General features: G+C 62.3%; 48 protein-coding genes and 1 pseudogene. 30 read left to right on the forward strand and 19 right to left on the reverse strand.

Annotation, left to right across the window (positions count from 1 at the left end; translation table 11 throughout):
* The coding region (locus tag ACFO3E_RS14260) for a TonB-dependent receptor domain-containing protein (protein ID WP_380805474.1) at window positions 1–2,105 on the forward strand (2,105 nt) is incomplete at its 5' end.
* Here the strand turns inward: ACFO3E_RS14260 and ACFO3E_RS14265 are convergent.
* Window positions 2,083–2,817 carry a YggS family pyridoxal phosphate-dependent enzyme gene (locus tag ACFO3E_RS14265; RefSeq protein WP_380805476.1) on the reverse strand — a complete coding sequence of 245 codons (735 nt, stop codon included), beginning with the start codon at window positions 2,815–2,817 and terminating at the stop codon, window positions 2,083–2,085. The two genes, ACFO3E_RS14260 and ACFO3E_RS14265, sit on opposite strands and share 23 nt — an antisense overlap.
* A 23-nt stretch (window positions 2,818–2,840) precedes the next feature.
* Between ACFO3E_RS14265 and ACFO3E_RS14270 the strand changes: the two genes are divergently transcribed.
* Together ACFO3E_RS14270 and ACFO3E_RS14275 are read left to right on the forward strand one after the other, a co-directional pair.
* Window positions 2,841–3,395: a thiamine phosphate synthase gene (locus tag ACFO3E_RS14270; protein ID WP_066525885.1), complete on the forward strand. Its 555-nt coding sequence runs from the start codon at window positions 2,841–2,843 to the stop codon at window positions 3,393–3,395.
* Window positions 3,396–3,574: 179 nt separating this feature from the next.
* Window positions 3,575–4,387, forward strand: coding sequence for an SDR family oxidoreductase (locus ACFO3E_RS14275; RefSeq protein ID WP_066525883.1), 813 nt, complete (start codon window positions 3,575–3,577; stop codon window positions 4,385–4,387).
* A 186-nt stretch (window positions 4,388–4,573) separates the two neighbouring features.
* Here the strand turns inward: ACFO3E_RS14275 and ACFO3E_RS14280 are convergent, their stop codons facing one another.
* Window positions 4,574–5,305, reverse strand: coding sequence for a hypothetical protein (locus ACFO3E_RS14280; RefSeq protein ID WP_380805479.1), 732 nt, complete (start codon window positions 5,303–5,305; stop codon window positions 4,574–4,576).
* A 224-nt stretch (window positions 5,306–5,529) separates the two neighbouring features.
* On the opposite strand from ACFO3E_RS14280, the gene ACFO3E_RS14285 reads away from it, so the two are divergent.
* From ACFO3E_RS14285 to ACFO3E_RS14310, 6 genes are all read left to right on the forward strand, one after another.
* On the forward strand, window positions 5,530–5,979 hold the full coding sequence (locus ACFO3E_RS14285) for a DUF3576 domain-containing protein (protein ID WP_380805482.1): 450 nt from the start codon (window positions 5,530–5,532) through the stop codon (window positions 5,977–5,979).
* Between the two features lie 83 nt (window positions 5,980–6,062).
* Window positions 6,063–8,579 (forward strand): leucine--tRNA ligase, encoded by a 2,517-nt coding sequence (gene leuS / locus ACFO3E_RS14290; RefSeq protein WP_380805483.1) that lies wholly within the window; start codon window positions 6,063–6,065, stop codon window positions 8,577–8,579.
* A gap of 77 nt (window positions 8,580–8,656) precedes the next feature.
* Window positions 8,657–9,151: an LPS assembly lipoprotein LptE gene (gene lptE / locus ACFO3E_RS14295; RefSeq protein WP_066525876.1), complete on the forward strand. Its 495-nt coding sequence runs from the start codon at window positions 8,657–8,659 to the stop codon at window positions 9,149–9,151.
* On the forward strand, window positions 9,148–10,173 hold the full coding sequence (gene holA / locus ACFO3E_RS14300; protein WP_066525873.1) for a DNA polymerase III subunit delta: 1,026 nt from the start codon (window positions 9,148–9,150) through the stop codon (window positions 10,171–10,173). The genes lptE and holA overlap by 4 nt, the downstream gene beginning before the upstream one ends.
* 144 nt (window positions 10,174–10,317) lie before the next feature.
* Window positions 10,318–10,722, forward strand: a complete 405-nt coding sequence (msrB, locus tag ACFO3E_RS14305) for a peptide-methionine (R)-S-oxide reductase MsrB (protein ID WP_066525868.1) — start codon at window positions 10,318–10,320, stop codon at window positions 10,720–10,722.
* 111 nt (window positions 10,723–10,833) lie between these two features.
* Window positions 10,834–12,906 (forward strand): transglycosylase domain-containing protein, encoded by a 2,073-nt coding sequence (locus tag ACFO3E_RS14310; RefSeq protein ID WP_066525864.1) that lies wholly within the window; start codon window positions 10,834–10,836, stop codon window positions 12,904–12,906.
* A 4-nt stretch (window positions 12,907–12,910) separates the two neighbouring features.
* Here the strand turns inward: ACFO3E_RS14310 and ACFO3E_RS14315 are convergent, their stop codons facing one another.
* A complete protein-coding gene (locus ACFO3E_RS14315; protein ID WP_066525860.1) occupies window positions 12,911–13,858 on the reverse strand; it encodes a retroviral-like aspartic protease family protein in 948 nt (315 codons plus the stop codon).
* 280 nt (window positions 13,859–14,138) lie between these two features.
* Between ACFO3E_RS14315 and rho the strand changes: the two genes are divergently transcribed.
* On the forward strand, window positions 14,139–15,395 hold the full coding sequence (rho, locus tag ACFO3E_RS14320; protein WP_066525858.1) for a transcription termination factor Rho: 1,257 nt from the start codon (window positions 14,139–14,141) through the stop codon (window positions 15,393–15,395).
* A 22-nt stretch (window positions 15,396–15,417) separates the two neighbouring features.
* Complete coding sequence (locus ACFO3E_RS14325; protein WP_066525855.1) at window positions 15,418–16,140, forward strand: YjbE family putative metal transport protein; 723 nt, start codon at window positions 15,418–15,420, stop codon at window positions 16,138–16,140.
* Window positions 16,141–16,161: 21 nt separating this feature from the next.
* Here ACFO3E_RS14325 and ACFO3E_RS14330 read toward each other — a convergent pair.
* From ACFO3E_RS14330 to ACFO3E_RS14340, 3 genes and pseudogenes are all read right to left on the reverse strand, one after another.
* Window positions 16,162–17,181: pseudogene (locus ACFO3E_RS14330) on the reverse strand (phytanoyl-CoA dioxygenase family protein).
* Window positions 17,182–17,211: 30 nt separating this feature from the next.
* On the reverse strand, window positions 17,212–18,180 hold the full coding sequence (locus tag ACFO3E_RS14335) for a quinone oxidoreductase family protein (RefSeq protein WP_225870511.1): 969 nt from the start codon (window positions 18,178–18,180) through the stop codon (window positions 17,212–17,214).
* A gap of 15 nt (window positions 18,181–18,195) precedes the next feature.
* Window positions 18,196–18,894: a dienelactone hydrolase family protein gene (locus ACFO3E_RS14340; RefSeq protein WP_380805488.1), complete on the reverse strand. Its 699-nt coding sequence runs from the start codon at window positions 18,892–18,894 to the stop codon at window positions 18,196–18,198.
* A gap of 147 nt (window positions 18,895–19,041) precedes the next feature.
* Between ACFO3E_RS14340 and ACFO3E_RS14345 the strand changes: the two genes are divergently transcribed.
* The 7 genes from ACFO3E_RS14345 to pepN all read left to right on the forward strand — a co-directional run bounded on the left by ACFO3E_RS14345 (window position 19,042) and on the right by pepN (window position 27,506).
* Window positions 19,042–19,296 carry a DUF6489 family protein gene (locus tag ACFO3E_RS14345; protein ID WP_066528915.1) on the forward strand — a complete coding sequence of 85 codons (255 nt, stop codon included), beginning with the start codon at window positions 19,042–19,044 and terminating at the stop codon, window positions 19,294–19,296.
* A gap of 7 nt (window positions 19,297–19,303) precedes the next feature.
* The gene (gene mnmE, locus ACFO3E_RS14350) at window positions 19,304–20,581 is read left to right on the forward strand and encodes a tRNA uridine-5-carboxymethylaminomethyl(34) synthesis GTPase MnmE (protein WP_066528912.1); all 1,278 of its coding nucleotides are present in this window, start codon (window positions 19,304–19,306) and stop codon (window positions 20,579–20,581) included.
* 58 nt (window positions 20,582–20,639) lie between these two features.
* Window positions 20,640–22,490 carry a tRNA uridine-5-carboxymethylaminomethyl(34) synthesis enzyme MnmG gene (mnmG, locus tag ACFO3E_RS14355; RefSeq protein ID WP_380805491.1) on the forward strand — a complete coding sequence of 617 codons (1,851 nt, stop codon included), beginning with the start codon at window positions 20,640–20,642 and terminating at the stop codon, window positions 22,488–22,490.
* On the forward strand, window positions 22,487–23,128 hold the full coding sequence (gene rsmG, locus ACFO3E_RS14360; protein WP_380805493.1) for a 16S rRNA (guanine(527)-N(7))-methyltransferase RsmG: 642 nt from the start codon (window positions 22,487–22,489) through the stop codon (window positions 23,126–23,128). Before mnmG ends, rsmG begins: the two co-directional genes overlap by 4 nt.
* On the forward strand, window positions 23,125–23,907 hold the full coding sequence (locus tag ACFO3E_RS14365) for a ParA family protein (protein WP_380805495.1): 783 nt from the start codon (window positions 23,125–23,127) through the stop codon (window positions 23,905–23,907). Before rsmG ends, ACFO3E_RS14365 begins: the two co-directional genes overlap by 4 nt.
* On the forward strand, window positions 23,904–24,830 hold the full coding sequence (locus ACFO3E_RS14370; RefSeq protein ID WP_066525845.1) for a ParB/RepB/Spo0J family partition protein: 927 nt from the start codon (window positions 23,904–23,906) through the stop codon (window positions 24,828–24,830). The genes ACFO3E_RS14365 and ACFO3E_RS14370 overlap by 4 nt, the downstream gene beginning before the upstream one ends.
* 75 nt (window positions 24,831–24,905) lie before the next feature.
* On the forward strand, window positions 24,906–27,506 hold the full coding sequence (gene pepN / locus ACFO3E_RS14375) for an aminopeptidase N (protein WP_380805497.1): 2,601 nt from the start codon (window positions 24,906–24,908) through the stop codon (window positions 27,504–27,506).
* 37 nt (window positions 27,507–27,543) lie between these two features.
* On the opposite strand, the gene ACFO3E_RS14380 is transcribed toward pepN, so the two are convergent.
* From ACFO3E_RS14380 to ACFO3E_RS14395, 4 genes are read right to left on the reverse strand one after another with little or no spacing between them, the layout of a single operon-like run.
* Window positions 27,544–28,152 carry an ABC-type transport auxiliary lipoprotein family protein gene (locus tag ACFO3E_RS14380; RefSeq protein ID WP_380805500.1) on the reverse strand — a complete coding sequence of 203 codons (609 nt, stop codon included), beginning with the start codon at window positions 28,150–28,152 and terminating at the stop codon, window positions 27,544–27,546.
* An 11-nt stretch (window positions 28,153–28,163) separates the two neighbouring features.
* Complete coding sequence (locus ACFO3E_RS14385; RefSeq protein ID WP_066525838.1) at window positions 28,164–29,126, reverse strand: MlaD family protein; 963 nt, start codon at window positions 29,124–29,126, stop codon at window positions 28,164–28,166.
* A gap of 3 nt (window positions 29,127–29,129) precedes the next feature.
* Window positions 29,130–30,002 (reverse strand): ABC transporter ATP-binding protein, encoded by an 873-nt coding sequence (locus ACFO3E_RS14390; protein ID WP_066528902.1) that lies wholly within the window; start codon window positions 30,000–30,002, stop codon window positions 29,130–29,132.
* Window positions 30,002–31,111, reverse strand: coding sequence for an ABC transporter permease (locus ACFO3E_RS14395; protein WP_066525834.1), 1,110 nt, complete (start codon window positions 31,109–31,111; stop codon window positions 30,002–30,004). The genes ACFO3E_RS14390 and ACFO3E_RS14395 overlap by 1 nt, the downstream gene beginning before the upstream one ends.
* Before the next feature lie 98 nt (window positions 31,112–31,209).
* On the opposite strand from ACFO3E_RS14395, the gene ACFO3E_RS14400 reads away from it, so the two are divergent.
* Window positions 31,210–31,884 carry an HAD family hydrolase gene (locus ACFO3E_RS14400; protein ID WP_066525832.1) on the forward strand — a complete coding sequence of 225 codons (675 nt, stop codon included), beginning with the start codon at window positions 31,210–31,212 and terminating at the stop codon, window positions 31,882–31,884.
* Window positions 31,885–31,886: 2 nt separating this feature from the next.
* Here the strand turns inward: ACFO3E_RS14400 and ACFO3E_RS14405 are convergent, their stop codons facing one another.
* Window positions 31,887–32,831, reverse strand: a complete 945-nt coding sequence (locus tag ACFO3E_RS14405; protein ID WP_380805504.1) for a 2-hydroxyacid dehydrogenase — start codon at window positions 32,829–32,831, stop codon at window positions 31,887–31,889.
* The gene (locus tag ACFO3E_RS14410) at window positions 32,828–34,153 is read right to left on the reverse strand and encodes a cystathionine gamma-synthase family protein (RefSeq protein WP_066525828.1); all 1,326 of its coding nucleotides are present in this window, start codon (window positions 34,151–34,153) and stop codon (window positions 32,828–32,830) included. Before ACFO3E_RS14410 ends, ACFO3E_RS14405 begins: the two co-directional genes overlap by 4 nt.
* A gap of 157 nt (window positions 34,154–34,310) precedes the next feature.
* Between ACFO3E_RS14410 and ACFO3E_RS14415 the strand changes: the two genes are divergently transcribed.
* Window positions 34,311–36,722, forward strand: a complete 2,412-nt coding sequence (locus tag ACFO3E_RS14415) for a ligase-associated DNA damage response DEXH box helicase (protein WP_380805506.1) — start codon at window positions 34,311–34,313, stop codon at window positions 36,720–36,722.
* Here ACFO3E_RS14415 and ACFO3E_RS14420 read toward each other — a convergent pair.
* Window positions 36,719–37,147: a membrane-like protein gene (locus ACFO3E_RS14420; protein ID WP_380805509.1), complete on the reverse strand. Its 429-nt coding sequence runs from the start codon at window positions 37,145–37,147 to the stop codon at window positions 36,719–36,721. The two genes, ACFO3E_RS14415 and ACFO3E_RS14420, sit on opposite strands and share 4 nt — an antisense overlap.
* A 210-nt stretch (window positions 37,148–37,357) precedes the next feature.
* Here ACFO3E_RS14420 and ACFO3E_RS14425 point away from each other — a divergent pair, with 210 nt between their 5' ends.
* From ACFO3E_RS14425 to ACFO3E_RS14435, 3 genes are read left to right on the forward strand one after another with little or no spacing between them, the layout of a single operon-like run.
* Window positions 37,358–37,903: a TadE/TadG family type IV pilus assembly protein gene (locus ACFO3E_RS14425; RefSeq protein ID WP_066525820.1), complete on the forward strand. Its 546-nt coding sequence runs from the start codon at window positions 37,358–37,360 to the stop codon at window positions 37,901–37,903.
* Window positions 37,900–38,301: a TadE/TadG family type IV pilus assembly protein gene (locus ACFO3E_RS14430; RefSeq protein WP_066525816.1), complete on the forward strand. Its 402-nt coding sequence runs from the start codon at window positions 37,900–37,902 to the stop codon at window positions 38,299–38,301. The genes ACFO3E_RS14425 and ACFO3E_RS14430 overlap by 4 nt, the downstream gene beginning before the upstream one ends.
* Before the next feature lie 15 nt (window positions 38,302–38,316).
* On the forward strand, window positions 38,317–39,636 hold the full coding sequence (locus ACFO3E_RS14435; protein WP_066525814.1) for a TadE/TadG family type IV pilus assembly protein: 1,320 nt from the start codon (window positions 38,317–38,319) through the stop codon (window positions 39,634–39,636).
* A 34-nt stretch (window positions 39,637–39,670) separates the two neighbouring features.
* Here ACFO3E_RS14435 and gyrB read toward each other — a convergent pair whose 3' ends face one another.
* Entirely contained in the window at window positions 39,671–42,178 is a 2,508-nt protein-coding gene (gyrB, locus tag ACFO3E_RS14440; protein WP_066528899.1) for a DNA topoisomerase (ATP-hydrolyzing) subunit B, read from the reverse strand.
* Between the two features lie 85 nt (window positions 42,179–42,263).
* On the opposite strand from gyrB, the gene ACFO3E_RS14445 reads away from it, so the two are divergent.
* Both ACFO3E_RS14445 and yczR read left to right on the forward strand, forming a co-directional pair.
* Window positions 42,264–42,722, forward strand: a complete 459-nt coding sequence (locus ACFO3E_RS14445; RefSeq protein ID WP_066525812.1) for a hypothetical protein — start codon at window positions 42,264–42,266, stop codon at window positions 42,720–42,722.
* A gap of 143 nt (window positions 42,723–42,865) precedes the next feature.
* Window positions 42,866–44,329: a MocR-like transcription factor YczR gene (gene yczR / locus ACFO3E_RS14450; RefSeq protein WP_380805513.1), complete on the forward strand. Its 1,464-nt coding sequence runs from the start codon at window positions 42,866–42,868 to the stop codon at window positions 44,327–44,329.
* Window positions 44,330–44,541: 212 nt separating this feature from the next.
* Here the strand turns inward: yczR and ppa are convergent, their stop codons facing one another.
* Together ppa and ACFO3E_RS14460 are read right to left on the reverse strand one after the other, a co-directional pair.
* Window positions 44,542–45,084, reverse strand: coding sequence for an inorganic diphosphatase (gene ppa, locus ACFO3E_RS14455; RefSeq protein ID WP_066525809.1), 543 nt, complete (start codon window positions 45,082–45,084; stop codon window positions 44,542–44,544).
* Between the two features lie 41 nt (window positions 45,085–45,125).
* Window positions 45,126–47,039: a M61 family metallopeptidase gene (locus tag ACFO3E_RS14460; RefSeq protein ID WP_380805516.1), complete on the reverse strand. Its 1,914-nt coding sequence runs from the start codon at window positions 47,037–47,039 to the stop codon at window positions 45,126–45,128.
* 154 nt (window positions 47,040–47,193) lie between these two features.
* Between ACFO3E_RS14460 and hisS the strand changes: the two genes are divergently transcribed.
* The 4 genes from hisS (at window position 47,194) to ACFO3E_RS14480 (ending at window position 51,462) form a co-directional block, all read left to right on the forward strand.
* Window positions 47,194–48,456 (forward strand): histidine--tRNA ligase, encoded by a 1,263-nt coding sequence (hisS, locus tag ACFO3E_RS14465; RefSeq protein WP_380805519.1) that lies wholly within the window; start codon window positions 47,194–47,196, stop codon window positions 48,454–48,456.
* Entirely contained in the window at window positions 48,456–49,547 is a 1,092-nt protein-coding gene (gene prfA / locus ACFO3E_RS14470; protein WP_066525804.1) for a peptide chain release factor 1, read from the forward strand. Before hisS ends, prfA begins: the two co-directional genes overlap by 1 nt.
* Window positions 49,544–50,371 (forward strand): peptide chain release factor N(5)-glutamine methyltransferase, encoded by an 828-nt coding sequence (gene prmC / locus ACFO3E_RS14475; RefSeq protein WP_066525801.1) that lies wholly within the window; start codon window positions 49,544–49,546, stop codon window positions 50,369–50,371. The genes prfA and prmC overlap by 4 nt, the downstream gene beginning before the upstream one ends.
* Window positions 50,372–50,685: 314 nt before the next feature.
* The gene (locus ACFO3E_RS14480) at window positions 50,686–51,462 is read left to right on the forward strand and encodes a DUF4167 domain-containing protein (protein ID WP_066525798.1); all 777 of its coding nucleotides are present in this window, start codon (window positions 50,686–50,688) and stop codon (window positions 51,460–51,462) included.
* 83 nt (window positions 51,463–51,545) lie between these two features.
* Here ACFO3E_RS14480 and ACFO3E_RS14485 read toward each other — a convergent pair whose 3' ends face one another.
* Window positions 51,546–51,926, reverse strand: coding sequence for an acyl-CoA thioesterase (locus ACFO3E_RS14485; protein ID WP_066525796.1), 381 nt, complete (start codon window positions 51,924–51,926; stop codon window positions 51,546–51,548).
* Window positions 51,916–52,215 (reverse strand): hypothetical protein, encoded by a 300-nt coding sequence (locus tag ACFO3E_RS14490; RefSeq protein ID WP_066525794.1) that lies wholly within the window; start codon window positions 52,213–52,215, stop codon window positions 51,916–51,918. The genes ACFO3E_RS14485 and ACFO3E_RS14490 overlap by 11 nt, the downstream gene beginning before the upstream one ends.
* Before the next feature lie 75 nt (window positions 52,216–52,290).
* On the opposite strand from ACFO3E_RS14490, the gene ACFO3E_RS14495 reads away from it, so the two are divergent.
* Window positions 52,291–52,719, forward strand: a complete 429-nt coding sequence (locus ACFO3E_RS14495; RefSeq protein WP_066525790.1) for a CBS domain-containing protein — start codon at window positions 52,291–52,293, stop codon at window positions 52,717–52,719.
* Between the two features lie 4 nt (window positions 52,720–52,723).
* Here the strand turns inward: ACFO3E_RS14495 and ACFO3E_RS14500 are convergent, their stop codons facing one another.
* Window positions 52,724–54,211 (reverse strand): lipopolysaccharide biosynthesis protein, encoded by a 1,488-nt coding sequence (locus ACFO3E_RS14500; RefSeq protein ID WP_066525789.1) that lies wholly within the window; start codon window positions 54,209–54,211, stop codon window positions 52,724–52,726.
* Window positions 54,212–54,474: the final 263 nt, after the last annotated feature.

The raw sequence follows: 54,474 nt of genomic DNA on the forward strand, positions 1-54,474 counted from the left end.
ACGATCGCGATCGCTATTTCGTGCGCGGGCAGGCGCTGTTCGAACCGAACGACTCGCTGTCGATCCGGTTGATCGGCGATTATACCCATCGCGACGAAAGCTGCTGCGGCGCGGCCTATATCGAAACACGCGAGCGGCGGCCGGTCGCGGGTGGGGGTTATTCGACTGCGCCCTTCAACCGCATAGCGGCGATCCTGTCCGGGCAGGGCAGCGTGTTCCCGACGGATCCCTATGACAGAGACCTGACCATCACGGCGGGCCGCAATTATGGCAGCAAGGTCAAGGATTGGGGCGTGTCGGGCGAGGTCAATTACGACCTGGGCGACGCGAAACTGACGAGCATCACCGCCTACCGCGATTATAAGAGCCAGGATTATGGCGATTATGACTATAGCGGCGCGGATCTGCTCTATCGCGACCCCAACACCTATCGCCAGTTCCGCACCTTCACGCAGGAGCTGAGGGCGCAGGGTTCGGCCTTTGGCGAGGTGCTGGACTGGCTGGTCGGCGGCTACTACGCGCATGAGAAGCTGACGCTGGAGGACAATATCCGCTTCGGCGCGGATTATGGCCGGTTTACAGCCTGCCGTTTGATGGCGGGTGCGGGCGTCAACAGCAACCTGACGGCGCAGCAGCTGGCGGCGTGCGGCAGCGGATTGGCGACACAAGCGCTGATCACCGGCACGCAGGCGCAGCTCAACGCCGCCTTGACTCCTGCCCTGGGAGCCGGTGCGGCTGGTGCGCTGTCAACGGGTCTGGGCAATGGGCTGCGTGCGTTGGCGGCGATCCCCAGCGGTACGGGCGATCTCGCTTCCGTATATCGTCAGAAGAGCGAGAATTGGGCGCTCTTCACGCACAATATCATCCACATCACCAAGCAGCTCGATCTGACGCTGGGGCTGCGCTACACCCATGAGAGCAAGCGTTTCTCGGCAGATTTCAACAATAATAATGCGACCTGCGCGGCGTTGCAGACCCGCAATCCGGGAGCGCTCAACGACTTGTTCGAGATCGCAACCACCCCGGCGCTCGGTAGCGCGGCGGCGCTGGCGCAGGGCATCCTGACGCTGGGCTGTTTGGGCAATAGCTCGACCGGGCTCAACGCGCTGAACCTTAATGACAGGATCAGCGATGGCCAGTTTTCCGGAACGGCCGTGCTGTCGTGGAAGCCGGTGGATGAACTGCTGGTCTATGGCAGCTATTCGAAGGGCTATAAGGCGGGCGGTTTTAATCTTGATCGTTTCCAGCTGGGATCGACAGGGCTAAACCCTGTTCCGGCCGTTTTTTCGCCCCGGAGCAACGCCGATGTTACCAGCCTGCGCTTTGCAGCGGAGAAGGTCGATGCGTTCGAAGTGGGGCTGAAATACACCCAGCCCAAATGGAGCGCGAACATTGCGGCATTCCGGCAGGAGTTCAAGAATTTCCAGTTGAACACCTTCAACGGCACCAGCTTCGTCGTCCAGAATATCAATGGCTGTGACGGGGCGCTTTCGGCGAGCCGTACCTGTGACAGCGATGATGTCGGGCCTGGCCTGATCAGTCAGGGCGTGGAGCTGGAGCTGGCGGCGACGCCCGTGCGTAATGTGCGATTCGCTGGCGGGTTGACCTATGTTCAGGCCAAGTTCGCCAACCGGCTGGTCGGCAGCGGCAATGGCTCTGTGCCGCTAGACCAGGCGCTGTTCCTGCTGCCCGGATCGATTAACTCGCAGGCGCCGGAGGTGGTGACCACGGTCAGCGCGTCTTGGACACCCGAGCTGGGTTCCAGCGGGCTGTCAGCGCTCTTCTATGTCGATGGGCGCATGACGAGCGACTTTAACACAGGGTCCGATCTGTTCCCCGAAAAGCGGCAGGACGGCTATGCGGTGTTCAACGCGCGTGTTGGTCTTCGCGGACCGGAACAGCGCTGGGCAGTGGAATTCTGGGGCCAGAATATCTTCAACCAGGATTATACGCAGGTCGCCTTCAGCGCCCCGCTGCAGTCCAGCAGCCCAAGCACATCGACGACCGGTCAGTTCGCGCGGGGCGCGCCGATGGCGAACCAGCTGATTTCGGCCTATCTGGCCGAACCCCGCACTTACGGCATCACGTTGCGCGGGAGTTTCTGATCATGCCCCGCCCGCTTCCCGGAAGGGAGCGGGCGGGCGCAGGGCGTTCTCCAAAAAGGGCGGTGCCGACGCGGATATCGGTCGCGCCGAGCATGATCGCCGTTTCGAAATCGCCTGACATGCCCATGGAGAGGCGATCGACGCCTTCTTCCCGCGCCATCTTCGCCAGCAGGGCGAAATAGGGCGCGGGCTCCACATCGGCGGGGGGCACGCACATGAGGCCCGCCACGGGAAGATCGGCGTCGCGCGCAGCGCGCAGCAGGGCAGGGGTGTCGGCAATGGCGCAGCCGCCCTTTTGCTCTTCCGCACCGATATTGACCTGAATGAAGCAAGGAATGCGCTTGCCCGCCGCATCCATTGCCTTGGCGAGGGCTGTGAGCAGCGAAGGGCGGTCGAGCGAATGGATGACGTCGAACAGCGCGACGGCGTCTGCGGCTTTGTTGGATTGAAGCTGGCCGACGAGATGCAGTGCGATGTCCGGGGTTTCGGCGCGCAGTTCTGGCCATTTGCCCTGCGCTTCCTGAACGCGGTTTTCGCCGAAGCTTCGCTGGCCTGCGGCGATCAGGGGACGAATGGCGGCAGCCTCCTGCGTTTTCGAGACGGCGATCAGGGTGATGTCTGCGGCGGTGCGGCCGGTGAGGCGCGCGGCGCGGCCCATGGTTTCGCGCACGGCGTTCAACCGTTCTGTGGCTTCGATGCTGTCGGTCGTCATGGTGGCTGCTATAGGCGAGGGCAATGAGAGCCCGCTACGCAAAAAATGTGCCTTCGACCTGGCTGGTGACCGACGAACGGGTTTCGACGGCGGCACTGCTGAAGGGCGCGGCGCGCTTGCCGCAGGGGAGGGGTGGCATCCTCTTTCGCCATCATGCGAGCGGCGGTCGGGAGCGGCGGCGGCTGTTTGACCAATTGGCGACGATCGCGCGCCGCAGGCGACTGGTGCTGCTGCTTGCGGGATCCGCGCGGCAGGCGGCGGCCTGGGGCGCGGACGGATGGCACGGGCGCAGCGTCAGCGGCACGGTGCGGCCTTTGTGGCACAGCATGGCGGCGCATAATGCGCGCGAATTGCAGGCGGCCGAGCGTGCGGGGGCTGATCTCATCTTTCTGTCGCCTTTGTTCCCGACACGGTCGCATCCAGGGGGTAGGGCACTCGGCCGGAGGCGCTTTGCCGCCCTGGCGCACCGGGCAAGCATGCCGGTGATGGCGCTGGGGGGCGTGAGTGCAAAGCATCGGGGTTTGCTGCGCGGGATTGGCGCGGCAGGCTGGGCGGCGATCGATGGGCTGACGGAATAGGATGAGGGAGGAAAATGCGGGCAGCATTGAGGGGGAGCCGTGATTTTCACTGAAGTTTGCTTGTCTGGAGGCGATGTAGTCCGGAAGGTTGGTCGGAAGAGTGGAAAGCCGATATAGGGGAGAGCCACTGGAACTCGGCAGCACCGGCAGACTTCTGTCCGCAAACGAAAGGAGCTTTCGTGACGGACGTCGTCGTTCTCGTTGGAGCAGGGTCGATTGGTCAAGCAATCGCGCGTCGGGTTAGCTCCGGCAGGGCGCTCTTGCTTGCCGACCTCCGACAGGACAATGCCGACGCCGCGGCCAAGACGCTGAGCGATGCGGGTTTCGAAGTCACCACCGCCACGGTCGATGTATCGTCGCGCCAATCCGTTGAGGCGCTGGTGCGGCAGGCGACGGGCATGGGCGATATAACTGGCCTCATACAGGCGGCTGGCGTGTCGCCGTCGCAAGCACCGGTCGAGACCATATTGAAGGTCGATCTTTACGGCACTGCGCTTTTGCTTGAGCTATTTGGCAATGTCATGGCGCCCAGCGGCTCGGGCGTCGTTATTTCTTCTCAATCGGGGCACAGGCTTGGCCCGCTTCCGGTGGAGCAGAGCAAGGCGTTGGCGATGACCCCTGTCGAAGACCTCCTCAATTTGCCGTTTCTGCAAACTGGCGAGGTGAAGGACACATTGCACGCCTACCAACTTTCGAAGCGCGGCAATGTGCTGCGGGTCATGGCCGAGGCGGTGCGCTGGGGTCGGCGCGGAGCGCGGATCAACAGCATAAGTCCAGGCATCATCATCACGCCCCTTGCGAATGACGAACTCACGGGGCCGCGCGGCGAAGGTTATCGCAAGATGATCGAAAGCTCTGTGGCGAAGCGCGCCGGGACGCCGGACGAGATAGAAACCGCCGCTGCACTGCTCATGGGACAGGACGGGGCGTTTATTACCGGCAGCGATTTGTTGATGGATGGCGGCGTTACCGCAACTTACTGGTTCGGCTGACATCTTGATAGCAAATGTTCGGTAATGGTCGTGAGCAGACTCACCCGCCGTCCGCATGGGGCTTGTCGAGAGTCCTCGTCCAACTTGGGTTCGCAGAGGAACGCTAGGGAATGATCAGGTGAAGCTGGGGCTATGCGATAGCATTGGCTGGTACGACCGAAGGAGGGTTCAAGACCCTCCGTCCGATCAGAATTTGAATACCGTGCCCAAATAGACGGCCTGATTATCCTGCCGCTCGTCGGTCATCGGGGTCAGGCGGCCGATGACGCTGTTGTTGTAGCGCAGCCCGGCCGTGACGTTGAGATTGCGCGTTAGCGAGTAGGAGCTGGCCAGATCCAGCGAATAATCCTTGTCCGCATTGGGCGCGCGAACGGCAGCGCCAGGATCGCGGCGGCTTTCGATCATCACCTTGGTGCTGAACCGATTCTTGGTGCCCTGATCCAGCGAGAAATTCTTTGCGCCCGCGATCTGATCGATCGAAACCGGGTCGAGTTCCTTGCGGCCGACCGCTTCAGGCAGGGCGAACTTGCGCCAGTTATGCGCATTGTTCAGGCTGAAGGCGACGGGAGCGATGCTGACGGGATCGAGCGTACGGCTGACGGTCATGCGATCATTGAGATCGGTCGCGCGCACCATCACGGTGACCGAACGCTGCCCGCTGAGCGAGCCGCTGGTTGGCGTGAAGCGGAAATTCTGACGACCGGCCGAGGCGGCGATGCGCGCGTAAGCGGCGGCAAGGCGCGGGTCTTTGGTCGTTGGGGTGAAGGAAGAAATGCTGCCGAGCGCGCCGAGCGAAACGGGCACGTCAGCCCGCATGCGGACAAGATCGGTTGCGGCGCCAAGAGCGGGAGACAGCATGAAGCCGGCCACGGCGATAGCCGAGCCTGCCAATGCTAACTGTCCCCTCTTCATACGCATGACGCGAATCTCTTCCCCACCGACTAATTTTCTAAACCTGTACACCTGAGAGCCTGCAATGGGTAGTACGTCATGACCTTTTTGTCCGCGCTGTTGCACGGAACACACAGAGTCCAAACGCACGGGTCGGCGAAGCGTTTCTTACGCGTCCGCGGTCCCCCTTGCCCATTGCCACGGCTTCTCTATAGAAGCGGGGCGTTTTTCCTCAATATGGGACATGCCTGATGGTCCGCCGCCTACCCGCTTCTGTTTCCGCCGGTCTGCTGCTGGCCGCGCTTCTGCCGCTCGCTGCTTGTGGCGGCGGGTCCAAGGAGCGTCCGAAGGCCGATCTGGCCGCGTCCAAAGTGACGACCATCGGCGTCAACAGCTATTTGTGGCGCGCGACGCTGGACACGCTGTCCTTCATGCCGATGGTGCAGACGGATTCGAACGGCGGCGTGATCGTCACGGACTGGTACGCCAATCCCAACAGCCCAAACGAGCGGATGAAGCTGACCGTGTCGATCCTGGACCAGGATCTGCGCGCTGATGCGCTGCGCGTGGCTGCCAGCCGACAGGTCAACCAGGGCGGTCAGTGGATCGATGCGCCGGTCCAGGCCGCGACCGTGCAGAAGCTGGAAGAGATCATCCTGACCAAGGCGCGCGACCTGCGCCGGATGGCGATTGCCGGATAAGATTTCGTTTAACGGATTTTCCTGAATAACTGGGGCTGGGCTTGGAAAAGCTCAGCCCGCCTGCATTTTGAGGACTGGAATAGATGCAAAGGCGCTTCAACCCGCTGGAGGCCGACGCCCGATGGCAGGCCGTCTGGGACGAGAAGCAGACGTTCAAGGCGTCCGACAGCAGCGACAAGCCGCGTTCCTATGTGCTGGAGATGTTCCCCTATCCCTCCGGGCGGATCCATATCGGCCATGTGCGCAACTATTCGATGGGTGACGTGCTGGCGCGCTTCCGCCGGATGACGGGACATGAGGTACTGCATCCGATGGGCTGGGACGCCTTTGGCATGCCGGCCGAAAATGCCGCGATGGAAAAGAAGGTGCATCCGGGCAGCTGGACGCGCGAGAATATCGCGACGATGCGGACACAGCTCAAGAAGCTGGGCTTTGCGCTCGATTGGAGCCGGGAGCTGGCGACCTGCGAGCCGGATTATTATGGGCAGGAACAGGCGCTGTTCCTCGACATGATGGAAGCGGGCCTCGTCTATCGCAAGGAATCAGCGGTCAATTGGGACCCGGTCGATATGACCGTGCTAGCGAACGAGCAGGTGATCGATGGCAAGGGCTGGCGCTCCGGCGCGCCGGTCGAGAAGCGCAAGCTTAGCCAATGGTTCCTCAAGATCACTCAATTTGCCGATGACCTGTTGGCGGGTTTGAAGACGCTCGACCAGTGGCCCGAAAAGGTGCGGTTGATGCAGGAAAATTGGATCGGCAAGTCGGTCGGTCTGCAATTCCGCTTCAAGCTGGATGAGGTCGTTGACGGCATCAGCGAACTGGAGGTTTTCTCCACCCGTCCCGACACGATCTTCGGGGCGAGCTTCGCGGCGATTGCGGCGGATCATCCGCTGGCGCTGGCACTGGAAGCCAAGGACTCGGCGCTCGCCGCCTTTGCCGAGGAATGCCGTCATACGGGCACCGCCGCTGCCGAGGTCGAGACGCAGGAGAAGAAGGGCTATGACACCGGCCTGTCGGTGATCCATCCCTTTACCGGGCGCAAGTTGCCGCTGTTCGTCGCGAATTTCGTGTTGATGGATTATGGCACGGGCGCGGTCATGGCGGTGCCGGGGCATGACCAGCGCGACCTCGACTTTGCGCGCAAATATATGCTGCCGGTCGAGCGCGTGGTCGCTGCGGAGGGCGATGAGGACAAGGGCATTGGCGACGAAGCCTATGCCGGGCCGGGCCGCCTTGTGAACTCCGATTTCCTCAACGGTATGAGCGTCGAGGATGCGAAGGCCGAGGTTATCCGCCGCGCCGAAAGCGAGGGCTGGGGCACTGGCACCACCGTATTCCGCCTGCGCGACTGGGGCGTGTCGCGCCAGCGCTATTGGGGCACGCCGATCCCGGTGATCCATTGCGAGGATTGCGGGGCCGTGGGCGTGCCCAAGGATCAGCTGCCCGTAGTGTTGCCCGAGGATGTCAGCTTCGACATTCCCGGTAATCCGCTGGATCGCCACCCGACCTGGAAGCATGTCGATTGCCCGAAATGCGGCAAGGCGGCGCGGCGGGAGACCGACACGCTGGACACTTTCGCCGACTCCAGCTGGTATTTCATCCGTTTTGCCAGCCAGCCCAAGGACAAGCCGTTCGACCGCGAGACGGTCGAAAAATGGCTGCCGGTCGGTCAGTATATCGGTGGCGTGGAACATGCGATCCTGCATCTGCTCTACGCCCGTTTCTGGACCCGCGCGCTGCAGCATATGGGGCAAATCGGCTTTGCGGAGCCGTTCACCGGGCTTTTCACCCAGGGGATGGTGACGCACGAGACCTACAAGTCGCCCGAAGGCACCTGGCTGGCCCCGCAGGATGTGGAGCGGCAGGGCGACAAGGTCGTGATGCTGGACAGTGGCGCGCTGGTTACGGTCGGTCGTGTCGAGAAAATGTCCAAGTCCAAGAAGAATGTCGTCGATCCCGATGACATCATCGCCCAATATGGCGCGGACGCGGTGCGCTGGTTCATGCTGTCCGACAGCCCGCCGGAGCGCGACCTGCCCTGGACCGAGGCCGGCATCGAAGGGTCCTGGCGCTTCGTAAACCGTCTTTGGAGGCTGTTTGGCGAGGCTGATAAGGGGGCGGAAGGGCAGGACAAGGCGCTCGACCGCAAGCTGCACCAGACCATCGACGGCGTTGCCAAGGATATCGAGGCGCTGTCCTTCAACAAGGCTGTGGCGAAGATCTACGAACTCACCAACGCGGTCGAAAAGGCCAAGCCCTCGGCCAGCCGCAGCGCGGCGATCCGGGCGCTGGCGCTGCTGGTCGCGCCGATGACCCCGCATCTGGCCGAAGAAGCGTGGGCGGACATGGGCGAGGAAGGTCTGATCGCCGAGGCGGCGTGGCCTGACGTCGATCCGGCGCTGCTGGTCGAGGATGAAGTCACCATCGCTTGCCAGGTGATGGGCAAGCTGCGCGACACGATCACCGTGCCCAAGGGTACGCCCAAGGAGGAATTGGAAAAGCTGGCTCTGGCGGCGCCCAATGTGGTGCGGACGCTGGATGGGGCGAGCCCCAAGAAGGTGATCGTGGTGCCTGATCGTCTGGTGAACCTGGTTATCTAGCAAGCTCCGACCGCCCTGTTCGAACGAGCCACCCGTCTCGTTCGACAGACTCAGCCCGAACGGATAGAGATTGGTCTATGAAACGCACCGTCCCCCTTCTCCTGCTCGCTTCGCTCTCTGCCTGCGGGCTGCATCCCGTCTATAGCGGGGGCAGCCATGGGGCAGTGGCGCAGCGGCTGGGTAATGTCGAGGTCGCGGCGATCGAGGGCAAGGGCGGCTGGCTGGTGCGCAATGCGCTTAATGACCGGCTGGCGGCGATGAGCGGCAATGGCCCCACCTACAAGCTGGTGGTGAAGCTGGACGACCAGATCAGCGGCTTTGGTCTTCGGGCGGACGCCGCGGTCACGCGCGAGCGGCGGACGCTGCGGGCCCGTTATCAACTGATCGATACGGCGACGGGAACCCAGGTCATCGATGACACCGCCGGTTCGGATGCGGGCATCGATGTCACGTCGAGCGAATATGCAACCATCGCGGCGGAAGATACGGCGCTGGAGCGACTGTCGCAAACCATCGCCGACCAGATCGTGACCCGGCTCGCGCTGTACGCCGCGCGGGAACAGCAGCGTTGAAGGCCAATCGGGGCCAGATAGAAAAGGCGCTCGACGCACCGTCGGCCGACATACGTTTTTTCCTGCTGTACGGACCGGATGAAGCCGGGAGCGCGGCGCTGGCCAAGCGGCTGGAGCGCGCCATGGGCCCGGAGGCGGAGCGCGTGGATTTGGACCCGCGGACATTGCGCGACGACCCGGCGCGGCTCGCGGACGAGGCGGCGTCCTTCTCCATGTTCGGTGACAAGCGGTGGGTGCGCATCAACGGCATGGGAGAAGAATCGCTGCCTGCGCTGTCTGCGCTGCTGGAAGCGGAGGCGGCGGGTAACCCGGTCATCGCTACCGCGGGCGCGCTGAAGGGTACGTCCAAGCTGCTCAAGCTCGTCCTCGACAGCCCGGCGGCGATGGCCTTTGCGTCCTACCAGCCCGACGCGCGGGAGGCGGAGCAGATCGCCGTAGCCATCGCGCGGGAAGGGGGGCTGCGCCTTGCGCCGGAGCTGGCCAAGCGCATCGTCGATCTGGCCAATGGCGACCGTGCGTTGATGGCGGGCGAAATCGAGAAGCTGACGCTCTATCTTGACGCGGCGCCGGACCGGCCGGGCGATGCGACAAGCGAGGCGCTGGACGCCCTGTCGGCGGACAACCCCGACGCCGACTCCGCGCCGCTGGTCAACGCGGTGCTTGGCGGTGATCTTCGCGCGATGCACCGAGAGCTGGGGCGGCTGGCGGAGGCTGGAACGGCAATGGCCGCGGTGTTGCGGCCGCTGCTAACCCGCGCGATGCTGCTGGCGAATATCCGGACGTCCTTTGACGATAGCGGGCGTCTGGATGCGGCGGTCGAGGCGGCAGGCAAGCAGGTGTTCTGGAAGGAAAAGGGTGTGGTGACGCGGCAGGTGCGGCTGTGGGATGCGCATGGAATTGCGCGCGTCATCCAGCGGCTGGCGCAAGCCGAGCGGGCGAGCCGGTCGGGCAGGGGACTGGGCGACCTGATGGTGCGGCACGAATTGCTGGCGATCGCGCGGCAGGCGGCGCGCGAGCGGTAGAGAAAATGTGCATCTCCTTTCGCGGGAATAGGGAGAGATTGCGCGCGACGTCTCGACTTCGCCCCAGCGAACGGATGGGAGGTAGGCATATGGGTGGCCTGCTAAGCGCTTGATCGCTGGGGACGGGCTCGCCATATTGCGCCCATGGACAAGCTCAACCTGACCGACGTTGAATGGCGTGAGCGCCTTTCCCCCGAACAATATCATGTCCTGCGCGAAGCGGGGACCGAGCGGGCTTTCACCGGCCGATATAACAGTAACAAGGCCGACGGCGTATATTATTGCGCCGGATGTGGCGCGGAGCTGTTCGACGCGGAAGAGAAATATGACAGCGGATCGGGCTGGCCGAGCTTCACGGCGCCCGTCGATATCGATGCGGTCGAAGAAATTCGCGACAGCAGCCATGGCATGATCCGCACTGAAGTACGCTGCGCGAAGTGCGAGGGCCATCTCGGGCATGTCTTCCCTGACGGTCCTGGCGTCAACGGTCTGCGCTATTGCATGAACAGCGCGTCGCTGGATTTCAAAGCGCGGGACGAGGTTGAATAATTATTCATCGCCGGTAAAGCCTCGCTTCTCTTGAGAACCGAGTTTCAAGGGTTGCTTGCGCCTGATTTCCGCTGGCCGCCCGTTCACTTAGCGCGTATGCGAGCGGCATAGATGGCACGATCAGGCAAGAGCAAGGGGACGCCGGGCAGGGCGAGGCTGTGGCTGGTGCGCGCCGTGAAGTTCGGACTGGTCGCCACGCTGGGTGGACTGTTCGCCATAGTGGTCGCGGTGGTCATCGCCTACCAGTCGCTGCCCAGTTATGAATCGCTGAAATCCTCGCCCAACGGCCAGATGATCCGCGTGCATGCCGCCGATGGGAGCGTGATCGTTTCGTTGGGGCCGAGTTTTGGCCGCTGGCTTGCCTATGATCAGATCCCGAACGTCATGGTGGATGCCATGATCTCGACCGAGGACAAGCGTTTCTACCTGCATCCTGGCGTCGATCCGATCGGCATGGCGCGGGCCACGTGGGTGGCGCTGGAGAACCGGGGCAAGGGCCGCCGCTGGCAGGGCGCATCGACCATCACGCAGCAGGTGACGCGGAACATCTTCCTCAACAACAGCTATAGTTGGGGCCGCAAGGTGCGGGAGATGATCCTGGCGTTGGCGCTGGAGCGGAAATTCTCCAAGCGGCAGATTCTGGAGCTGTATCTCAACAAGGTTTATTTCGGCGGGGGGGCCTATGGCATCGACGCCGCAAGCCGGAAGTTTTTCGGTCATTCGGCAACCACGCTCCGCCTGCCTGAAGCAGCGATCATCGCGGGTCTGGTCAAGGCCCCGTCCAGCTATTCGCCCACAGCCGACGCCGAGGCCGCCATTGGCCGCGCGGGCGTGGTGCTGCAGCTGATGCAGGAAAATGGCGCGATCAGCGCGGCGGAGCGGGCCAGCATCGATCTCAATGATGTGAAGATGGCTCCGGAGCCGCCGCAGAACAGCGTGCGTTACTTCACCGACTGGGCGCTGCCGCAACTGGACGTGCTGGTCGATGAGCCTAACGAGCCGCTGGAGGTCTATACGACCATTGACCTCGGGATGCAGAAGGCGGCGACGGCGGCGATCCAGGCCAATGTGCCTGCGGGCGCGCAGGGAGCGCTCGTGTCCGTGGATCGGGACGGGGCTGTGCGCGCCATGGTGGGTGGGTTGGACTATGTGACGTCCAACTATAATCGCGCGACCACCGCCACCCGCCAGCCGGGTTCGGCGTGGAAGATCTTCGTCTATATGGCGGCGCTGGAGGCGGGATATACGCCCGATACGCGCGTCACGGACAAGCCGGTGACGATCAACGGCTGGAGCCCGCGCAATAGTTCCGGGCGCTATTCAGGCGACATCGATATCCGCACCGCCTTTGCCTATTCGATCAACACCGTCGCGGCGCAGCTGGGTGTTGAAGTGGGCTTCCCGACCGTTGCAGATATGGCGCGCCGCTTCGGCATCACGACGCCGATCAACACGCATCCTTCGATGGTGTTGGGGACGTCGGACGTACGGCTGATCGACATGACCCGGGCCTTCGCCTCGATCGCGCGCAAGGGAGTGGCGGTTACGCCCTATGGCATCACCAAGGTGACGACCGCTGACGGCCGGCTGCTCTATCAGCATCAGGACGATACCAGCCGCGTGCTAGTCGCGCCTTGGGTTGCGGCCGGGATGACCGACCTCATGCAGACGGCGGTCAGTACCGGCACCGGCAAGGCGGCGCAGATCGGGCGGCCGGTTGCGGGCAAGACCGGCACCACCAGCAGCAACAAGGATGGCTGGTTTCTGGGCTTTTCCAGCGGCATCACCACCGGCGTGTGGATGGGCCGCGATGACGCGCGCGCTGTCGGCGTGCTGCAGGGTGGACGCGCTCCGGCTCATGCCTTTGCCGACTATATGAAAGTCGCGGTGTCTCGCCGCCCGGTCGAGCAGTTCGAGACCCAGGTGACGCTGCCCGAATGGCAGTTGGAGCCGGACGAGGAAGCGTATTATGGCCAGCCCGACAATAGGACCGGTGGCGGCATGATGGTCGATGAGAACGGCCTGCCAATCAGCCAAGACCAGCAGCAGGATCAGGAAGATCCGGAGCAGGATGAGCAACCGATCGAGCAGGCTCCGGCAGCGCGCACGATGCCGCCGCGTCTGGACCAGCAATGGATCGACCAGGTGCTGGGCCGCGACCGGCAGCGGTCCGCGCCCCACTAATCCCCTAACCGGCTTTGCGCGGGGTTGCGGCGAAGCGCTGCCGATCGAGCGAACCAGCGTCGGGCATCAGGAAATCGACCTTTCCGCGGCCGAAATCGATGGCGACGCGGTCGAACATCTTGAGCGCCTGGATGCCGAGCAGCAGGGTCGGCTTGTCTTGCAGGCCGAGTTCTCGGAAAGGCTGGGCATCGGCGAACATGACCGGCAGATCGGTCAAGGCGATGGGACCCATGCGGATGCGGCCGATGCGACCCAGTTGCCCGGTCAACGTCTCGCCGGTGACGCTGAGCAGGCTGACGGTGCTCATCAGCGGTGCGCGCTTTTTCCGGATGAGCTTGTCTCGCAGCGCCAGATTGCCGACGCTGAGATGCGTGCCGGTGTCGAGGATGATGTTGACCTTAAGCCCGTTCGCGTCGGAATGGAGCAGGATCAACTGTCCTTTGCGGCGGCGCGCCTCGACGATGATTGCGTTGGGATCGCGCCACTTCGGGCGGCTCGAGCCGATCTCCATGCGCCCGGTGCGGAAATTCAGCAACAGGCGCTTGGCATGCAGGCTGTCGAGGCCAAGCAGCCCCGCTGCGCCCAGATGGTTCGCTTCCAGCACTGGGGCCTCGATGTCGTTGATCGTCGCATCCCCATAGCCAAGTTGCGGGACAGCAACGGTGCGCGTTTCGCTGCGACCCGCCATGCTGACGATCGTCACCGAGCGGCGCGTGGGAAGGGCGAGCCGTTCGGCAAGGTCGCGGGAGATGACGGTGCGCTGCGACCCGGTATCCACGATGAAGTTCCACGGTCCCTTGCCGCTGATATGGATCGGGATGGAGACACGATCGTCGTCGGTGGACAGCGTCCGCACGACCGCAGGGGGATCGGTTGCAGGGGGCATCTGCGCCGCCGCAGGGAGGCTGAATATGAGGACAGCAATTGCGGGGACGAGAGGAAAATGTCTCATGCCCTCACCTCTCCGGCTGTTATGGCCCTTCATAGCATGAAGGCGTCGCCATGGTCTATCGCCGCAACTGCTGCACCTTCTGCCGACGAAGGTCATCAACCACGCATTTTCCCTGCGTGCGGGGCGTTGCTGCGCCTTGACTTGGGGGCAGGCTGGTCGCTAAACGCGAACAATCTCTTCCGGCCGTCCAGCGCCGGAGTCTCCCGTGTTCTTCATACCGGGCAGCTCTCCCCGATTTTCGAATTTCCTTCCTCATCTCTCTCCATCGGACTTTAGTCGAATGCACCTTAAGGACCTCAAGAAGAAATCACCCGCCGACCTTGTCACCATGGCGGAGGAGCTGGGCGTCGAAGGCGCATCGACCTTGCGTAAGCAGGACCTGCTGTTCGCGATCCTCAAGGCCGAAGCGGAAAATGGCGAGCAGATCATGGGCGAGGGCACGATCGAGGTGTTGCCCGACGGCTTCGGCTTCCTGCGCAGCCCGGAAGCGAATTTCCTGGCCGGTCCTGACGATATTTATGTTTCGCCTAATCAGGTCCGCAAATTCGGCCTGCGAACCGGCGATACGGTGGAAGGCGAAATTCGCGCGCCCAAGGATGGCGAGCGCTATTTCGCGCTGACCAAGCTGATGTCGGTCAATTTCGACGATCCTGAAGTCGTCCGCCATCGCGTCAATTTCGACAATCTGACGCCGCTTTATCCGACCCAGAAGCTGGTGCTCGATACGCTGGACCCGACGGTCAAGGACAAGTCGGCGCGCGTCATCGATATCGTCTCGCCGCAGGGCAAGGGGCAGCGCGCATTGATCGTCGCGCCGCCGCGCACGGGTAAGACGGTCCTGCTCCAGAACATCGCCAAGGCGATCACCGACAATCACCCTGAAGTTTTCCTGATCGTCCTGCTGATCGACGAGCGTCCGGAAGAAGTCACCGACATGCAGCGCAGCGTGAAGGGCGAGGTCGTCTCCTCGACCTTCGACGAGCCCGCGTCGCGCCACGTCCAGGTCGCCGAAATGGTGATCGAGAAGGCCAAGCGCCTCGTGGAACATAAGAAGGATGTGGTGATCCTGCTCGACTCGATCACGCGCCTTGGCCGCGCCTACAACACGGTGGTGCCGTCGTCGGGCAAGGTGCTGACCGGCGGTGTGGACGCCAACGCGCTGCAGCGGCCCAAGCGCTTTTTCGGCGCTGCGCGCAACATCGAGGAGGGGGGCTCGCTCTCCATCATCGCGACGGCGTTGATCGACACCGGCAGCCGCATGGACGAAGTCATCTTCGAAGAGTTCAAGGGCACCGGCAACTCGGAAATCGTGCTGGACCGCAAGGTCGCCGACAAGCGCATTTTCCCGGCGCTGGACGTCGGCAAGTCGGGCACCCGCAAGGAAGAGCTGCTGGTCGACAAGGCCAAGCTGTCCAAAATGTGGGTGCTGCGCCGTATCCTGATGCAGATGGGCACGATCGATGCGATGGAATTCCTCCTCGACAAGATGAAGGATTCCAAGACCAACGAAGACTTCTTCGATTCGATGAACCAGTAAGCGGGAGCTTCGTTAGGCCGCCATGCTCGACCTCATCACGACTGCCGCTGCCGCCGCGCAGGGGCTGGGCTCGCCCGCCGACATCTGGGGGCACATCGTCAACGATTTCAGCAATATCGGCTCTCCCGCCGCGCTGGCCGCCTTTGGCCAGGTGCTGATGATCGACGTCCTGCTGGCTGGCGACAATGCGATCGTCGTTGGCGCGCTCGCCGCGGGCCTGCCGGCGCAGCAGCGCCAACGCGTCATCCTGATCGGCATCATCGCCGCGCTGGTTCTGCGGATCGGCTTTGCGCTGGTCGTGACGCAGCTGATGCAGATTGTCGGCCTGATTCTGGCGGGCGGCCTGCTGCTGCTGTGGGTCGCTTTCAAAATGTGGCGGGAGCTGCATCCCAAGCGGGGTGGTGACACGCCCGGCGACACCAGCGACGACGATATTTCCGGTCTGCGCCCCGCCAAGAGCTTCGCCGCGGCGGCTTGGGCCGTGGCCGTTGCCGACGTTTCGATGAGCCTTGACAACGTCCTGGCGGTCGCGGGCGCGGCGCGCGATCATCCGGGCATCCTGATCATCGGCCTGATCCTGTCGGTCGCCCTGATGGGCGTGGCGGCAAATATCATCGCCAAATATATCGAGCGGTTCCGTTGGATCGCCTATGTCGGCCTTGCCGTCATCATCTATGTCGCCGTGAAGATGATCTATGAGGGCGTCGTCGATCATAATGTCGGCATATTGACGCTGTTTGGCTGAAGCTATGCGGCGAGCGACGGGTTAGTCGTCCGTCGCTCGCTTTAAGGCCACGGCGCGCCAGGGCTGATTGATCAATCCGCTCGCCATGTCCGCCAATCTTCAGCGCCAGCCAATCCGCCTTTCGGCAATGCCCGGTACCCTGCCGATATCCCAGCCGCGGAACGGCCGGAAGGGATTGTGGCGGCTGTAAGCCCAAATTTCCACGCGCGGCTCTGACGTGCTGGCGGGTGAGCGGGCATGGAAGCCGAAGGTGTCGGCGACGATCAGCGTATTCGCAGGCACCGCGAAGATCGTGGGCTGAGGCAGGCTTAGCCCCGCCAGTTCCTCCTCCCTGATGCGAAGCGAACCCCGGCCGGAAAGGCGGCAGACGCCGCCCCCGCCGCAAGGCTGCGGCTTTTTTCCCATGCCAGCCTTTCCGGCGTTAGCCTGTGCGAGCCCCTGACATAGGCGAAGGGACCCTGTTCGGCTCCAACGTCATTCAGGAAATACCACGCTTTCATAGCCGGGTGGAATGTGTCGGTATGGATCTGCAACTGCGGGTCGGGCGGCGCATCATGGCGATTTGGCAGGATCGACTGGAGGTAGAGTAGGGGCTCCATGTCAAAGCTCGCGATGTAGCGGGCAAGCGCGCCAGCGTGGATGCCGGGCGAAATGGCGAATAGTAGGGGCGCTATTCCGAAGCTCGACATCGATCGCTATACGGCGGGTGATCGTGTCGCCTTGCACCGTTTCCCGAGCCGCCCCGCGGAAGCCGAGTAGTTCCTGTCTGAGTTGCTGAAACAGCGCGGGAGGAAGGAAGTCACGGATCTCAACCACACCATCCCGCTGAAAGCTGTCGCGTTCATCCGGATGTACATGCGCCGCGAGGCCAGCACGCCGCCAGCGGGCCATTGCGTGGGCCGCACGCACTCGAGCGGCATGTAAGCCCAAGGCGTTTAGCCGGGCCGATCCGATGAGCGGGTTATCAATAAAGGATTTTGCGCCGGTGAAGAGTTGCGCCGCCCAAAATGGCGCGAGCAGTGCTTTGATCGGTAGATGCATATTCAGACGCCAAGGGAGCGTACAGACCGGTCATGGCACCAGCACAGTGCTGCCCACGGTCTGCCTTGCCTCCAACTGGCGATGCGCTTCGGCAACGTCCGAGAGGGCGAAGCGCTGGCCGATGAGCGGGCGGACCACGCCTCGTTGCATGCGCTCAAATAGGCGGGCGGTCACATGATCCAATTCTTCGCGCGTGGCGACATAATCGAACACGGTCGGGCGAGTGACGTAGAGCGAACCGGCGCGGCTTAATTCCAGCAGCGTGACCGGAGGCACCGGCCCTGAGGCATTTCCGTAGCTCACCATCATGCCGCGACGCTTCAGTGAGGCAAGCGACGTGCTCCAGCTGTCCTTGCCTACCCCATCATAGACGACGTCAGCGCCCCTGCCGCCCGTCAACGCTCGCACCTGATCGGCCAGTTCGGAGAAGGGGCCACAGAGACTGTGGTCGGCCGTCACCGTCGCGGCCTTTTTCGCTGAGCCGCTATGGGCGATGACGATGACGCCTTTGTCGCGCAGCCAGGGAACCAGCACGGATCCGACGCCGCCTGCCGCAGCGTGGACAAGCGCGACCTGGCCAGATTCCAGCGGCAGCACATCTTCGGCAAGCGCGCAGGCCGTCATGCCTTTCAGCATCATCGCGGCCGCTGCGTCCGTGCCGATCGCGTCAGGAATTTTGATGACGCGATCGGCTGCGACGATACGATGCGTGGAGTATGCACCCAATCCACCGGCAGCGCCGACCTTGTCCCCGACCTGGAGGCCCCCGACGCCCGCGCCCAGGGCCGCGACATAGCCCGCCCCTTCGACCCCCAGCGTCAGAGGCAGGGGTGCTGCGTAAAGGCCCGATCGGTAATAGGTGTCGATGAAGTTCAGGCCAATGGCGTCCTGCGCGATCAGCACCTCTCCAGCTGCAGGGCTGGGTGGGTCGAAGGCTTCCCGCTTAATTACTTCAGGGCCGCCCGTCGAGCGGGCTATCATGCGCCAGGCCTGTGTCATCGATGAACCTTCCAATCAGAGATGGGCGGCAAAGAAGTCCGCGGTACGCTTGTCCGCAAGCTGCGCCGCTTGCTCGTCCCGGCGGACCCCCATCTCCGCAGCGAAGCCATGATCGAGGCCTTCATAGTCATGAAGCGTGACGTGGCGATTATCCTGCAATCCATCATGCATCTTCTTTTGAGCCTCTGGCGGGACGAAGCCATCGGCGGTCGGGATGTGCAGCAGGACCGGCTTGCCGATAGCATGCTGTTCGCCGAGCAGATTGTCGATACCGACGCCATAATAGCCGACAAAGGCATCCCCGTCGGTACGACAGGCCGCCATGAAAGTGAGGCGGCCGCCGAGGCAGTAGCCCACCACGCCGACTTTACCGCCGCTGCCCAATTCCGCGCGAGCCGCCTTGATGGTCGCTTCGATGTCGTAGATTGCGCTGTCCTGATCGAGCTTCTGCATGTGGCCGATAGCGGTCTGGAACTGTTCAGGGATATCCGCGTCCAATTCGACATGGGGCTCATCCCGCCAGAACAGATCAGGAGCAAGGGCGAGATAGCCCTGCTGCGCCCAGTTATCGCATTTCCGCCGGATGCCTTCATTCACGCCGAAGATTTCCTGAATGACGATAATCGCCGCCCGGGGCTTCGCCGATGGGCGAGCCACATACACGTCAAACTGGCCGTCGCCTTCCAAAGCGGAGACCGAGCTATATTCTCCCATGGCGGAAATCCTTTCCCTTATGTGTGCTTATGCAGGCATAATCGCCTTTTCCGAGGTGGCCAACAGCCCAAAAAGCCAAATTATTTGCCTTTACGACCCATGTTGCGGCATGACGCTTGTCTGGCCGCAGCAAAAGGGTTGCCGACGATGAAAGTGACCGTGGACGTAGATTGCACCCCTGCCGAGGCCCGGACCTTCCTGGGCCTGCCGGACGTCACGCCAATTCACGATAAATATGTGAAGACGGTATTGGACAGTTTCGACGGCATCGCCAATGTCGAGCAGATGGAAACGATGTTCAAAAGCTTCTCCCCTTTGGGAGACGCAGGAATGCGGCTGTTCCGGCAGATGATGGATATTGGCATGGCGAGTGTTGCCGGGAAGAATGGCGACAAATCCTAAGCTGCATGTGACCGATACGATCTTCGCACTGTCGAGCGGCGCGCCGCCCGCCGGCATCGGCGTCTTAAGGGTCAGCGGCCCTTCGGCGTGTGAGGCGCTGGAAGCCTTGACGGGATCTGTGCCGCCGCCGCGCCGGGCGCGCTTGATGCTGCTCACAGACTTCCGCGACAGTGCTCCACTAGACCGGGCGCTGACATTATGGTTGCCTGGGCCGGGGACGGCAACCGGCGAAGATCTGGTCGAACTTCACTGTCATGGGGGACGGGCCGTCATCGCGGCGGTTGAGGATGCGCTCAGCGCACTGCCTGGGCTGCGCCCGGCCCAACCAGGGGAATTCACACGCCGCGCATTCGAAAATGGGCGGATGGACTTGAATGAGGTCGAGGGTCTTTCCGACCTGCTGGCGGCAGAAACACAGCAGCAGCGCCGCGCCGCGCTGCTCATGAGTGAAGGCCATTTTTCGCGCAGGATCGAAGGGTGGCAGGCGGCGCTATTGAACTTGTCTGCCATGGCGGAAGCGGCTCTCGATTTTTCTGACGAAGATGATGTGCCGGACGACGCGACCGAAAGGCGTATCACATCGAGCTTGGCCGACCTGGCGGATGAGCTTGGCGATTCGCTTAGCGCTCCCTCGGCGGAGCGGCTGCGGGACGGTATAAGGGTGGTGCTGGCGGGGCCGCCGAATGCGGGCAAATCAACTTTGCTGAACGCGCTCGTCGGACGGGAAGCGGCTATCGTGTCGGACATCGCGGGAACAACGCGTGACCGTATTGAAGTGCCGGCGGCTTTGGGCGGCACCGCCTTTTTATTCACCGACACGGCGGGTCTTCGGGAAAGCACCAGCGACGTAATCGAATCCATCGGGATGGACCGCGCGCGGGCTGCGGTTGAAGCCGCTGATATCATTCTGTGGCTCGGAGAAGCTGCTCAACTTCCACGCGCCGATGCGATCCAGCTTGCTGCTCAATGCGATCGCCAGGTGGCAGGGGAGGGGTTACCCATCTCAGCTCTGACAGGGGAGGGGATGGAACAGCTAATCGCGCTGCTACTGGACCGTGCGTCCAAATTGCTCCCATCGACCGGCGACTATGCGTTGCATGAGCGTCAACGGAAAGGCGTACGCCTCCTACGTGATCATGTTCAAGCAGCGGCAGGCAGCGCAGATCTTCTCATTATCGCCGAAGAATTGCGCCAAGCGCGCGAGGCTGTCGACCGGTTGACCGGGCGGGCAAGCACAGAGGATATGCTGGACCGGCTCTTTGCAGGATTTTGCATCGGCAAATAGCTTGTTCCACGTGGAACAGTTTTGACCATGGTGCCCTAACTCTGATATGGGCCGCGCCATGCGGACAGCGTTTGATGTGATTGTGGTAGGCGGTGGCCATGCCGGCTGTGAGGCTGCTGCTGCAGCGGCGCGCAAAGGCGCGCGTGTCGCATTGCTAACCTTTGAACGAGCCACCGTCGGGGCCATGTCCTGTAACCCTGCCATAGGCGGGCTCGGCAAAGGGCATCTTGTGCGCGAGGTGGATGCCTTCGACGGACTTATCGGGCGGGCGGCGGACGCGGCGGCGATCCACTACCGGATGCTCAACAGCAGCAAGGGCGCAGCAGTTCAAGGCCCGCGTATTCAAGCTGATCGCGCGCATTATCGCGCCGCCATCCATCGGATGATCGCTGCGCAGCTGGGGCTGGAGATGATTGAAGGCGAGGCGTCGGCGCTGCTGCTGACTAATGGCGAAGTTGGCGGATTGGAGTTGGCTGACGGGAGCCGCCTTGAGACGCGAGCCATAGTGCTTGCAACCGGCACATTCCTGGGCGGAAAACTGTTTCGCGGCGAGGATACCAGCGCAGGCGGCAGGACGGGTGAACGCGCGGCGGCGGCTTTGGGTGTTCAATTGCGCGGGCTGGGACTGCCGATGGGCCGGTTAAAGACCGGGACGCCGCCGAGGCTCGATGGCCGGACGATCGACTGGGCGATGTTGGATGAGCAGCCGTCGGACAGCGGCGCGTGGACGATGTCGGCATTATCCGCTCGGCGGTACTTGCCGCAATTAAGCTGCGCGATAACCCGCACCAACAATAACACGCACGACATTATCCGGGCTGGCTTGGGGCGGTCGCCTTTGTTCAGCGGCGCGATCGAGGGGAGCGGGCCGCGCTACTGTCCCTCCATTGAGGACAAGGTGATGCGGTTTGGCGACCGTGATGGTCATCAAATCTTCCTTGAGCCGGAGGGGCTCGCGGATCATCTCGTTTATCCCAACGGCATCAGCACATCTTTGCCCGCCGATGTTCAACTGGCGATGGTGCGCTCCATGGTCGGTCTGGAGAGCGCGCAAATTGTCGTCCCGGGTTATGCGGTTGAATATGACCATATTGATCCAAGGGCCTTGGACGCCAGCTTGGAAATGCGTGAGGTGCCAGGGCTGTTTTGCGCCGGGCAGATCAATGGCACGACAGGCTATGAAGAGGCCGCGGCACAGGGGCTGGTTGCCGGGGTCAATGCTGCGGCGCGTGCGCGTGGCGAAGAGCCGCTCATTCTCGATCGCGCGAGCAGCTATATCGGCGTGATGATTGATGACCTTGTGCTGCAAGGCGTCACGGAGCCGTACCGCATGCTAACGGCGCGGGCGGAATATCGCCTGCGGCTACGGGCGGACAATGCGGGGAGCCGCTTAGCGGAAATTGGACAGATGCATGGCATCATCGGTGCGGAACGAACGGCCTATTATGAGCGCCGAGCACGTCAGCGGCAAATTACGGTCGCTGAGATGGAGCGACCTATAACGGCCACAGAGATGGCCAAAGCGGGCGCCAACGTGCGGCAGGATGGAGCGCGTCGGACATTGTTCGAATGGGCTCGGTTTCCTGAAGTGTCCAGAGGGCTGCTATGTTCGATGGCCCCTTCGCTGGACTTGATCGAAGATGATTTACGCGACGAGATTCTCGAGGACGCTCACTATGCACCGTATCTCGAACGACAAGCGGCAGAGATAGCCGACCTAAGGCGGAATGAGCGTGTACTCATTCCCGCGGGTTTCGACTTTGCAACGATCGGCGGCCTCTCAAGCGAAATGGTCGAGCGGCTTGAACGGGCGCGCCCTGACACGCTGGCTGCGGCGGGACGCATACGGGGCATCACCCCGGCAGCTCTGGCCGCGCTTCTAGTTCATGTAAGGCGCCGCGCCGCATGACGGAAGAAGAAGCCAAGACTTGGCTGAACACGCAGTTACATGTTTCACGTGAAACAATGAACAAGCTCGAACGCTATGTTCGCCTTCTCTTGGCGGAGATGGATGTCCAGAATTTGATTGCTGAATCCACCCGAGGTCATGTTTGGGCTCGGCACATTGTTGATTCCGCCCAATTATTGCCTCTGGCTCATTCGGCCCTTGACGGGGCTTGGCTCGATTTAGGCTCGGGGGCAGGGCTGCCGGCTATCGTTATTGCCATTTTGGCGGACCGCCCCGTGCTGATGGTCGAAGCCCGACGGAAGAGGATCGACTTTTTATGCGCTGTAATCGCTGAGTTGGGACTAGATCACGCCCAGATATTTGGAGGGCGAGTAGAGACTGCCAAGACAGTTCCGGCGGCTGTAATCAGCGCGCGTGCCTATGCGCCCTTGCCACGGTTGCTGGCATCTGCTCATCATCTGTCAAGCGATCGGACAATCTGGCTGCTGCCAAAAGGACGAAATGCCGAAAATGAACTGGAGGCGGCGCGACCAACATGGCAAGGTGTGTTTCACGTGGAACGAAGCGTCACCGATCCAGATAGCGCCATCATCACAGCGCGCTCGGTAATGCCCAGGAGCAAGAAAGGTCGAGGATGATCCGAATTGCCATCGCCAATCAGAAAGGTGGGGTCGGAAAGACCACTACCGCTATCAATTTGGCGACCGGCCTAGCCGCCACCGGCCTGCGAGTGTTGCTGATCGACCTTGATCCGCAGGGCAACGCATCGACGGGGTTGGGGGTCAACCAGTCCGAGCGCGCCCGGTCGAGCTACGACTTATTGGTCGGAAATTGTGGGGTAGATGATGCGGTATTTCCTACCCGCGTGCCGAAGTTGGACATTGTACCCGCTACGCAAGATCTGTCGGGTGCCGAGATCGAACTGATCGAATATGAGGAGCGCACGCACCGGTTGGAACGCGTCCTGAATGAGGCACAGACAGGACGATGGGACATTTGCCTAATCGACTGCCCCCCCTCATTGGGTTTGCTGACGATCAATGCCATGGTCGCGGCCCAGTTTTTGCTAGTGCCATTGCAGTGTGAATTTTTCGCCTTGGAGGGCTTATCTCAGCTGTTGCAGACGGTGGAGCGAATCCGCGGGCGCTTCAATCCTGGCCTATCTATCATGGGCGTGGCGCTTACCATGTATGACCGGCGCAATAGGCTCACGGAACAGGTAGCCGATGACGTTCGCGCATGCCTGGGCGACCTTGTTTTTTCCACGGTTATTCCACGCAATGTCCGCTTGTCCGAGGCTCCCAGCCATGGGGTGCCCGCCCTTATTTATGATTTCCGCTGCTCAGGATCAGAAGCCTATATGCGTCTAGCCCGTGAATTGATCTCGCGCCTGCCTCGACAGGAGGCTGCAGCTTGAGCAACGAAAATGATGAGAAGTTGAAGGTTGGCAAGCGGCCACATGGATTGGGACGTGGCCTGTCGGCTCTGCTGGGGGATGTCGCTCGGGAAGAGCCCGTCGCTCCGACGACGCCCTCTGCCTCGACCAAAGCCATTCAGAGCATTGAAGTCGCGCTGATCCAGCCTCATCCGGAGCAGCCCCGCCGCCACTTCGACGAGGGCGCCTTGGCCGAACTTGCTGACAGTATTGGCAAGCGGGGCGTCATCCAGCCCATCATCGTGCGCCCCCATGGTGGTGGTTTTCAGATCGTGGCTGGGGAGCGGCGCTGGCGCGCGGCGCAGCGGGCGCAATTGCACCGAATCCCGGCGATCGTGCGGGACTTCGATGAAGCGGAAACGTTGGAAATCGCGCTGGTCGAGAATATTCAGCGCGAGGATCTGAACCCCATTGAAGAGGCAGAAGCCTATCGCAAGCTGATTGCCGACTTTAATCACAGCCAGGAAGCCCTGGGACGCCTGGTCGGCAAATCGCGCAGCCATATTGCTAATCTTATCCGCCTGCTCGATTTGCCCGCGGCCGTGCAGCAGCAGGTTGTAGAGCAGAAGCTCTCCATGGGTCATGCCCGCGCGCTGATCGGCGCGCCGGATTGCGAGGTGCTTGCCCGCACTGTCGAGGCCAAGGGTCTGTCGGTGCGCCACACCGAAGATCTGGTCCGCCGCACGAAGAAGGGCGATGGAGCGCCACCCCGCGCCCTCAATGTAGCGGCTTCGAACGGGAAAGATGCTGACATCGAAGCGCTGGAGCAGCATTTGGCTGACATTTTGGGGCTGAAGGTGGATATCGCCCATGGAGAAGGCGCGGGCGGCACCTTGTTGCTGCGCTACTCGACACTGGATCAACTCGATATGCTGTGTCAGCGCCTGTCCGGGGAGCGGATCTGATCCGGCAGACTAGCTCGGCGTAATTAGATCGCTGCGCTACTGGCCTTTTGGTGGGCGGCTTCTTAGGTTGCAGTCATGGCCGATATGCAATCCACCAACGCCGCCTCTCCCGCAATCATCCGCCGCCAGGACTACCGGCCGCCGGATTGGTTGGTGCCCGAAATCGACCTGGATTTTGCGCTCGACCCCGCACGCACTCAGATACGCGCGGTCCTGAGCGTTGCGCGTAACGGCGCTCATGACCGCTACCTGAAGCTTGATGGCGATGGCCTCGTCCCGTTGGAAGTGAAGGTGGATGGCCGTCCGCTGGAAAGCGGGGAGTGGACATTGGATGGCGGCGCCTTGATAATTCCGCTGACGGGCGACGCGCATCAGATTGAAACACTCGTCGAACTCGCGCCGGAGAATAATAGCAAGCTGATGGGGCTCTACGCTAGCGGCGGGCTTCTTTGTACCCAGTGTGAGGCAGAGGGTTTCCGCCGCATCACTTTCTTCCCGGACCGGCCGGATGTGCTGTCGCGCTATTCAGTGCGCATGGAGGCGGATCCGGCGCGTTTTCCGGTTCTCCTGGCCAATGGCGATCCGATTGAGCAAGGCAGTTCGGCGGATGGGCGGCATTGGGCGCGATGGACCGATCCTTTCCCCAAGCCCTGCTATCTCTTTGCACTGGTGGCTGGAGATTTGGCCTGCAATGCGGACAGCTTCGTGACGATGAGCGGCCGCGAGGTGAAGCTCGGCATCTGGGTGAAGGAAGCTGACCTGCCCCGTACCGGGCATGCGATGGAGGCTCTCAAAAACAGCATGGCATGGGATGAGCGCGTTTATGGGCGCGAATATGATCTGGACGTGTTCAACATCGTCGCCGTCGCCGATTTCAACTTCGGCGCTATGGAGAATAAGGGCCTTAACATATTCAATTCACGTTATATTCTGGCGGATCCGGAGACGGCTACCGACATCGACTATGATGGGGTTGAGGGGGTCGTAGCGCATGAATATTTCCACAACTGGTCGGGTAATCGGGTCACGTGCCGTGACTGGTTCCAACTGTCGCTGAAAGAAGGCTTTACGGTCTTTCGGGATCAGAATTTTTCGGCAGACATGGGCAGCCATGCGGTCAAGCGGATCGAGGACGTCCGTGTTCTGCGCGCCGCGCAGTTCCAGGAGGATGCCGGGCCGCTTGCGCATCCGGTGAGGCCGGAATCCTATATTGAGATTAGCAACTTCTACACCGCGACCATCTATAACAAGGGAGCGGAACTGATCCGGATGATGGCGCTGATGCTGGGTCCTGAGCGGTTCCGGGCTGGCAGTGATCTCTATTTCAAGCGGCACGATGGCCAGGCGGCGACCTGCGAGGATTTTGTCAGGGCCATGGAAGAGGGGGGCGGGATCGACCTTGGTCAGTTCCGCCGTTGGTATGAACAGGCCGGGACGCCGCATGTCCGCGCCACCCTGCGACATGATGAAGCGACGCAAACCGTCGAACTGTTGTTGGAGCAAAGCATGCCGCCGACGCCGGGACAGCCGGACAAGCAGCCCATGGCGATACCCCTGCGGACTGCCCTTTTTGATAGGATCGGGAGCGCGCACAAGGGCGAAGAGCTGTTGATGCTGACCCAGCCGCAGCAGAGCTTTACCTTTGGCGGTTTCGCTGAGGCCCCTGTACTGTCGATCAATCGTGGCTTTTCCGCGCCGGTGATCGTTGCGACGGACCGTAGCCAGGGCGATCTAGCGTTTCTGTCGGCCCATGACGATGATCCCTTCGCCCGCTATGAAGCTATGCAACAGCTCATGGTCAATGTGCTTGTCGGCCGTATCGCGGGGCAGAATGTTGATGAGGCGGCGGTTGTTGCGGCGATCCGTGACACGGTTGTCGATCCGCATCTCGACCCCGCCTTTATCGCTGAGGCAATCCGCCTGCCGAGCGAAGCCTATCTTGGCGATCAGATGGCGAAGGTGGATCCGGATGCGATCCACATTGCGCGCGATGCGCTTCAACGGCGGATCGGGCAAGAGTTGGAGCCGCTGTGGCGTGACATTCATGCGAGGACCAAGGCAAACAGCTTTTCGCTCTCATCCGCTGCCAAGGGCGCGCGCAAGCTGCGGAACACGGCGCTGATCTGCCTCGTCGCGTCTGGCGTGCCGGATGGCGCGGCAGTCGCCTTTTCGCAATTCGACGAGGCCGACAATATGACCGAACGGCAGGCGGCGCTCGCGACGCTCGCCAACGGGGCCAGTGACGAGCGGGAAGCGGCGCTGGATATTTTCTATAATCGCTACCGCAATGACGCGCTGACACTGGATAAATGGTTCCAGACGCAGGCTTTCGCCCTCCACCCCGATACGGTCGATCTGGTGGAAGAACTGGGGCGGCACCCGGATTTCACCCTGTCCAATCCCAATCGGGTCCGGTCGCTTTACGGCGCCTTTGGGGGCAATCAGTGGGCGTTCCATCACAGGTCGGGCAAGGGATACCGGCTGGTCGCCAACTGCATTATCGCACTGGACAAGCTCAACCCGCAGACCGCGGCGCGGCTGGTGCCGCCGCTGGGCCGGTGGTGCCGGTTCGATGATGAGCGCGCGGCCCTGATGCGGGGAGAGTTGCAGCGCATCCTGGCTGAACCTGGTCTGTCGAAGGACGTGACCGAGCAGGTGGGCAAGAGTCTGGAATAGGGTGATTGTCATCCCGGCCAAGCCGGGACGACAAGGGTTAGCGGCCGGTGGCCGCCAGCCAGGCCGCTACGTCGCTCGCGACCTTGTTCGCAGCCTGGTTTAGCGGAACACCGATATTCCCGGCATCAATCTTGCCACCCACCGGAGCGCTGGCGGTGAAGCGTTGGCGGGCGAGGGCGGTGCCGCCTGGGCCAGCGAGAATGGCGTCATAGGTGACAACGGCATTGTTGCTGGATTCGTCGAGCCCGAATTCGACCAGTTCGCCCATCAGCCGTTGGCCGGCATCCGCCGAATATTGGCCGGGATCGAGGACGATGCGATTGCTGGTCGCGGCGATGGTTTCCGACAGCAGCTTCTGGAACAGATGACGGGGCGTGTCGGCCCATTGCACTTTCGTCACATAGGCGATCGAGGTCGGCGATGTGCGCACAGGCACGCGAACCGTGTCCAGCAGCTTGGGCGCTTCGGGATCGGCGACCGTGATCGTCGAGCCTGCGGACACGGTGCGTAGCGTTCCCGGCGCTACCTTCTGCGCCGCATCCAGAGACAGCAGCCGTTCGGGAGGCTTGCCGCCGAAGGAGACGCAGCCGGAAAGCGCGGCAACCAGGGCTAGGGCGAGCGGAACAGGTTTCTTGTGGAACATCATCTCGCTCCCTCTCATGGCTTGTAATCGGGCAGTTTGGGTGATCCGACGATCGAGCCCGCGCCCTGCTGATCGAGCTTTTCGGCGACGCCGCGGAAGGCGCGCGACATTTCACGAAGGTCGCGCACCAGCTGATTCACTTCGGGCATCGTCTGGTTGCTGAACGCGCGAACCCCCGGCTGCGCTTCGGCGATCGTCTTGTCGAGCGTGTCTATGCTGCGGGTTGCTGACTGCACGCTCTTGCGGAGATCAGCCATCAGCGGCTTGCCTTCATCCGTCAGCATGGAATCCGTGGTCGCGGCAAGCTTACCAATTTGCTCGGCGGCGATGCCGGTGCGCTGAACGGCGACGCGTGCCTCGGCTAGCGTCGCGGCGATTTCGGGGCTGCGGTCGGCAAGCGCCCCGGAGACACGCTCGACATTGGCGAGGATGCCGGCAATCGACTGCTGATTCTTGTCGTTCAGCAGCTCCGTCAGCCGTTCCGTCAGGGTCGATAGCCGCTCCAGCAATTGCGGCGCATTGTTGAGCAGTTCGCCCAAAGCGCCGGGCTTGGTCGGGATGACGGGAACGCCATCGGGGCAGGCGGAGAGCGGGTTTTCGGCAGGGCAACCGATGGGCGGCGCGCCCTTCACTGCGCCATCCAGCACAATCTCGCTGACGCCGGTGAAGCCGACGCCCGCTATGGTCGCGGTTGTGCCCTGAAGGACTGGCGTCCCCTCCTTCACGGAGATGCGTACTTTCACGAAGCTGGGATCGCGCTTCCACAATTCGATCTTCTCGACCTGGCCGGAAGGAACGCCCGAATAATTGACGCTCGATCCTTTAGCGAGGCCGTTCACCGACTGTTTGAAGAAGATGTCATATTCCATGTTGTCGCCCTCCGAGAGGCGCGAAAACCAGAAGGCGGCGATCATGATCGCTGCCAACAGGAGCAGCGTGACCGTGCCCACCAGCACATGGTTGGAGCGGGTTTCCATATCCTATCGCCTTCCGTCCGATGGCTGTTCGGCCGTCTTCTCTCGCTCGCGGGTCACGGCCGCGGTCGCGGCGCGGCCACGAGGACCGTTGAAATATTCCTGGATCCAAGCGTGATCGGTCGCCAGCAGCTCGTCGATGGTGCCGACCGCAATCACTTTCCTGTCCGCCAACACCGCAACCCGGTCGCAGATCGAATAGAGCGTGTCGAGGTCATGGGTAATGAGGAAGACGGTGAGGCCCAGCGTCTGCTGCAACCTGCGCGTTTGATCGTCAAAGGCCGCCGCGCCGATGGGGTCGAGCCCGGCGGTCGGTTCGTCAAGGAACAGCAGGTCCGGATCCAGCGCGAGCGCGCGCGCCAGACCAGCGCGCTTCTTCATGCCGCCCGACAATTCGGCGGGATATTTCGGCCCCGCCTCAGCGGGCAAGCCGGTCAAGCGGATCTTGTAGGCCGCAATCTCGTCGCGCAGTTGGGAACCGATATTGGGGTAATATTCGCGGATGGGCACTTCGACATTTTCAGCGACCGTGAGGGTCGAGAAGAGCGCGCCCCCCTGGAACAGCACGCCCCAGCGCTTGCGGATGGCGAGCGCCTCATCGTCCAAGCGGCCAATCATGGATTCGCCGAAGACGCGGACTTCGCCTTCATCGGGCGTTTGCAGGCCGATGATCGACCGCATCAGCACCGACTTGCCCGTGCCCGATCCGCCGACCACGCCCAAAATCTCGCCCTTGCGCACGTCGAGGTCGAGCCCTTCATGGACGACCTGGTCGGCAAAGCTGTTTTTGAGATTGCGCACCGAGATGGCGATGTCGCTTTTTTCGACAGCCTTGTTGACGCGAGCCTCCTCGGCGGCGACTTCCTCCTCCTCCGCCATCAGTTCCAGCCCAGCCAAGTGAAGAATACGGCGAAGAAGGCGTCTATGACGATGACGAGGAAAATCGCCTGAACCACGGCCGACGTCGTGCGGAGGCCAACCTCCTCGGCATTGCCCTTCACCTGCATGCCCTGGAAACAGCCCGCGAGCGCGATGATAACGCCGAAGACGGGCGCTTTGAGCAGGCCTACCCAGAGATCGGTGATGGGGACCACCTCACGCAGCCGTTGAACGAAGGTGATGGGCGGAATGTCGAGGGACACGGCGCAGAGGAAACCGCCGCCGATCACTGCCACGACCGAGGAATAGAAACCGAGCAGCGGCATCATGACGACGACTGCGAGCGTTCGCGGCAGCACCAGCGCTTCCATAGGCGACACTCCGATCGTGCGCATCGCATCGATCTCCTCGGTCAGCTTCATCGTACCGAGCTGCGCCGCAAAGGCGGAGCCGGAACGGCCCGCCACCATGATGGCGGTCATCAGCACGCCCAGCTCACGGAAGGTGAGACGGCCTACGAGATTGATCGTCAGCATCTCCATGCCGAACTGGCGCAGCTGGACCGATCCCTGTTGGGCGATGACGATGCCGATGAGGAAACTCATCAGGCCGATGATGCCGAGCGCCGATACGCCGACCACTTCGAACCGCTGCACCACCGCGTTAACGCGGAAGCGACTAGGATGGCGGATGACGTTCCAGGTCGCCAGCAACGTACCGCCGAAAAAGCCGACGAGGCCGAACAGGGTGGAGCCCGCGGTGACGACGGCTTCGCCGATCTGACCGACGACGCGCTGCATGGGTGGGACATAATCGGGTCGGATATTGACCGGCTCGTCCAGCTTTCCAACCGCCTCTATCAGCCGCTGCACATCGTCGCCGCCGCCGGTGACGTCGCAATTCAGCCGCTTGGCGGTGCGGTGCACGGTCCAGGCGCCGATCGTGTCCATATGATCGACGTCAGACAGATCGATCGCCGCGACAGGTCCAGCAACAGCCTCCAGCCGCGAGGGGAGATCACGCAGGCATGCAATGGAGAGATGCCCTAGAAGCCGAATGACAGTACCGCCATCGCGCGTTTCTTCGACAAGATCGGCGGCTTTGTTCATCAAGGCGGTTTAGTGGTCCATTATCGGTTGCACGGCAAGCCGAAACGGCCCATCCGCACGATAGAACGACAGCAGGACCCAAAAGTTTCGGAAACGGCATGACGCACCGTCTCGCAATCTACGACATGGACCGCACGGTGACCTTTTCCGGCACCTATACGGGCTTTCTGATCCACGTTGCCAGGGCGATGGCGCCATGGCGGCTGGTGCTGTTTCCCTGCGTCATTCTGTTGATGCTGGCTTATGTAGTGAAGCTGATCAGTCGCCAGCGCCTGAAGGAGCTGAACCAGGCGCTCATGATCGGCTATAATGTCGAGCGGACCAAGCTGATGCCGCATGTCGAAAGCTATGCGGCCAAAGTGTTGGCGACCAATGTTCGCGCAGGGGCGCTCGCCCAGATTGCGCGGGACAAGGCGGACGGTTACCAGCTGGTGCTCGCCACGGCATCCTACCGTCTCTATGTCGAGCCGATTGCGCGGCGGCTGGGTTTCGACGCGGTGATCGCAACCGATCATCTGAGCCAGGACCTGCGTTATGTCCGCGCCAAGATTGCGGGCGAGAATTGCTATGACACGGGCAAGCTGCGGATGATCAAGGCGTGGATGGCCGCCGAGGCAATCGATCGCGCCCAGGCGCAGATCCGCGCTTATTCGGACCATGTGTCGGATGCGCCGATGCTGGAGTTTGCCGACCTGCCCTTTGCTTCCAACCCGCATAAGCCGCTGGCGAAGCTGGCGGCACAGCGCGGCTGGACGCGGGTGGACTGGTCCTGAGGTCAAGCGGGACCCTCGGTAACCGGCGACAGTAGCGGTTTCCCCGCAAAATAAGCCTCAAGATTGGCGAGCAGCATCTGCGCCATGCGCCCCACCGCTTCATCGGTCGCCCCGCCAATATGTGGCGTCAGGACGCAGTTCGGCACGTCGGCCCAACCAACGGCGGGCGTCGGTTCCTGCTGGAACACATCAAGCGCAGCGCCGCCCAGGCGGCCGTTGCGCAGGGCGTTTTTCAACGCGCCTTCGTCCACCAGCTGTCCCCGCGCCACATTGATGAGCAGACCTTCCGGGCCGAGCGCATCCATGACGGCGGCATCGATCATGCCGCGATTGTCCTCATCGGCGCGCGCGGTGACGAGCAGAATGTCGCTTTCCAGCGCCATCGCCTCCAGGCTTTCTGCGCGCGGCCAGGAAAGGCCGGGCTTGTCGCGCGGTCCCCACCAATGGATGCGCATCCGCATAACCTCGGCGCGGCGGGCGACCGCCAAGCCGATATGCCCCATGCCGACGATGCCCAGTCGTGCGCCGCCCATGGAGCGAGTGCGCGTCTTCGATTCCGGCGTCCAAAGTCCGGCGCGCAACTGCCGATCGCCTTCGACGATCCAACGGCGGTGGGCCAGTATCAGGCCGATCGCATGGTCAGCCACATCTTCCGCATTGGCGTCTCCCCCATGCGTCACGGCAATGCCGCGCTGGCGTGCCACCTGAAGATCGACGCCGTCATAGCCCACCGTGAAACAGGCGATGAGGCCGAGCTGCGGCATGGAGTCGAGCAGGGCGGTAGGAAGTGCAAATTCACCAGCCCAGATGATGGCCCGCGCCTCGCCCCGCTGCTCCTCTCCTTCATCCTCCCACAGAGGCAGCGCATCATAGTGCGGCTGTAACAGGGGCAATAGCGGTTTCAGCAGCGGCTGGCCGATCAGGATGACGGGGCGGCCCAAGCTCATCCCACCGCCTTCAGCGCCTGGGCGAAGTCGGCGATCAGGTCGTCGGCATCCTCGCAGCCGATGGAGATCCGGACCATATTGTCGCCGATCGCCAGCGCCTTCTTGCGTTCGGCGGGCACGGACAGATGCGTCATCGCCGCTGGATGGCTGGCGAGCGTTTCCGTGCCGCCCAGGCTGACCGCGAGCTTGGCGATTTTGAGCGCGTCGAGAAAGGCGAAGGCTTCCGCCTCGCCGCCCTTGAGGTAGAGCGAGAAAGTGGACCCCGCGCCGGTGCAATGCCGCTGGTAAATGTCGGCCTGCCGCTCCGTTTCGGGGAATCCTAGATAGACGACCTTTTCGACCTGCGGCTGGTCCTTCAGCCAAGCACAGACCTTGGCGGCATTCTCGCCCGCGCGGGTCATGCGCAATTCCAGCGTTTCCAGGCTGCGCAACAGCATCCACGCGCTGTGCGGGTCCAGGATCGTCCCGATGGTATTACGCATCAGCCGGATCGTGTTGATGAGGCCATTGGGGCCGAGTACGCCGCCCGCCACCAGATCGCTATGACCCCCCGCATATTTGGTGAGGCTGTAGATCACCAAGTCCGCGCCATGGGCAAGCGGATGATGCCACAGCGGGCCAAGGAAGGTGTTGTCGATCGCGACGGGCGGCACATGCGCTTCACCGCCGAACAGTTGATCGCGCCGCGCCACCACTGCTTCCACATCGACCAGCACATTGGTGGGATTGGCCGGGCTCTCCAGATAGATGAGGGCGACGCGGCCCAGCGCCTTGGCCTGTTCGATGACCGCGCCAATCTCCTCTTCCGTCGCGCCCGCGGGGAAATCGAGCCACTGTACGCCGAACTTGCCGAGGATGCGGCCGATCAGCGCTTCGGTCGCGGCGTAGAGCGGCGCTGAATGGACTATGACGTCGCCGGGCTGCACCAAGGCAAGCAATGTCGTCGCGATAGCGGACATGCCGCTGGAAAAGAGCAAGGCGTCCTCCGCCTCTTCCCAGACAGACAGCCGGTCTTCGGCAATTTCCTGATTGGGACCGTTGAAGCGGGAATAGACGAGCCCCTCGGCGCCGCCCGGCCTGATGCCGGTCACGCCCTCGAAATGGCGCTTGCCCGCAGCCGCGCTTTCGAAAGCGAAGGTGGAGGTGAGGAAGATCGGCGGCTTCAGCGAGCCTTCGGACAGGGTGGGATCATAGCCATGGCCCATCATCAGGGTCGCGGGCTTCAGCTTGCGGCCGCCAATCTCCATGATCGCGGGTTTGGGACGTCGGCGGTTGCGGGCGGGTTCCGCACCAGTGAGATCGGCCTCGGTTTCGCCGGTCATCGTATTTCTCCTGCTTGGGCGGCATTCTGCTGCGCCGCATCGATTGCAGTGTAACGCCTTGGCAGGGCAAAGGGCCACAACCGCATGGCGGCGCTCGACAGAATGGATCGCTCGCCCGGCCCGTGACAGCGCTTGCCCGGCACCCTACATCCCGTTCATGAGCCAAGCCCTACCTGAACCGCTGGAGCAATGGTTCACCTCTCGCGGCTGGACGCCGCGCCGTCACCAGATGGACATGCTCGCCGCCGCGCGCGTCGGGGATCATGCGCTGCTTGTGGCGCCCACGGGGGCGGGCAAGACGCTGGCGGGCTTCCTGCCGACGCTCGTCGATCTGATCGACAGTCCCGGTGAGGGGCTTCATACCCTCTATGTCTCGCCGCTAAAGGCGCTGGCGGTGGACGTGCGCCGCAATCTGCTGACGCCGATCGAGGAAATGGACCTGCCGATCCGGGTGGAAACCCGGACAGGCGACACGCCATCCGATCGCAAGGCGCGGCAGCGGGCGCGGCCGCCGCAGATATTGCTGACCACGCCCGAATCGCTTTCGCTGCTCCTGAGCTATCCGGACAGCTTCCTGATGTTCGCACAACTGCAGACCGTGATCATCGACGAGGTTCACGCCTTCGCGACGCAGAAGCGCGGCGACCTGCTCAGCCTGTCGCTTGCGCGGTTGCAGAGGATCAACCCGGACTTGCGCCGCGTGGCGCTGTCGGCGACGGTCGCGGATGTGGATGCCTACCGCGCCTGGCTTGCGCCCGATGGAGACATCAACAGCGTGACGCCGGTCATCGGGGAGCAGGGGGCCGATCCCAACGTCGCCATATTCATTCCCGAGGGGCGTATTCCCTGGTCGGGCCACTCGGGCAAATATGCCGCGAAACAGGTGATGGCGGAAATCGAGCGGCGGCAGACGACGCTGGTTTTCTGCAACACGCGCGGGCTTGCCGAACTCATCTTCCAGGAACTGTGGACGGTGAATGAGGCGAACCTTCCTATCGCCATCCATCATGGCAGCCTGTCGGTCGAAGCGCGGCGGAAGGTCGAGAGCGCAATGGCGGCGGGGAAGCTGCGCGCGCTCGTCGCAACCGCCAGCCTCGACCTGGGTGTCGATTGGGGCAATGTCGATTGCGTGATTCAGATGGGCGCGCCCAAGGGGTCCTCCCGCCTGCTCCAGCGAATCGGCCGCGCTAATCACCGGCTGGATTGCCCCAGCGAAGCCATTCTGATCCCCGGCAACCGCTTTGAATATCTTGAAGCCCGTGCCGCGCTCGATGCGGTGGAGGAGGGGGAGCGCGACGCGGACGACTTCCGCCCCGGCAGCCTGGATGTCCTGGCCCAGCATGTCATGGCGCTGGCCTGCGCCGCGCCCTTTCGTGAAGAGGAGCTGCTGTCGGAGATACGTTCCGCAACGCCCTATAGCGCGCTGACCGACGAGGGGTTCGCCAACGTCCTTCACTTCATAGAGGGGGGCGGCTACGCGCTGCGGGCCTATGATCGTTTCAAGCGGCTGATGCGTGAGGCCGACGGACTATGGCGCGTCTCGCATCCGCGCTTCATCCAGCAGCATCGGTTGAATGCGGGCATCATCGTCGATCAACCCGTCCTCGACGTGCGCTTCGCCAATGGCCGCAAGCTCGGCACGGTGGAGGAGGGGTTCGCCGCGACATTGCGTCCGGGCGACAGCTTCTTCTTCTCCGGCACTGCCCTGGAGGTGGTGCGCATGGACCTGACCGACCTTGTCGTGCGCGCCACATCGAAACAGGCGCGAATCCCCGCTTGGGGCGGCACCCGCATGGCCATGTCCACGCGGCTTGCCGACCGGGTCCGTCATTTCCTAGCGGAGCCGGAGGAATGGCGCCGCTTCCCGGACGATGTCCGCGATTGGCTGGAAGTGCAGAAATACAGGTCCGCCTTGCCCGAGCCGGGGCAGCTGCTGATCGAGACATTCCCGCATGAGGGGCGCCATTATCTGGTCTGCTACAGTTTCGAAGGGTGGAACGCGCACCAGTCGCTGGGCATGCTGCTGACCCGACGTATGGACGCGCAGGGGCTGATGCCGCTTGGCTTTGTTTCGAATGACTATGCGCTGGCCGTCTATGGGTTGAAGCCCGTGACGGATCCGCAAAGCCTGTTTTCGGCCGACATTCTGGATCATGAATTTGTCGAATGGGTGGAGCAATCCAGCTTGCTCAAGCGGGCCTTCCGCGATGTTGCAGTGATCGCGGGACTGATCGAGCGGCAACATCCCGGCAAGCGCAAGACGGGACGGCAGGTCACTTTCTCGACCGACCTCATCTATGAGGTACTGCGCAAATATCAGCCCGATCATCTGCTGATAAAGGCTGCCTGGGCCGATGCCCGGGCACGGATGACGGATGTGGGGCGGCTGGGCGACCTGATCGACCGCGCGTCGGCGACGATGCTGCATATCGATCTCGACCGGGTGAGTCCTTTGGCCGTACCCGTATTGATCCTGATCGGCCGCGAACAGGTGGCGCAGACGGCGGCGGAAGATGCCTTGCTGATCGAAGCGGAAGCGCTGGTGGCCGAAGCGATGCGGACGGACTAGAAATCCTCGCGGACGCCGCCGCACCCTTTCAATGTTCCTTCGCCGAAAGACACTGCGACGCGGTCGGCCCAATGGGCGTCACTCATGCCGTCGCTGCAGGGGCCTTCCGTGACGATTATGGAAAAGCCGTCGCCGATGTAACGAACCGTACGGCCGTCGTCCGCGCGGGTGATGGGGTAATGCGCAGGTGACTTGTCGGGGCGCTCCAGCGTGGCCGTCGATCCCTTGACCGTTACGGCCCAGAAGGGCTCCGTACCCAGCGCGCGATAGCGAGTCTCGTTGCTGAGTGGAGTCGTATCGACGGGAGTTGGCGCGGGCGAAGCCGATTCGCGAGGCGTAGAAGACATAGCGACCTGTGGCACAGATGGTTGGGCGGCGATCACCGTTTGAGCAATCGGCGCATCATTAGTGCTTAGGTCCGCCATCGTTTCTTTACGGCCGCACCCGGTTAAAAGCAGCATGCCCGTAATAAACAGCCATGCTTTCATACTTCGCCTCCCTTTTAGCAGTTTATAAATATATCGTTGGGTATATATGGACTGTTAGCGTAGGTCTTAATTCGTAATTAACCACGCTATTTAAGCAAATGCACAGCATGCGCGAGTAGAAAATCCTCTGTGTTTGGTGGATTTTTCATGCTGCATGCCATTTCAGGCCGATTGCTGCGGCCCCAGCTGGGGAGCCGGCGGCGTTTTCAACGCGCTGGCGACACAGCATTATCCCCTCGCAGGCTTTTTGCCGCGCTGTTCAGCGATGCCAACGGCGTTGCTCTGGTCGAAACGGCAATGGTCGCGCCGTTTCTTGCCCTCACCATCATGGGTACGGTTGATATCGCCCGCTACGGCGCTGCCAAAATGAAAATACAACAGGCTGTAAATCGCGGCCTGGAAATGTCGTGGATGGGGGGCAAGGATATCGCCGTAAGCGATATACAGGCGCAGGCGGCGGCCCAGGCGAATGTCGATGCGGCGGGGGTAACTGTCACCCAGACACTGGAATGCGGCGGAACTGCGACTAGCTGGAGCAGCACATGCGCTTCGGGTGAAACGGCGCGCTACACGCAGATTCAGATTTCAACGACCTTCACGCCGTCCTTTGCGCTCAGCCCCCTGACGCGAGCGCTGGGTAATTCTAACGGAGTGGTGCCCATTTCCGTGACCGGAGTGCTGAGGATACAATGAGGTTCTTGCGCCTCCTCTGCAAGCTCGCGCTGGACTGCCGTGGTGTCGGCGTGCTCGAATTCGCGCTCGTCGCGCCGGTCCTGCTCGGCATGCTGATCGCTATCCCGGCGCTGGGCGTCCTCTTTTACGCGCAGGCGGGACTGCGGAGCACCGTCGAAGACGCGGCGCGATATGCGACCACATGGCCCAAGCCCAGCGAGGCCGACATTCAGGCGAGAATAGCGGCCAAGCGATTCGGGATGGAACCGGCGAACATCGTCGCGCCGACCGTCACCTTCACAAGCGGAACGCCGAGCTACGTCACCATCACGATGGGCTATAATCTGACGATAAATTATGTGCTCGGCAGCAAGACCATCGCGCTGTCGGAAACGCGCAGAGCCTATGTCATCAGCTAAGCCGAGGACCTGACCATGCCATTCCTCAACCGCCTTGCCGGTCTTCGCACGCTCTGGTCCGACGCGCGGGGCAATGCGCTCATGCTGACTGCCCTGGCGCTGCCTGTCGCAATCGGCGCAGCGGGTCTCGGGGTCCACACGATGCAGCTGGCGCATGTAAAGCGGGAATTGCAGCGGGAGGCTGACTCTGCGGCGATGGCCGGAGCCTATTCGCTCTATCAGGACCAGACAAATAGCACCGCCACTGCACAGGCGAACAAAGCGCTGACGCAGAACCCCCTTGTTCCGAGCGCAACCGCCACGATCACGCCCGGGGCCTATACGAGCGGCAGCACTACCTACGCATCAGCGATGTATGTGCGCCTTGTCAGCACTCAGCCGACCCCCCTCATGGCATTGTTCGGCCGCTCTACATCCGATGTAGCCGCCGAAGCGCGAGCTGCGGTGGTTTCCGATGGAAAGGTCTGCTTCTTTGCCAAGGAAAGCGGCAACAACACCGGCATTACTTTCGCGGGCAATTCGACCTTAGATCTGGGGTGCGGCGCAGGGACCAACTCGATCGCCACGAACGCCGTGAATGTGAACGGTCAGCCTACGGTGAGGGTGTCGCCGATCGTCGCCATGGGGGGGATTCCTTCATCGACAGCATATGCAAGCGGCACATTGCTAATGCCCAATCACGCCGCATTGACCGACCCGCTAGCAGGCAACAATTATGATCCCAGCACCAGCGATGTTTCGAACGGCGCGTGCAAAATCAATAACAATACTTGGAAAGTTATCGACGTTCCGTCTGGAACGACCGACGACGGATCTACTCATCCGCCGGGCTGTTATGGAACCATCAACGTTCAGGGCAACCTCACACTGTCGTCTGGAACCTACTATTTAGCTAATGGCGCCAACAATGCCGGTCTGCAGGTAGGAGCTCAGGGTCATCTCACTTGTTCGGGTTGTACGTTTGTGCTCACCAGCACTACGCCAAACAACGCGAACAGCTTCGCAACTATGGACATCAATGGAGGCGCGGAGGTTGATCTTACTCAATCGACCAGTGGCACCTATAATGGCATCACCATATACCGGGACAGTAGGGCGGCAGCGAGCAATCAATGCTGTCAGATCAATGGAAATTCAAACTCGACGCTGAGCGGAGCCTTCTATTTCCCCAACGATACGCTGACATTCAACGGCACGTCAGGCATGTCACTAAACTGTTTTCAGATGGTCGCGCTGCGCCTCTCCTTTAGTGGCAATGCGACCATTACTAATACGTGCGATCTACCCGGCGGGAACAACAAATGGTCGTTGACTGCGGTCCGGCTGATAGGTTGAAGCGGCTATCAAATAACCGCTTCAACCCGAAAAATCACACATCCAGATTAGCGACGTTCAGCGCGTTGTCCTGAATGAACTCCCGGCGCGGCTCGACCACATCGCCCATCAGGCGTGTGAAGATTTCGTCGGCGACGTCCGCCTGTTCGACCTCTACCCGCAGCATGGAGCGATTGTCCGGATCCAGTGTGGTTTCCCACAGCTGTTCCGCATTCATCTCGCCCAAGCCCTTGTAGCGCTGGATCGATAAGCCCTTGCGCCCGGCGGTCAGCACCGCTTCCAGCAATTCGCTCGGCCGCGTTACTGCCACCGCGCCCTTCGCCAAGACCGGCAGATCATCCTCGCCTGCCTCCTCGGCGGCGGCAGCGGCCTTGGCGGTTACGAGGCGGCTGGTGTTACGATAGCTGTCGGCTTCCTCGGCGGCGATGGTGTGCAGCTTGCGCGCCTCGGCCGATCCGATAAAGCCATGTTCGATCATGTGATGATCGGTGACGCCGCGCCACAGACGTTCGAAGTGGAAGCCGCCCTCTTCGGCGACCCGCCCGCTCCAGTTGCCCTCATTGTCCTGCGCATCCATCCACTTGACCGTGTTGTCCAGGCGCTCGGCCTGCGCGTCATTGCTGAGTTCCGGATCGAGCGCGCCGTTGATCGCCAGCGCCTCTATGATCGCGGGATTATAGCGGCGCGGCACATAGCGCATCACCGCCCGCATCCGCCGTCCATGCTCGATCAATGAACGCAGGTCGTCGCCCGACCGCTTCCCTTGGGTCGTTTCCAGCGCCATGGATTCGACGCCATTATCGACCAGATATTGTTCCAGCGCCGCTTCATTCTTGAGGTACACCTCGGACCGGCCACGCGTCGCCTTATAGAGCGGCGGCTGGGCGATATAGAGATGCCCCGCCTCGATGATCTGCGGCATCTGGCGGTAGAAGAACGTCAGCAGCAGCGTGCGGATATGCGCGCCATCGACGTCGGCGTCGGTCATGATGACGATCTTGTGGTAGCGCAGCTTTTCCAGGTTGAAATCGTCGCGGATGCCCGTGCCCATCGCCTGGATCAGCGTGCCGACTTCCTTGGACGAAAGCATCCGGTCGAAACGGGCGCGCTCGACGTTCAGGATCTTGCCCTTCAGGGGCAGGATCGCCTGATTGTGCCGGTTGCGGCCCTGCTTGGCGGAGCCGCCGGCCGAATCACCTTCGACCAGGAAGAGTTCGGACTTGGCGGGGTCGCGCTCCTGACAGTCGGCGAGCTTGCCGGGCAGCGAGGCAATGTCCATCACGCCTTTCCGCCGGGTCAGTTCACGCGCCTTCTTCGCGGCCTCGCGGGCGGCGGCGGCATCGATCACCTTCTGCACGATCATCTTGCCGTGCTGCGGGTTCTCTTCCAGCCATTCCGCCATCTTGTCGGCCATCAGGCTTTCCAGCGGCTGGCGGACTTCGGAGCTGACCAGCTTGTCCTTGGTCTGTGACGAGAATTTGGGATCAGGCAGCTTGACCGAGACGATCGCGGTCAGGCCCTCGCGCATATCCTCACCGGTCAGCGACACCTTCTCCTTCTTCAACATGCCCGACTTGTCGGCATAATTGTTGAGGGTGCGGGTCAGCGCGGCGCGGAAGGCGGCCAGATGCGTGCCGCCATCCCGCTGCGGGATGTTGTTCGTGAAGCAGAGGACATTCTCATAATAAGAATCGTTCCACTCCAACGCTACGTCGATGGTCACATCGTCGCGGCTGCCCGAAATCGCGATGGGATCGGGCATCAACGGCGTCTTGTTGCGGTCGAGATATTTCACGAAGGCCGCGATGCCGCCTTCGTAGAACAGCTCGATTTCCTTCTTTTCCTCGTGCCGTGCGTCGATCAGGAACAGCCGCACGCCCGAGTTCAGGAACGCCAGCTCGCGGTAGCGATGCTCCAGCTTCTCGAAATCGAATTCGGTGTGATTCTTGAAGGTGCCGCCGTCGCCGGGGACCTTCTCGGTCGAGGGGAGGAAGGTGACGCGCGTACCCTTTTTCCCCTCGGGTGCGTCGCCAATGACCTTCAGCGGCGCGACGGCATCGCCATAGGCAAAGCGCATATAATGCTCCTTGCCGTCCCGCCAGATATTGAGATCCAGGAACTCGCTGAGCGCGTTCACCACGCTGACGCCGACGCCGTGCAGGCCGCCTGAGACCTTGTAGGCATTGTCGTCGTTGGTGTTCTCGAACTTTCCGCCCGCATGCAGCTGGGTCATGATGACCTCCGCCGCCGACACGCCTTCTTCCTTGTGAATGCCGGTCGGAATGCCGCGCCCATTATCCTCCACGCTGACCGACCCGTCGGGGTTGAGCGTGATCAAGATGCGGTCGCAATGTCCGGCCAGCGCCTCGTCGATCGCATTGTCGCTGACCTCGAACACCATATGATGCAGGCCCGACCCGTCATCGGTGTCGCCAATGTACATGCCGGGCCGCTTGCGCACGGCATCCAGCCCTTTCAGGACCTTGATGCTGTCGGCGCCATAGGCGTTGCTGTTGGGGCTGTTCTGACTTTCCTCGCTCATGGCGAGCATATAGGGACATCCCCTAAGAAACTAAAGCGAAACATGGCATCTTCCGCTTGTCCCCGCCGGGGTTTATCAGCGTGGAATGCGCGCCATTCTTCCTTTTCTTCTCATGCTTGGCGCCTGCTCCGACAGCAGCGACGTGCTGCAGGATTTGCCCAATAGTTCTATCGCCGGCGCACCCCGTGAAGATATGCCGGAGACGCGGCTGGAAGCGAAGATCAGGCGTCCGGTGACGATCGGGGAAGATGGCCCTCGGCTCGACCCATGCGGTGCGATGGGGCAGGCGGTGCGCGTCGGCGCTCGCGGCCTCGCTATCCGTGCCGCGCCCTTTGCCGAGGCGCAGGAAGTTGCGCGTCTGGCGGAAGGTGGCCGGGCCTATGTCTGCACGCGTAGCCTCGACCAGAAATGGCTGGGCGTGGTCGTGGAAGATACCACCAGAGATTGCGGTTTGTCGGAACCAGCCGAACGTAAGCAGTCCTATGAAGGGCCTTGCTTGAGCGGTTGGGTGTCGAGCGCCTCGATGCGGCTGATCGGTCGCTGATAAAAGAAAAGGACCGGCCAGCGGGCTCTGCTGGCCGGTCAGGGGGCAAGGGTCTTCCGCTGGCTTGCAATAAAATGGCCTTTTACAACACATCCATTTGACGATAGGTGGACTTGTCGTTCTCCTCTTGAAAAGAACTGGTCATGTCCACTTCCGCGCTTCGCCCTCCTTCGCTGCTTCGCCTGCTGGGCGCCTGGCGGGTAGAGGAGAGCGCCGAGCCGGCTTATCGCCAGCTGGCCCAGGCGTTGCGCATGCTGGTGCTGGACGGGCGCGTCGGCCTCAATGTCCGGCTGCCCGGCGAGCGGGAGTTGGCCGCTGCGCTGGGCCTCAGCCGCACGACCATCGCGGCCGCTTTCGATCGGCTGCGCGATGAAGGCTATTTGGAAAGCCGTCAGGGTTCCGGTAGCGTCACTCGTCTGCCACCAGGCCGGGTGGAGCTGGAGACGCCTGAGATCGACATGGTTTCTCATGGCAATATCCTGAACTGGACCCATGCCGCCTTGCCCGCCGCACCGGGCGTTGGCCGCGCCTGCCAGGCGGCGGTGGAGGCGCTGCCCGCTTTCCTGGGGGAGCTTGGTTATGACCCGCTGGGGCTGCCGCCGCTGCGCCGCGCCATCGCCGCGCAGTTCGAGCGGCGGGGCTGTCCCACCAGCCCCGACCAGATCATCGTCACCAACGGCGCGCAGCAGGGTTTCGCTCTCCTGCTGCAATGGCTGACCGGACCGGGTGACCGGGCGGTGATCGACCATCCGACCTATCATAATGTCATCCAGGCGCTGCAGCGCGCCCATGTCGTGCCAGTGCCCGTCGGCCTCCCCGCGCAAGGGTGGGACATTGACGCCATGGAGGCGGCCTTCCGCCAGACGAGCCCGCGCTTTGCCTATGTCATCGCCGACTTCCACAATCCCACTGGCCGCAGCATGGATCCGGCGACCCGGCGCGCGCTGGTCGCCGCCGCAACGCGCAGCCATACGCCGCTGATCATCGACGAGACGATGGTCGCGATGGGGCTCGACTTCCCTGCGCCGCCGCCGGTGGCGATCCATGATCCTTCCGGCCGCCAGGTCATCACGATGGGATCGGCGAGCAAGATCTTCTGGGGCGGGCTGCGCGTCGGCTGGATCCGCGCCGATCCGCAGACGATCGCGGCGCTGGGGCGGCTGCGCACGACGATGGACATGGCCAGCCCGGTGGTGGAGCAGCTTGCCGTCGCGCAGCTGATCGACGGCGATGAGGGGCTAGGGCCTCGTGCTGATCTGTTGCGCGCCCGCCGCGATCATCTGATCGCGCAGATCGAAAAACATCTGCCGCACTGGCGTGTCGAATCGCCGGCCGGTGGTCTCTCGCTCTGGGCTGAATTGCCCCGCGCCGAAGCGACCGCGCTGGCGGCGATCGCGGAAAGTCACGGGGTACGGGTGGCGCCGGGCCCGCGCTTCGGGGTCAGCGGCGCGTTCGAACGATTCCTGCGTCTGCCCTTCACCTTGCCCGAGGAGCAGCTGACGATGGGGGTCGAGCGATTGGCGGAAGCCGACGCCCGGCTGCACGCCCGCATGCCGCGTGGGCGGGATTCGCTGGCGGCCGCGCTGGAGGCGGATCGGCTGATTTGATGTTTGTCGTCGATGTGAGAGGTTGGTGTGGATGGGAGGTGACGCGCCACCTTACCGTCACCCCTGCGGAAGCTGGGGTCTCAGGCCATGTAGCGCCACATCTCCTGAAATTCCAGCTTTCGCTGGAATGACGGTTTGTGGCCGACACCGGGCATGAAAAAAGGCCGCGCAGGACATCTCCCGCGCGGCCTCTTTAACAGTTGAAGTGGCGCTTACGCCGCCTTCTTCTCAGCCTTGTAGCGTTCGATGGCCTCGATGGTGATGCGGCGGGCGTCTTCCGCGCCGCCCCATGTGCCGACCCGCACCCACTTCTGCTTTTCCAGATCCTTATAGTGGGTGAAGAAATGCTCGATCTGCTCCATCACGATTCCGGGCAGATCGTCCTTCTCATCGACGTCGCTATAATAAGGGAAGGTCTTGTTGTCCGGAACGCAGACCAGCTTTTCGTCGCCACCGGCTTCGTCTTCCAGATTCAGCACGGCGATCGGACGCGCGCGCACGACCGAGCCGGGCACGAAGGGCGAACGCGCGATCACCAGCGCGTCGAGCGGGTCGCCATCGGGCGACAGGGTGTGCGGCACGAAGCCGTAATTGGCGGGATAGCGCATCGGCGTGTGCAGGATGCGATCCACGAACAGCGCGCCCGATGCCTTGTCGAACTCATATTTGACGGGCTCGCCACCCACGGGGACCTCGATGATGACGTTCAAGCTGTTGGGCGGATCGTCGCCGACCGGGATCAGTTCGATATTCATGACTTACGCCTTCTAAAAATCGCGTTGGCACTGCGGGTGATTCATGTTTTCGGTCTGAGCAGCCGGTCCAGGCTGCCTTCACCCTCTCCTGTCTTTTCGAGGCGCGGATAGCGCAGCCCGCCTGAATATGCGAGCGTCAAAGTGCGATAGTATTTATCCTGTTTGACGATCATCTGCATCGGTTTTGCGGCCTTCAGTGCAGCCTTGAAGACGTCGGCGGAATATTCGTCGCCATTGATCGCGACGATCTTCGCGCCGGTGACCAGGCCCGCCTTGAAGGCGGCACTGTCCCAGACGACGTTCGAAACCTCGCCATCGCCCTTCACGATCAGGCCGATACCGAAGCTTTGGTCGAGATTCTTGCCCTCGGCCGCTTTGGTGAAAGCGTTGGGCGTATCGCCATAGACGAGCTTGTATCCGCCCAAGGCGAAACCGCCTTTGGGTGTTTCGCGCGTGGTGCTGTCCACATATTTGTCGAAGAAGCCGGTCCAGTCATAGGGAGCGATGGCGTTCAGCGTCTTGATCACCTCGCCGCGATTATAGACGACCTGTCCCCAATCCCCCGGATTGATGCCGAAAAAGGCTTTGGCGAAATCATCCAGGCCCTTGGCGCCCTTGGTCTGCTGGCGGATGATCGCATCGGCCTCCAGCCAGATCATCAACCCTTCATTATAATAGTCTTCGGACCGCTGCCAGCTAGACCAGCCCTTGGGCCGCCGCGCCGAGATGATGGGGTCGTGGGTCGTGTCTTCCATCGGCCGCCATTCGCGGCCGCGCGTTGTGTCCAGTTTGGCCGCGATATGGGCGTAAGCGTCCAGCGTCTCCTGTTTGGTGAACAGGCCCGAGCGCGCGCCAAGCACATAGCCCCAGAATTGCGTCTGCCCTTCATAGACCCACAGCAAATTGTCCTGCATCGGCACGTTGAAATCGGGCGTCCACAGCAGGTCGGGGCGGCGAAACTTGCCGTCCCAGCTATGGGTGAACTCATGGGGCAGAAGGTTGCGGTCAAGCAGCGCCTCGCCCTCGCTCCATTTCTTGAAATAGCCCGGCTCCACCTGATTTTCCGATGAGCGGTGATGTTCAAGGCCAATGCCGCCCATCTCGTCGGTGATGGCGAAGAGGAAATCATAATGATTGAAATGATAGGCGCCGAACAGCGCGCCCGCTTCATCGACCAGCTTCTTATGCTTGGCGATCTGGTCGGGCTTGGCTTCCAGCTCATCGGCATCATCGGCGATCATGTTGAGCGTGACATTGTGGCCGAGGTCCACCGGCTTGAAATAGCGACCGGCAAAGATCGGCGAATCCTGCAAGGCTTCATAGTCGATCGTCTCATAGGCGACGGTCGATCCACTCTTCTTCCCTCGCAACGCCGTCGCCGCCTGCCAGCCATCGGGATAGGTGACGGTCGCCTGCACCGGAATCTGGCGCGTGAAATAGCCGGCGGGATAGAGCGATACTGACTCCCACTGGATGTTCAGCATCTTGGGCGTGACAACTACCCGGCCCTGATTGGATTGGGTGGCGGACAGGAACTGGAACTCCGCGACGACCTGTTTCGTGCCCTGCGGCACATCAATGACAAAGCCATAGACGTTCAGCGGGTCGCGTTTCCAAGCCAATGGCTTTCCGTCCGCGGTGAAGGTGAGGCCACTGAGCTTTTCGATTTGCCCGCGCGGCGCATGATTGCCGGGCAGCCATTGCGGCATCAGCAACGTCATCGGGCCGCTCGCTGCCACCGGGATGGTTTCCTTCACGCGAAAGATGCGCTGCACCGTATCACTGGCATCGACCTCCAGGCGGATGGCGCCGCCCGGATAAGGAACATCGCGCGGCGCAGGGCTCGCGTAGTTGACGGGCAGGGCGGCAGGCTTTGACCTTACGGCATTCTGGGCGAATAGGGGGCTGGCGATTGCGGTGGAAAGCAGAAGAGCGGCAGCAAGGCTGCGGATCATGGCCATCTCCGAAAAAAAGATGCGGCTGGAACGCCTTAAGGAGCCCAGAATGACGAGCCGGACCGGCGCCGTCCACCCCCATTGGCCGAAGCCTTATCATATGGCAAAAAAGCGCGTTTCCATGGGGCTTCTTTGCCGCTAAAGGCGCATCCCCATGGCGAAAATCGAAACCCCGCGTCCGGTGCGCGGTACGCAGGACATGCTGGGTGGTATGAGCGAGGCGTTCCAGGAACGCTTCGCCCATGTCGTTGCGACCTTCGACCGGGTGCGCAGGCTCTACGGCTTTCAACGCGTCGAAGTGCCGGTGTTCGAAGCCACTGCCGTCTTCGCCCGTTCCTTGGGTGAAAGCACGGATGTCGTTTCGAAGGAAATGTACACGTTCGAGGATCGCGGCGGCGACAGCATCACGCTGCGTCCGGAATTTACTGCCGGGATTGCGCGCGCCTATGTGACCGAAGGCTGGCAGCAATATGCGCCGCTGAAGGTCGCCACCCACGGTCCGCTGTTCCGCTATGAGCGCCCGCAAAAGGGCCGTTTCCGCCAATTCCACCAGCTTGACGCCGAGATTATCGGCGCGGGTGAGCCGGGCGCGGACGTGGAATTGTTGGTCTTCGCCGACCAGCTGCTGCGCGAACTCGGCGTGTCGGAAGGCGTGACGCTGAACCTTAACACGCTCGGCGACGCGCAGAGCCGCGAAGCCTGGCGCGCCGCTCTGGTCGCCCATTTCGAAGCGCATCGCGATCAGCTGTCGGAGGAAAGCCGCGACCGTCTGCACCGCAATCCTTTGCGCATTCTCGATAGCAAAGACCCGCGTGACCGGCCTGTGGCGGATAGCGCACCGGATATCGACCTCTTTCTGACCGACGAAGCGCGCAGCTTCTTCGACAAGGTGACGGCTGGCCTTGATGCGGCAGGCGTCGCCTGGGAACGCAATGCGCGGTTGGTGCGCGGCCTTGATTATTACCGCCATACGGCGTTCGAGTTCATTACCGATCGCCTCGGTGCGCAGGGGACCGTGTTGGGCGGTGGGCGCTATGATGGACTGATCGAAAATCTCGGCGGACCGTCCACGGCTGCGGTCGGCTGGGCGGCGGGGATCGAGCGGTTGGCGATGCTGATCGAGGCGCCTGAACTCGACAAGCCGAGTGTCGCGGTCATTCCGATGGGTGAGGCCGCCGAAACCAAGGCTACAGGCATCATCGCTGATCTGCGCCGTGCAGGATTGGCCTGTGACATGGGCTATCGCGGTAATATGAAAAAGCGGATGCAGCGCGCCAATGCTTCGGGCGCTGTCTGGGCGATCATCCTTGGCGACGATGAACTGGCCCGAGGCGAGGCGGCGTTGCGCGATCTGCGCTCGGGCGAGCAACAGGCGGTGCCGTTAACCGCGTTGGTTGAGACGCTGACGGCCACCTGATGCATATTTCCGCCGAACGCATCGCGCAGATTGAAGCGCGCCGGGACGAGGTGCAGGCGTCGATGACGCGCGCCGATCTCGCGCCCGACGAGTTCGTTCGGCTGTCCAAGGAATATGCCGAGATCGAGCCGGTGGCCAAGGCCGCGCATGAGGTGCGGCGGCTGCGGCAGGAGCTTCAGGCGCTCGAATATATGGCGGGCGGTGACGACGCTGACGCTGATGCCGCCATGCGCGAAATGGCGCAGGAGGAAATGCAGCTGATCAAGGGCCAACTGCCCGCGGCTGAGCGCGCCCTCGCGCTGCAACTATTGCCTAGGGACTCCGCGGACGCGCGTCCGGCGATGCTGGAAATCCGCGCGGGCACCGGGGGCGACGAGGCCGCACTTTTCGCGGGCGACCTGTTCCGCATGTATCAGCGCTATGCCGACGCGCAGGGCTGGAAGATGGAGATGATCTCCGCCAACGCGGCTGAAGTGGGCGGTTTCAAGGAAGTCGTGGCCAGCGTCACCGGCATCGGCGTCTTCGCCAAGCTCAAATTCGAAAGCGGCGTCCATCGCGTCCAGCGCGTGCCCGTCACCGAGAGCGGCGGGCGTATCCACACCTCCGCCGCGACGGTAGCCGTGCTGCCGGAGCCGGAGGAGGTTGATGTGCAGATCGCGGACAGCGACCTCAAGATCGACATTTACCGCGCTTCGGGCGCTGGCGGCCAGCATGTCAACACGACCGACAGCGCCGTGCGCATCACCCATCTGCCCAGCGGCATCGTGGTGACGCAGCAGGACGAACGATCCCAGCACAAGAATAAGGCGAAGGCGATGCAGGTGCTGCGCGCCCGCCTTTATGAAGCAGAGCGGGAGCGCACCCAAAGCGAGCAGGCGGGGGCCCGCAAGGCGATGGTGGGGTCCGGCGATCGCTCGGAGCGCATCCGCACCTATAATTTTCCGCAGGGCCGGGTGACGGATCACCGCATCAACCTGACCCTGCACCGCCTGCCGGAAATTCTCGAAGGCCCCGGCCTCTCCGAAATTATCGACGCGCTGATCGCTGAAGATGAAGCGGCGCGCCTCGCCCAGTTGGACGGCATCGGGTGAGTATCGCGCAGGCGCTGCGTGATGCGGCCGCCCGTCTTCAAGAGACCAGCGATACGCCTCGCCTCGACGCCGAACTGCTGCTCGCCCATGCGCTAGGCTTGGATCGAAACGACCTTCTGCTCCGCCAGCGTGAACTGGCTGTGCCCTCCGGCTACCGGGCTTTGATAGAGCGCCGTATCGCTGGCGAACCCGTCGCCTATATCATCGGCATGCGGGATTTTTGGACAATCAGCCTACATGTCACGCCCGATGTTCTCATACCCAGGCCGGACACCGAAACGCTGATCGAAGCGGCTATCGAACATTTCAAAGACCGGCCACCGGCCCGCATCCTTGACCTGGGGACCGGTTCGGGCGCGTTGTTGCTCGCGGCGCTCGACCAATGGCCAGAGGCGACGGGGCTGGGCGTCGATATCTCTACCGCTGCGCTGGCCGTGGCGCGGGGCAATGCGGAGCGGTTCGGGCTGGACAGCCGGGCGTCCTTCTGCCTTGGGGACTGGGGGCAGGGCGTGACCGGGCCGTTTGACCTGGTCCTGATCAACCCCCCCTATATCGCTCGCGATGCGGCGCTTGCAGGGGATGTGCTGCATGAACCGCAAGGCGCCTTATATGCAGGTGCCCAGGGTCTCGACGATTACCGGCGGATCGCGCCCATGCTGCCCCGCCTGCTTACCGCGGATGGAATGGCCGCAATCGAGATAGGTTATGATCAGCGCGAAACCGTGTCTGCTTTGCTTTCCGATCAAGGGCTTAGCGTCGCCTGCCGCTCGGATCTGGCGGGGCATGACCGTTGCCTTGTCGCGACGCTGCCGGGGACCTGCTGAACCAGAGGCGGAATTGCATGGCTCCGCGTGAAATTTGCTTGGTTTATGGCTTTAAAGACACTACATGAGGAGCAGGGACGGCACTATCCTGAGGATCTGCCCTGTGGGGCTTAGCTGAGAAAAGGCCGTTTTCCCGCTCCTTCAAAGTCACGACGGCGCTGCTGCGCAAGCGCCTCTGGCAGCGTAAGGGCAAGGGCTGTCGCAGCCCCTGTCCGGCGGAGCCCTACCCGGCCTGATAAGCGGGCCGTGCTTTAGGATAGCGACTGAACTATGATTTCAGTGAATGTTGGCAAAGTGAACGCAAGGACCAGGTCTTGATCAACAACAGGCAGGCCGGTCGCCGTAATCGCGGCCGGAACAATAACGGTCGTCCCAATGGTGGTAATCGGGGCGGCGGCGACAACGGCAACCGGATTGACAGCCGCGCACGCGGCAATGCGGCTCAGCTTCTTGAAAAATACAAGAATATGGCCCGCGACGCGCAGATGGCCGGCGACCGGGTGAATGCGGAATATTATCTGCAGTTCGCCGATCATTATTTCCGCGTCCTTGCCGACAACCGCGCCCGACAGGAAGAGCAGCAACAGCGCTATCGCCGTCCGGACGACAATCTCGATTATGAAGGCGATGATTTCGACACCTCCGAATATGGGGGTGAGGATAGTCGCTCTGAACCGCAGCAGCCGCAGCAGCAGTTTGACCGTGGCTATGAAGGCGAGCGCCGCCGGGAACAGCCCCGCGACTATCAGGACAATCGCGACGGCCGCAACCGCCGCGACCGTCCGCGCCGTGATCGCCCCGCCTATGAAGGCGGTTCCGAACAGCCGCAGATGGAGGTAGTCGAGGCGCCTGCCCCTGTGACCGATCGCGCGCCAGAACCGCAGGTGGCCGCGGAGGCCGAAGCGCCGCGCCCCCGCCGGGGCCGGCCGCGCAAGGCCGAAGTTGTAAAGTCGGAGGGCAGCGAGGGGTTGGACCTGGCCGTCCTGCCGCCATCGATCGCGCGCGCTGACAATGACAGCGAGCCCGCTGCAGAGGAAGCGCCCCGCAAGCGCACCCGCCGCGCGCGTCCCGCTGCCGAAGCGGCTGAATGAACTGAATAGGCGGCGCTCGAAAGAGCGGCCTTCGGAATGAAAAAGGGAATGGCGCGTGCGTCATTCCCTTTTTCATTTGCGCGTCAGCCTTCGGGCAGCACTCTTGGCCGATGCTCTTCGTCCAGCGCTACGAAGGTGAACAGACCGCTGGTGAGATCGACCTCCTGCTGGTCCACGCCCCGTGTCGCGACCACATCGACGCGGATGCCGAGCGAGGTCCTGCCTCGCCTTTCTTCCCGCCCATAGACAGCCACGACATCCCCCACCAGCATGGGGGATATGAATTTCATGCCATCAATCGCCACGGTCGCAACCGCGCCGCGCGCAAGCCGCCCGGCCACGATTCCTCCGGCGATGTCCATCTGGCTCAATATCCATCCGCCGAAAATATGGCCGTTGCTGTTGATCTCCGTTAGGCGCGGCACCACGCGCAGGACCAGTTCGCCCCTATTGTCAGTCGTCAATGGATACCTCGTCCTTCAGCGGGTCAATCACCTGATCGTCATGGCCTGTTCCGCTCGACAGGAACACGAGCGCCATCAAAGCTGTCCCGAGCATGAAGGTCAACCAGACCCCAAGGACGGTCGCCAGGATCATGTGGAATGGCATGGGTCCGGCCCAAAGGCGAAGGCAGATCAGCGCGATGCCGACGCACAGTGCACCGCCTGCCGCCATCCACAGCATGATGCGGCGAAACCGCCTCCATGCCGTTGCGGCGATCTGCGGATCATCCAGGGCTTGCGGGTGTCTCATCCCTTTTCTTTGGGGTGTGAAAGTGGGATCATCAAGGGACTGGACCATAAAGTCATAACGGCAAGGAGACGGGGCATGACGATCACCGCGATTCTGCAAGGCAAGGGGCGCGAAGTCACTCAGGTCAGGTCGGACGATAGCGTCCTCTCAGTCGTTCAGCTTTTGTCGGAGCGGCGGATTGGCTGCGTTCCGGTCGTCGATGACGGCCGGGTGCTCGGCATCTTCTCGGAACGCGACCTTGTCCACCATATAGCCCGCGACGGAGCGGGGGTGCTGGAACGGCGCGTCGGCGACGTGATGACCGCGCCGGCGATCACCACCGATGATAAGACCCCCGTCATCCACTGCCTCTCATTGATGACCAAGAAACGCGTGCGTCACTTGCCGGTCGTGGTCGATGGCGTTCTCATCGGCTTGGTGTCGATCGGCGACCTCGTCAAATTCCGCATCGATACGATCGAATCGGAAGCAGCGGCGCTGCGCGATTATATCCAGTCCGCCTGAGCCATCAGGCGGAGGCGGGCTGTGGCGGCGCCCGGCGAATCACCAGGGCCGCCAACTCCATCATCGTGCCGCGCGCGCACAGCATCAGTGCGGCAAGAAAGGCAAGGCCGCCTGCGGGCACCAGCACGCTCAGGCGGAGCGGTGCAGGCAGTGCAGGCAAGAGCGAATCGAGTATCGCTACCGCGCCCGCCATCAGTATCGAGCACCCAAGACCCGGGGCCGAAGCGCGAATCAGGTCCACCAATCGCAGCCCCATGGGCTGTCCAGCCAGATACGCCGTCACTGCCGTGAGAATCGGAAAAGCGCCCAGCCATGCCCAGGCCAGTCCAATGGCTCCGAACTGGATGCCGACAAGAAAGGCAGCGGGCATCAGCACTGCACCGACCGCCGCGATTCGCGCCGTGGTGCCGGGCCGCCCCAATGCGTTGCTGACCGGTGCGAACATCACCTGCAGCGTCATGAAGGGCATCGCCAGCGCGAGCACCGATACGAACGGCGCCATCTCCAGCCATTTTTCACCGAACAGCGTTTCGACCAGCGGCTCGGCCGTCACCGCCATGCCCAGATAGACCGGGCAGGAAATCAGCAGCAGCAAGCGCACCGCCTTGCAGAACGACCAGGCGATTCGCCCGGGATCTTTCTGCATCCGCGCATAAGCGGGGAAGGCGACGTCGTTGAGCGGGGGGATGAATTTCGACACGAAAATCTGGGTCAGGAACAGCGCTTCGGCATAAAGGCCAAGCTGATGCGGATGGAGCATGCGCCCGCCGATGAACACATCCGCCTGGCTTTGCACGATCCAGAAAAGCTGGCCGCCCAGCAGCGACGCTCCATAGGCGACCATCGCGCCCGTACCGCGGAAATCGAAGCTGGGAATCGGCCGGAAGCCGGTCGCGACCACATAGCCGGCGGCCTTGACCCAAAAGCCAGCCATGGGCGCGAAAACCAGCGTCCACACGCCCCAGCCCGACAATGCACCGGTAAGCGCTGCCCCCGCCGAAGCCGCCGCCGCGATTAGGTTGACCAGTGCGGGCCGCCGGAAATCCAGCGCCCGCCCCATCAGCGCTTCCGGAATGGAGATGAATGGCGTCGATAGGTAGAGCAGCGCTTGCACCCGCAGCAGGTCGGCCACCATCGGCTGGTCATAATAGTCGGCTGCCCATGGAGCGATGAGGAGCTGGGCGAGCGCCAATCCGCCATTTAGCAGCAGCATGATGCTGAACGCCTGTCGCAGCTTGTGCGAATCGAGCGTTTCCGACTGCACCAGCGCACTCACCAGCCCATAGCCGTTGAGGAAGGTCGCGAAGTTCAGGATTACCTGCGTCATCGCGAACAGGCCATAATCGGCCGGATCGAGGAGGCGGATCACCACCAGCGTCACAACCCAGCTGATCATCTGCGACACGATCTGGCTACCCGAACGCCAGAATAGGGCGCTCCTTATCCGTGCGCCGAAACCTGCATCCTCTGCATCGGCATCCTGCAAACCCATTCTGATCCCATTCTTCAAGCCGGTGTGGCGGTCGATCCGTCCCTATCGCGGCAACCTCCAAAAATTTGTGAAATAAAACTGCAAAAAGTGTTTGACGGTCCGGGAAGCCCTCCATATATGCCGCCTCACCGGACGGAACGACGCCAACACGGCGCTGAAACGGTCGGTCGCCAACATAGACGGGAAGCATCTCCCTCGGAAGTAAGTTTCGAGGAGGGTTAGCTGTCCCTCTTAGTTTGTCGGCTCTTTGACATTGTTAGTAT

The sequence above is a fragment of the Sphingobium tyrosinilyticum genome (assembly GCF_042654265.1).
Classification (GTDB): Bacteria; Pseudomonadota; Alphaproteobacteria; order Sphingomonadales; family Sphingomonadaceae; genus Sphingobium; species Sphingobium tyrosinilyticum.

Excerpts from the sequence above, each read along its gene's own strand:
- ACFO3E_RS14445 (WP_066525812.1), top strand. The coding sequence starts at position 42,264 with ATGCGCGCCATTCTTCCTTTTCTTCTCATGCTTGGCGCCTGCTCCGAC.
- ACFO3E_RS14315 (WP_066525860.1), bottom strand. The coding sequence starts at position 13,858 with ATGAGACATTTTCCTCTCGTCCCCGCAATTGCTGTCCTCATATTCAGC.
- ACFO3E_RS14460 (WP_380805516.1), bottom strand. The coding sequence starts at position 47,039 with ATGATCCGCAGCCTTGCTGCCGCTCTTCTGCTTTCCACCGCAATCGCC.
- ACFO3E_RS14335 (WP_225870511.1), bottom strand. The coding sequence starts at position 18,180 with ATGACACAGGCCTGGCGCATGATAGCCCGCTCGACGGGCGGCCCTGAA.
- ACFO3E_RS14310 (WP_066525864.1), top strand. The coding sequence starts at position 10,834 with ATGGCACGATCAGGCAAGAGCAAGGGGACGCCGGGCAGGGCGAGGCTG.
- ACFO3E_RS14265 (WP_380805476.1), bottom strand. The coding sequence starts at position 2,817 with ATGACGACCGACAGCATCGAAGCCACAGAACGGTTGAACGCCGTGCGC.
- ACFO3E_RS14380 (WP_380805500.1), bottom strand. The coding sequence starts at position 28,152 with ATGATGTTCCACAAGAAACCTGTTCCGCTCGCCCTAGCCCTGGTTGCC.
- hisS (WP_380805519.1), top strand. The coding sequence starts at position 47,194 with ATGGCGAAAATCGAAACCCCGCGTCCGGTGCGCGGTACGCAGGACATG.
- ACFO3E_RS14395 (WP_066525834.1), bottom strand. The coding sequence starts at position 31,111 with ATGAACAAAGCCGCCGATCTTGTCGAAGAAACGCGCGATGGCGGTACT.
- ACFO3E_RS14495 (WP_066525790.1), top strand. The coding sequence starts at position 52,291 with ATGACGATCACCGCGATTCTGCAAGGCAAGGGGCGCGAAGTCACTCAG.
- ACFO3E_RS14430 (WP_066525816.1), top strand. The coding sequence starts at position 37,900 with ATGAGGTTCTTGCGCCTCCTCTGCAAGCTCGCGCTGGACTGCCGTGGT.
- ACFO3E_RS14385 (WP_066525838.1), bottom strand. The coding sequence starts at position 29,126 with ATGGAAACCCGCTCCAACCATGTGCTGGTGGGCACGGTCACGCTGCTC.
- ACFO3E_RS14490 (WP_066525794.1), bottom strand. The coding sequence starts at position 52,215 with ATGAGACACCCGCAAGCCCTGGATGATCCGCAGATCGCCGCAACGGCA.
- ACFO3E_RS14345 (WP_066528915.1), top strand. The coding sequence starts at position 19,042 with ATGAAAGTGACCGTGGACGTAGATTGCACCCCTGCCGAGGCCCGGACC.
- ACFO3E_RS14425 (WP_066525820.1), top strand. The coding sequence starts at position 37,358 with ATGCTGCATGCCATTTCAGGCCGATTGCTGCGGCCCCAGCTGGGGAGC.
- msrB (WP_066525868.1), top strand. The coding sequence starts at position 10,318 with ATGGACAAGCTCAACCTGACCGACGTTGAATGGCGTGAGCGCCTTTCC.
- rsmG (WP_380805493.1), top strand. The coding sequence starts at position 22,487 with ATGACGGAAGAAGAAGCCAAGACTTGGCTGAACACGCAGTTACATGTT.
- ACFO3E_RS14410 (WP_066525828.1), bottom strand. The coding sequence starts at position 34,153 with ATGACCGGCGAAACCGAGGCCGATCTCACTGGTGCGGAACCCGCCCGC.
- mnmG (WP_380805491.1), top strand. The coding sequence starts at position 20,640 with ATGCGGACAGCGTTTGATGTGATTGTGGTAGGCGGTGGCCATGCCGGC.
- ACFO3E_RS14280 (WP_380805479.1), bottom strand. The coding sequence starts at position 5,305 with ATGCGTATGAAGAGGGGACAGTTAGCATTGGCAGGCTCGGCTATCGCC.
- ACFO3E_RS14365 (WP_380805495.1), top strand. The coding sequence starts at position 23,125 with ATGATCCGAATTGCCATCGCCAATCAGAAAGGTGGGGTCGGAAAGACC.
- ACFO3E_RS14415 (WP_380805506.1), top strand. The coding sequence starts at position 34,311 with ATGAGCCAAGCCCTACCTGAACCGCTGGAGCAATGGTTCACCTCTCGC.
- ACFO3E_RS14285 (WP_380805482.1), top strand. The coding sequence starts at position 5,530 with ATGGTCCGCCGCCTACCCGCTTCTGTTTCCGCCGGTCTGCTGCTGGCC.
- prfA (WP_066525804.1), top strand. The coding sequence starts at position 48,456 with ATGCATATTTCCGCCGAACGCATCGCGCAGATTGAAGCGCGCCGGGAC.
- ACFO3E_RS14500 (WP_066525789.1), bottom strand. The coding sequence starts at position 54,211 with ATGGGTTTGCAGGATGCCGATGCAGAGGATGCAGGTTTCGGCGCACGG.
- ppa (WP_066525809.1), bottom strand. The coding sequence starts at position 45,084 with ATGAATATCGAACTGATCCCGGTCGGCGACGATCCGCCCAACAGCTTG.
- ACFO3E_RS14325 (WP_066525855.1), top strand. The coding sequence starts at position 15,418 with ATGCTCGACCTCATCACGACTGCCGCTGCCGCCGCGCAGGGGCTGGGC.
- yczR (WP_380805513.1), top strand. The coding sequence starts at position 42,866 with ATGTCCACTTCCGCGCTTCGCCCTCCTTCGCTGCTTCGCCTGCTGGGC.
- pepN (WP_380805497.1), top strand. The coding sequence starts at position 24,906 with ATGGCCGATATGCAATCCACCAACGCCGCCTCTCCCGCAATCATCCGC.
- ACFO3E_RS14405 (WP_380805504.1), bottom strand. The coding sequence starts at position 32,831 with ATGAGCTTGGGCCGCCCCGTCATCCTGATCGGCCAGCCGCTGCTGAAA.
- ACFO3E_RS14270 (WP_066525885.1), top strand. The coding sequence starts at position 2,841 with ATGAGAGCCCGCTACGCAAAAAATGTGCCTTCGACCTGGCTGGTGACC.
- lptE (WP_066525876.1), top strand. The coding sequence starts at position 8,657 with ATGAAACGCACCGTCCCCCTTCTCCTGCTCGCTTCGCTCTCTGCCTGC.
- gyrB (WP_066528899.1), bottom strand. The coding sequence starts at position 42,178 with ATGAGCGAGGAAAGTCAGAACAGCCCCAACAGCAACGCCTATGGCGCC.
- leuS (WP_380805483.1), top strand. The coding sequence starts at position 6,063 with ATGCAAAGGCGCTTCAACCCGCTGGAGGCCGACGCCCGATGGCAGGCC.
- ACFO3E_RS14400 (WP_066525832.1), top strand. The coding sequence starts at position 31,210 with ATGACGCACCGTCTCGCAATCTACGACATGGACCGCACGGTGACCTTT.
- ACFO3E_RS14390 (WP_066528902.1), bottom strand. The coding sequence starts at position 30,002 with ATGGCGGAGGAGGAGGAAGTCGCCGCCGAGGAGGCTCGCGTCAACAAG.
- ACFO3E_RS14420 (WP_380805509.1), bottom strand. The coding sequence starts at position 37,147 with ATGGCGGACCTAAGCACTAATGATGCGCCGATTGCTCAAACGGTGATC.
- ACFO3E_RS14435 (WP_066525814.1), top strand. The coding sequence starts at position 38,317 with ATGCCATTCCTCAACCGCCTTGCCGGTCTTCGCACGCTCTGGTCCGAC.
- rho (WP_066525858.1), top strand. The coding sequence starts at position 14,139 with ATGCACCTTAAGGACCTCAAGAAGAAATCACCCGCCGACCTTGTCACC.
- ACFO3E_RS14340 (WP_380805488.1), bottom strand. The coding sequence starts at position 18,894 with ATGGGAGAATATAGCTCGGTCTCCGCTTTGGAAGGCGACGGCCAGTTT.